Source organism: Brevundimonas sp. FV2ps16 (genome assembly GCF_058681075.1).
Map to the genome: position 1 here is coordinate 1,683,772 of NZ_CM178728.1, position 54,117 is coordinate 1,737,888.

The following is a 54,117-nucleotide window of genomic DNA, read 5'->3' on the forward strand; positions in this document are numbered from 1 at the left end:
GTCTCCGGCGCCCTGATCGCCATCGGCCTGGTGCTGGTGTCGGTGTTCGTGCCCACCATGTTCGTTCCGGGCATTCCGGGCATCTTCTACCGCCAGTTCGCGGTGGTCATCGCCTCGGCTTCGGTCATCTCCCTGTTCGTGTCGCTGACCCTGTCGCCGGCCATGGCCGCCCTGCTGCTGAAGCCGCACAAGAAGGACCACGAGAACGCGCGCAAGCCGGGCGTCCTGGGTTCGGTCGTCTATTACGGCGGCTGGGCCGGGCGTAAGTTCAACGAGGGCTTCGACTGGCTGTCGGATCGCTACGGCCGTCTGACGGCGCGCCTGGTGCGCACCGTCGGTCTGGTCCTGATCATCTACGCCGGTCTGCTGGGCCTGACCGCCTGGCGTCTGGTCGACACGCCCTCGGGCTTCATTCCCGAGCAGGATCAGGGCTTCCTGATCGGCGTCATCCAACTGCCGGCCGGCGCCTCGCTGGATCGCACCGAGGCGATCATGCAACGCGCCAGCGAGATCATCCGAGACACCAATGGCGTCGACGGCACCGTGGCCTTCGCCGGCCTCGACGGCGCCAGCTTCTCGTTCGGCTCCAACGCCGCCACCATCTTCGTGCGTCTGAGCCCCTTCGAGGACCGGACCAAGGAAGAGGCGGCCGCGGCCCTGGCCGGGGCCATCACCCAGGCCACGGGTCAGATCGAGGACGCGCAGATCTTCGTCATCGCCCCGCCGGCGGTCCAGGGTCTGGGCAACGGCAACGGCTTCAAGATGATGATCCAGGACACCTCGGGCGCCGGCTACCGCGCGCTGGAGGGGGCGACCTTCGCCATGATGGGCGCCGCCGCCCAGGCCCCGGATCAGGTCAGCCAGGTCTTCTCGACCTACAACACCGGCTCGCCGCGCATCTCGGCCGACGTCGATCGCGACAAGGCGCTGATGATGGGCGTTCAGCCCAGCGCGGTGTTCGACACGCTCGGCGTCTATCTGGGCTCGTCCTACGTCAACGACTTCAACCTGCTGGGCCGCACCTACCGGGTGACCGCCCAGGCCGAGCCCCAGTATCGCGACGACATCGCCGACATCGCCAACCTGAAGACCCGCTCGTCCAGCGGGGCCATGGTGCCGATCGGTTCGGTGGCCAACCTGGTCAATGACTCGGGTCCGTCGCGGATCGTCCGCTACAACCTGTTCCCGGCGTCCGAGCTTCAGGGCAACCCGGCCATGGGGGTCTCCTCCGGCCAGGCTCTGGGCATCATGGAGCAGATGGCGACCAGCACTCTGCCGCAAGGCTTCTCCTACGAGTGGACCGAGCTGGCCTACCAGCAGAAGGCGGCCGGATCGGGCGCGACCATGATCTTCCTGATGGCCGTGGTCTTCGTCTTCCTGGTGCTGGCGGCCCAGTATGAAGCCTTCACGCTTCCGCTGGCGGTCATCCTGATCGTGCCGATGTGTCTGCTCGCGGCCATCATCGGCGTGAACCTGCGGGGCCTGGACAACAACATCCTGGTCCAGATCGGCCTGGTCGTTCTGATCGCGCTCGCGGCCAAGAACGCCATCCTGATCGTCGAGTTCGCCAAACAGGCGGAAGAGGAGGAGGGCATGAACCGCTTCGACGCGGCCGTGCACGCCGCCCGCAGCCGTCTGCGCCCGATCCTGATGACCTCGTTCGCCTTCATCCTCGGCGTCGTGCCGCTGATGCTGGCGACCGGGCCTGGCGCCGAAATGCGCCAGTCGCTGGGCACTGCGGTCTTCTCCGGCATGCTGGGGGTGACCTTCTTCGGCCTGATCTTCACGCCGGTCTTCTATGTCGTGACCCGTTGGATGTCGTCCAAACTGCCGCAAGGCAAGAAGCCGACGCCGACGCCCAAATCGACGGGGACTGAAGCCGTCCGCTACGATCAAACTTCCAGCCTGACCGATCCCGATGCGCCGGCTCCGGCCACCGGGCGGGGAGGGGACATCTGATGACCCGCACCAAGACCCTCAGCTTCCTGACCGCCGCAGCCGCCAGCGCCTTGCTCGCCGCCTGCGCGGTCGGGCCCCGGGCGCCCGCCGCCGACCTGCCTGTGGCCGGGACGGGCGCCTTCATCGGCTCCGCCTCGACCACGGTCTCGACCGCTCAGGCCCGGGACGACTGGTGGCGGCTGTACGACGACCCGACGCTGGACGGCCTGATCCGTCAGGCCTTCGCCGAGAACAACGAGCTGGAGGCGGCCTTCGCCAACCTGCGCGCGGTTCGGGCGTCCCTGTCCGAGGCGCGTGTGGGCCGCTTCCCGACCACCACCGCCAGCGCCCAGGCTCAGCGCAGCCGCGCCTCGGCCGCCACGGTCACAGGCCTGCCCGCCGGTGCGGATGCGCCCGAGATCGACACCTATGACGTCGGTCTGTCGGCCAGCTATGAGGTCGATCTGTTCGGCCGGGTGGAATCGACCATCCGCGCCGCCCGCGCCGACGCCCGCGCGGCCGAGGCCGCCCTGGCCACGGTCCAGGTCTCGGTCGCGGCCGAGACGACCCGCGCCTATGCCGACGCCTGCTCGGCCAACGCCCAGATCGCGGTGGCCGAACGGACGCTGGAGCTGCAGCGCAACACCGCCAACCTGACCCAGACCCTGCTCGACGGCGGGGCGGGCACCGGTCTGGACGTGGCCAGCGCCCGCGCGGCCCTGGCCCAGACGGCGGCGACCCTCCCGACCCTGCGGGCGTCGCGGAACGAGGCCCTGTTCCGCCTGGCCACCCTGACCGGCCGCACCCCGGCCGAGGCCAGCCAGGCCGCCGCCGCCTGCGTCCGGCCGCCGCAACTCAGCCAGCCGATCCCGATCGGCGACGGTGCGGCCCTGCTGGCGCGTCGTCCCGACGTGCGTCAGGCCGAGGCGAACCTCGCCGCCGCCGCCGCCCGCGTGAACGTCGCGACAGCCAACCTCTACCCGCAGATCAGCCTGGGCGGCTCCATCGGCTCCACGGCCCTGGACTCCAGCGAACTGGGCGACGACCAGAATTTCCGCTTCAGCTTCGGTCCGCTGATCAGCTGGTCCTTCCCCAACGTCTTCGCCGCCCGCGCCCAGATCAAGGCCGCCGACGCCCGTTCCGACGCGGCCCTGGCGACCTTCGACCAGACGGTCCTGACGGCCCTGCAGGAGACCGAGACGGCGCTCAGCAACTACGCCAACGAACTGGACCGCCGCGCCGCCCTGACCGAGGCCCGCGACCAGGCGGCCCGCGCCGCCAACCTGTCGCGTCAGCGTTTCAACGCCGGCGCCGACAGCTTCCTGCTGGTGCTCGACGCCGAACGCACCCAGGCCGCCGCCGACGCCGCCTTGGCCCAGTCGGACGCCCTGGTCACCACCTACCAGATCGCCCTGTTCCGCGCCCTCGCCGGCGGCTGGCAGGCCGACAGCTGATCGAAGGCTCCGCTCCCTCGCGCAGGCGAGGGGGCGGGGCTTTCATTCCACTCCGTCATCCTCGGGCTTGACCCGAGGACCGGAGGGGCCGCCGCATTGCGTCTGCGGCGCGCGCACTGCCCGATCCGCATCCGATCCTCGGGTCAAGCCCGAGGATGACGGGGTGAACGTGTCCAACCCCACTATCGTCTGTCTCGGCCACGCCTTTCGTCACCCCCACCCGCGCCGCAGCGACAGCAAACCTGGTCGCGGCGCCCGGAAGCGGACATTCTGACTGGCGGGAAAGGGTGATGGGGTGGACGCCCCCCGACGGCATCGATGTGCCAGAGTGAGGGTGTTGAACAACACTCGAAGGAGGCGTCCATGGGACAGGTTAGCACTGTTGGTCTGGATCTCGCCAAGAGCATCTTTCAAGCGCATGGCGCGGATGCTGCGGGCGAGGTGGTGTTTCGCAAGAAGTTGGGGCGAGGACGTTTGCTGGCGTTCTTCGCGGGCCTTCCCCCCTGTGTCGTGGCGATGGAGGCCTGTGCTGGCGCCCATCATTGGGGTCGAGAGCTGACCCGCCAGGGCCATACAGTCCGGCTGATCCCGCCGGTCTATGTGAAGCCGTTCGTGAAGCGTCAGAAGAATGACATGGCCGACGCAGAGGCGATCTGCGAGGCGGCGCAGCGGCCCAGCATGAGGTTCGTGCCGCTCAAGCAGGAAGAGCAGCAGGCCAGCAGTGTGGTCTTTCGCGCCCGCGACCTGCTGGTGCGTCAGCGCACCCAGACGATCAACGCCCTGCGCGGTCACTTGGCTGAGTACGGCTGGATCGTTCCCAAGGGCGTGCCGCACGTCGAGCGCCTGATCGCTCGCGTGGAGGATCCGGCCGAAGCGCTTCCGCCCGCCGCGCGCACCATTTTGCTGGTTCTGGTCTCGACCTTGCGAACGCTCGACCAGCAGATCGCTGTGCTCGACGCGGAGATCGCCTCGCGCGCCAGGCATGATCCGGTCGCACGTCGATTGATGACCATCCCGGGGATCGGTCCGATCACGGCGACGGCTCTGGTCGCCCTCGCTCCCTCCCACGAAGCCTTCAAGAGCGGCCGTCACTTCGCCGCCTGGCTGGGCCTCACGCCGCGACAGCGATCCACCGGTGGCCAGCAAAAGCTCGGCGCGATCACCAAAATGGGCGAGCGAACACTTCGACGGCTTCTGACCATCGGTGCCAGCGCCGTCATAAAACAGGCCGCCATCCGAGGCGCGCCGGCAGGGTCATGGCTCGACCAGATGCTGGCGCGAAAGCCGAAGATGCTGATCATCGTCGCATTGGCCAACAAGAACGCCCGCATCGTCTGGGCGCTCATGGCCAAGGGCGATGTCTACCGAGCTCCGGGCGTGCAGGCCTAGCCAGCACGAACGCGAGACGTCGAAGCGTAGGATGAGCGAAGGAGCATATGGCGCAACAGTCGGCGAGACGGGATCAGGAAAACCAGGGCTTTCCACCGTGCCTCGAGCACGCTTTGGGTGATTTGGACCGGATCCGCGAACTCCCATATAGGCCAGCGACGGTACGCCGCCGCAGTAAAGGCCGGACAGATGGCAGCATCCGACTACGTGTCAGAAACTCTCGGATTCACTCTTGCGCTGAAGGGGGGCGTCCACAGATGGGAAGCGGACCTAAGCCCTAATCCTCATCGGATAATGGGGATTTCGCTGGATGAAGGCGTCAACCTCTCGCACTCCCTCTGGATACCGCTCCGCGTCGGGGAAGCTACGATAGCTCCAAAAACGGAACCCGGCATCCCAAAGTCGGCGCACCTTTTCCCACTGAACCTCATCAGCCTTCGGCGGGGCCTTGAAGCTTCTCCCCATCAACGCCAGTGACCCTCGGCACTGCGGGCACGTTTGTACTCTATCGCCATTCCGCTTCCATGAAGTCCGACAATCAAAACATGCATGGGCGATCAGGTAATCTGGTCCTCGATGATATGGCGGGACGTGCGGCCCCGACACCTCGCGGTTACCAAGGGATCGACGTAGTTCCATGCGCTCGGATTTGCTTGGCGGGTTGCTCATTGCGCGATCTTGAGACAGGCGGCCAACGTCCGCAACGGGTCGGGCCACGACATCGATTCCAGCGCTGAGAGCGGACATCGGCCCCACAGCCCAAAAGCGGACCCGCCAAACTGAGGTTAGTGGTGGAGGCCCAGCCTCTCGCCCCAACAGAACGGTTGCCCCCGTAGCAACCCGAGTTGACATCACACCATCGGTCTCGAAGGATAATGTTGCCGCTGGAACTGTCCGCGTTCTCGTTTCAGGGCAGCGAGAGGAGTGGGCGTGCTCAAGAAGGTGATCATCGCATTGGGAGCGTGGGCGGGTGCGGCTTCGCTTGCGCTGCTCGCCAGTCAAACCATGGCTCAGACAATGAGCCCGGCGACAGAAGAAGCCATCGACCTCGCCATGCGGGCTTCTGTCGATAGTGGATGGACGGCCGGGGGCGCCGTCGCTGTGATGCGGAACGGTAGGGTGGTGTTCGCTCGTGGGTATGGCATGTCGAACCTGGAAACCGGCACACGCGCGACACCCAACAGCGTCTTCCGCGTCGGCTCACTGACAAAACAGTTCACGGCCGTCTCGCTGTTGCTTTTGGCACAGGACGGCAAGCTCTCGCTAGACGATCGAGCGGGCCTTTATCTGCCGCAGATTTCAGGCGACGACCCGACCACGATCCGTCAACTTTTGAACCACACCGCAGGCTTCCGCGACTATGTGGGCGGGCAAGACTTTGACCGCATTAAATGGTTGCCCCTGACGTCGGAAGAGTTGGTCTCCCATGTCTTGGCATTGAACTCCGCCCGGCAGTTCCCTGCCGGAACTGGTTGGGCCTATTCCAGCTCCAACTATGCTTTGGCGGGCGCGATCGTAGAGAAAGTGTCGGGCAAACCGCTCCGTGAGTTCATGGCAGAACGGCTTTTCGGTCCGTTGGGCATGACCCACACAGCGCTTGACGACGACGGCGCTATCGCGCCCGGCCGCGCCTCGGGTTACGATCGGTTGGTCGTAGAGCGACCTGGCTATCGGAACGCCCTCACGGTGAGCCTGACCACCCCCTTCGCGGCAGGCGGATTACGCTCGACGGTCGGAGACTTGCTCATCTGGAGCAATGCTCTCACCCACGACGGCGTCCTGACCCCCGAAAGCTATCGAGAAATGCTGACAACGGCTCGGCTAAATGACGGGTCACAAGCAACTTACCAAGATGAGAAGGGTGAATCTCATCCGATCCAGTATGCCTTGGGTATCGGCGTAACGGGCGATCCGGCGGAGCCCGAACTGAGTCATGATGGAGCGATCGACGGTTTCACCAGCACGCTGACGGTCTTTACCGGCGCGGATCTGGCGGTAGCGATCGTTGTCAATACATCGCCCAGTCAGCACCTGCCGTTCGATGGCGTGATGACGGCGATCCGCGCGGATCCGGCAATCGAGAACTGAGGCGCGACACTTGACCTGCCGCTGAACAGACCTGATCAAAGTCTGAAACGGGTCGATTTCCGAAATGGGCGTCAGGCCCGGAAGCCGACATCGGCGCCAAGACGGGACTGTCGCCTTTTAGGTTGGTCGGAATGACGGATTCTGGTCCAGCGCTTGCCGGACCCTTGTCGACCGCACGCCGATCACTTCCCCTACGACCGACCCCTATCTCGCCGTCCGCGTGCAGCGACGCTGGTGAGCGATGCCCTTGAGAAAGCCGCGGCGCACCAAGCCGGCGCGGATCGCGGCCTGAACCTCCCGATCATGGGCCGCCGCGCCGGACAGGCGACGCACCCAGCTTCTCAGCGGGATGAAATCGGTGGCGGTGTCGCGAACCATGTCGAGCGCGGCATTGGCGGCCTGGTCGCCTGTGCCGGTCGCCGGCGCCTCCTGGTCGACGTCGGGGCCGAGGGCCTCGTCCAAGGCGTCAATCTGGGCGATGACGGCCGAGCAACGCTGCAGACCCGCCGTCGCATAGGGAGCGCGGCGCGCGGTGATCAGAACCTCGGGGACCTCCTGTCGCCGCAGATTGAGATCGTCCAGCGGCGCCGTCGCCGCCTCGCCCACGCCGTCGCTGAATGTCTTTCCGCCCTGCGACGCTTGATCCCGGTTCAGCTGAACGCCCGACAGGCCAGGCATGGAGGCGCAGGCCCCGAGGCCGGACAGACCCAAGGTCAGGATGGGCAGGACGACGAGGCGACGGGCGAATTTCAAAGGACCATTCCAAGCGTGACGATAGCAGACACAGCGTTCTGATTGCAGGACAGTTCCAGCGGCCGCCTTGATCAGGCGCAAAGCATGTCCGTCGGACGAGGAAAGCGGAGCCTTGCGTCGCGGTGAAGGCCGGTTTGATACAAGGCTGCAATGAAGCGGCGCCGTTGTGTGGCGCAACAGAGAGCGGGGTTCATCCACAGTCGAGCGGCTGCAGCCTGTTCACTATTTGTTCTACTTGTGCTCTAAGGCCTGACGGTCGGCGGCGCAAAGGAGGAACAGATGAACGACGGAATCCTGGCCGATATGATGGCCGAGCTGGATGCGGAGCTGGCGCGGGCGGAGGCCTCCTTGCCGGAACATCCCGAACAGACGCGTCAAACCGAAGTCATGCGCGCCCTGGCCCTGGGGCTGGGCAATTTCGAGCGGGTGAGGGCGCACGACGTGCATCTGCTGGCGGCGCGGCTGTCGCCCCGCCGAGGGTGAGGAGGCGGCTTGTGCGAAGGATCTGCTGTCGGACGTATGCGCGCCGGGAGCCGGCGAAAGAACTGCAAATCACCTAGTCCCCAGCAGATCCGACCACCGCCAGCTGCCTTTGCCCAACGCAATCCGGGCGCCGTCGGCGCCGTCTTCCAACTTTAGTACGGCTAGGCCCGTCATTTGCTGCGTTTTGCACTCTGCCGGAGCGAAGGCGACTTCCAGGGCGATGGCCTGACGCACGCCGGCCAGGCCCTTGCCGGACTGGTTGCGGCTTTGCAGCCAGTCGCCGTTCCACACCAGCATGGCCCGGCCCGAGGCGTTCATCTCCTGGCTGGCGGCGATGACGGCGCGGCGCACGGCGGCGTCGTCGCGCACCGCGTCCTGAACCCAGCGCACCATGTCGCAGGAGCCGCCGCCCGAACCGGGGCCTGATCCCGTCCCTCCGCTGCCGCCGCTTCCGCCAACCCCGTTTCCTCCGCCGCCGCCTGGTCCCGCGCCCACCGTCATCGCGCCCGCCAACTGCGCTGCGGCGAGCAGCGGCAAGGGCGGTCCCGGCGGCGCGGGGGCGGCGGGCAGGGGCTCCACCTCGGGCGGAACCCGGTCCACCATTTTTCGCGGCCGCGCCGCCGCGACGGCGGGCGGGGCGCGTCGGGGGGCGGCGCTCTCTGCCGCCGCCGCCGGGGCGTCTGGCGTGGGTGAAGGATCGGGCGCGGGGAGGCGGGCGGGCGGGGGCGGCGGCGCGGCCAGTTCGATCAGGATCGCCGGTTCCGGCGTCGGCACGGTCTGCTTCTCAGGCTGGACGGCGGTCATCATCAGCACCAGGGACGCGTGCCCGACCAGCACCGGCGCGATGGCCAGGGCCCGTCGTCGCGTGGCCGCGGCGCTCAATCGCCTATCCGTGATGCGATGTGAGACGTCGTTCGCATGGTCATCCGCGACGAACCCCTGTAAAAAATCACGACGAGCTGTTGAAAACATCCAGTCGCGTCAGGAACGTGGCGTGGGTTCGAATACAACTGACCGCTGCTAAAGATCAGTGATAGATCCGAGCGGCCGCCATACGGCGTAGCCTGCTGGCGGGCCAACGTGCTGGCTCGCGCTCTGGTTCCTATCGGGCGCAATATTTGTACGAAATGAGCGTTCATATAACGGCTAAGCTGACATTTTGCCGCCCAATGCGCGTCATTACTCCGCCTTCTCGCCTACCGCAGTTTCATCTGGCGCATGGAACTGGACGTGGCGCCCCCAGCAAGAAGGAGACATGAACTTGAGCAGATCGAAACTCAGGACGGCGGTCCTCGGCGGCGCCCTCATCGCCCTCGGCTTCGCGGCCAGCGGCTGCGCCAGCCATCGTTTCGTGCGTGATCAGGTCGAGGTGGTCGATACGCGGGTGACCGGCGTCGAAGGCACGGCGGGCCAGGCCCTCCAGCGCGCCAACGACGCGCACAAGCTGGCGGAAGGCAAGTTCCTCTATCAGGTCGTCCTGTCGGACGATTCCGTGAAATTCCCGACCGACGCGGCGGCCCTGTCGCCCGAAGCCGAGCAGCGCCTGGCCCAGTTCGCCCAGCGTCTGCAGGGCGAGAACAAGAACGTCTATCTGGAGATCCAGGGCTATACCGACTCGACCGGCACGCCCGAACATAACGACCAACTGGGTGAGCAACGCGCCGAGGCCGTGCGTCGCTTCCTGAACCGTCAGGGCGTCGCCCTGAACCGGATGGCGACCATCTCCTATGGTCAGGAACAGCCGGTGGCCTCGAACGACACGCCGGAAGGCCGTTCGCAGAACCGCCGCGTGACCATCGTCGTCCTCGCCTAACTGGCGGACGGCTAGAGACCGGCGGCCGTTTCGCAGCGGCCGCCGTTTTCGTGCCTAAAGGCCGTCGAAGAAGGCGGGCACGGCCAGGGTCGCGGGGCCATAGACCCCCTCGTCGAACAGTCGGGCGCCCTGCGTCGGCTCCAGATTGATCTCCACCGTCCGCGCCCCGGCGTGACGGGCCAACTGCACGAACCCCGCCGCCGGATAGACTGCGCCCGAGGTGCCGATGGAGACGAACAGATCGCAGGCCTCAAGCGCCCGCTCGATCCTCTCCATGGCCAGCGGCGTCTCCCCGAACCAGACGATATGCGGCCGCATCCGCCCCTGCGGATGATGCGGCGAGGCCTCGTCCGCCGTCATGTCGCCGGGCCAGCTCATCACAACCCCCGACCGGGTGCAGCGGCCTTTGAGCAGTTCGCCGTGCATATGGATCAGTTCGAACCCCGCCGCCGGCGGGGTCTCGGCGTGCGCCCGGTCGTGCAGGTCATCGACGTTCTGCGTCACCAGCAGGAAGTCGTCCGCCCATCGCGCCGCCAGCGCGGCCAGGGCGATATGCGCCGCATTGGGCCGCACCTGCGCCAACTGCCGCCGCCGCTGATTGTAGAAGTCCTGAACCAGGGCCGGGTCCGTCGCATAGCCCTCTGGCGTCGCCACATCCTCGACCCTGTGCCCGCACCACAGGCCGTCGTCCGCCCGGAACGTGGGCACGCCGCTCTCGGCCGATATGCCGGCGCCGGTCAGGACGACGAGGTTTCTGGGTGACATAGCGGCTTCATACCATCCTGCGCCTGCCCTAGAAGAGGATCGAATCGTTCAGGAGCCCTGTCATGAAGACCCGCGCCGCCGTCGCCTTTGAAGCCAAACGTCCGCTTGAGATCGTCGAGGTCGATCTGGAGGGGCCGCGCGCCGGCGAGGTCCTGATCGAGATCAAGGCCACCGGCATCTGCCACACCGACGCCTATACGCTGGACGGTCTGGACTCCGAGGGGATCTTCCCCTCGATCCTAGGCCATGAGGGCGCGGGCGTGGTGGTCGAGGTTGGACCGGGCGTGACCTCGGTCGCCGTCGGCGACCACGTCATCCCGCTGTACACGCCCGAGTGCCGCCAGTGTAAGTCGTGCCTGTCGCGCAAGACCAACCTCTGCACCTCGATCCGCGCCACCCAGGGCAAGGGTCTGATGCCCGACGGCACGTCGCGCTTCAGCTACAAGGGCCAAGCTATCGCCCACTATATGGGCTGCTCGACCTTCTCGAACTACACCGTCCTGCCCGAGATCGCGGTGGCCAAGATCCGTAAGGACGCTCCCTTCGACAAGGCCTGCTACGTGGGCTGCGGCGTGACCACCGGCGTCGGCGCCGTGGTCAACACCGCCAAGGTCGAGCCGGGCGCCAACGCCGTGGTCTTCGGCCTGGGCGGCATCGGCCTGAACGTCATCCAGGGGCTGAAGATGGTCGGCGCCGACATGATCGTCGGCGTGGACATCAACCCCGACAAGGAAGAATGGGGCCGACGCTTCGGCATGACCCATTTCGTCAACCCGAAGGAGGTCTCCGACGTGGTCGCCCATCTGATCGAACTGACCGGCGGCGGCGCCGACTACACCTTCGACTGCACCGGCAACACGGTGGTCATGCGCCAGGCGCTGGAAGCCTGCCATCGCGGCTGGGGCGAGAGCATCGTCATCGGCGTGGCTGAATCCGGCAAGGAGATCGCCACCCGACCGTTCCAACTGGTCACCGGGCGCGTCTGGCGCGGTTCCGCCTTCGGCGGCGCGCGCGGCCGCACCGACACGCCGCGCATCGTCGACTGGTACATGGACGGCAAGATCGAGATCGACCCGATGATCACCCACACCTTCCCGCTGGAGGACATCAACAAGGCCTTCGACCTGATGCACGAAGGCAAGAGCATCCGTTCGGTGGTGGTGTTCTAGGAGCACTGGAATGACGGCGGCGAGGGTCACTGGGCTGCCTCAAGAGCCGTCTGGCGGATTATCGTAAGCGGTCCGAGATCGGCGTTGCGCTCAGTTAGTGCAAGACAACGCGCTCCCGCCTAAGGATGGGGCGAAACAGAGGGAGGGAATCATGTTCACCCACGTCACCGTCGGCGCCAACGATGTCGAGGCGTCGCGCCGCTTCTATGACGCCGCTCTCGGCGCGCTCGGCATCGACGCCGCTCAGGGGCCTGATCCGAAGGGCCGCTACTGGTGGCGCACGCCGCACGGCGCCTTCGCCGTGGGCAAGCCCATCGACGGCGAACCAGCTTGCCACGCCAACGGCGGCACGATCGGTTTGGCTGCCAAGGATACGGCGGCGGTCGACGCCTTCCACGCCGCCGGCGTCTCGGCCGGCGGAACCACGATCGAGGACCCGCCCGGTTTGCGCCAGGGTGCGTTCGGCAAGCTGTACCTCGCCTATCTACGCGATCCCTCGGGCAACAAGATCTGCGCCGTCCACCGGGTGGCCGACTGAGGAGAGCGTCGTGACGGCGTCTGCGGATGGAGCCGGGCGCGGCGCCGACAGGATCATCGTGTCCTGCGCCGGAGCGGTTTTTGGTTTTGCCGTACGTGATCCCGGTCTAGGTTGATCCCTTCGGATTTCGGGGGATAGCCGCATGACCAGCAAGACCGCCGCGCCTGGCACGATGGACGCCTTTTACGACGCCGTCACCAATGTCAGCGACTTCATCTGGGGCGGAAGTTGGAACGGCGAGTCCGTCCTGCCTTTCCCGCCGATGGTGGTCGTCCTGCTGGGCGCAGGCGTCTGGTTCATGGTCGGCCTGCGCTTCTATCCCATCCTGAAGCTGGGCTCGGCCTTCGCCGGCCTGTTCAAGAAGGACAAGGACGGCAAGGAGGCGGGCGAGATTTCCCCCTTCGCCGCCCTGTCGACGGCCCTTTCGGGCCAGGTCGGGACCGGAAACCTGGCGGGGGTGGCGACGGCCCTGACGCTGGGCGGGCCGGGCGCCCTGTTCTGGATGTGGATCACCGCCCTGTTGGGCATGGCCCTGGCCTTCGCGGAAGGCTCGCTGGCCGTGCGGTTCCGCGACCACGATCCCAAGCGCGGCTATTCCGGCGGTCCGATGACCTATATCCGCCGCGGTCTGGGCAAGAAATGGACCTGGCTGGCGGTGCTGTTCTGCATCGGCACCCTGTTCTCGTCCGTGGCCACCGGAAATATGATCCAGTCCAACTCGATCGCCGACTCCATCGTCGCGCTGACCGGCGTGCAGGAATGGGTGGCGGGGCTGATTGTCGCGGCCCTGGTCTTTGTCGTGATCATCGGCGGCATCAAGTCGATCGGCAACATCGCCGAGTTCATCGTGCCGATCATGGCCGTGGCCTATCTTCTTCTGGCGCTGATCGCCTTGATCCTGAACGCTTCCGACCTGCCCGCCACCTTCGCCATGATCTTCGACAGCGCCTTCACCGGCATGTCGGCTGTCGGCGGTTTCGCCGGCGCTGGTGTGATGATGGCGATCCGCGCCGGTGTGGCGCGCGGTCTGTTCTCGAACGAGGCCGGCCAAGGCTCCACCCCCATGGCCCACGCTGTCGCCCAGACCAATGATCCGGCGCGCCAGGGCCGTTTCGCCATGATGGGCACCTTCATCGACACCATCGTGATCTGCACCATGACCGGCCTGGTCCTGTTGACGGTGCGCGGGGCCTTTCCGGCCAGCGGCGGGGTGGTCGAACATGTGTGGAACTCGGACCTGCGCGGTTTCGAGATGACCCTGGCCGCCTATGGCGCAGCCTTCCCCCAGCTGTTGTTCGGTCAGACCACACTGGGCGGGCTGGTGGTGTCGATCGCCTTGATGCTGTTCGTCTTCACCACCCTGCTGACCTGGAGCTACTACGGCGAGCGGGCGGCGACCTTCCTGTTCGGGCCGTGGGTGGCGATCCCGTGGCGCCTCTTGTGGTGCGCGATGATCTTCGTCGGCGCCTTCCAGCAGATCGAGTTCGTCTGGCGTATGGGCGACATCGCCAATGCGGCCATGGCCCTGCCGAACCTGGTCGCTATCCTGGCCTTGTCCGGTGTGGTCTTCGCCCTGGCGCGCGGCGTCAAGGACGCGGGCGAGGACAAGGTCGCCAGTTCGGAAATGCAGACGATCGAAGAAAAGGAATAGGGGCGGCGGCCGGTATCGACGGCGCGCCGTCGCGTGTCCGTATCGTCCCCCGCAGGAGGCCCGATGAACACTGTTAAAACCCACGTCGTCCACGGCGGCGTCCTGCGCTATCTGAAGCACGACAGCGCGACAACGGGCACGCCGATGACCCTGTCCGTCTTCGTTCCGGGTGGGGAGGGGCCGTTCCCCGTCTTGATCTGGCTGTCGGGCCTGACCTGTACCGAGGACAATTTCACCACCAAGGCCGGCGCCTATCGGGCTGCCGCCGAGCATGGCGTCATCATCGTCGCGCCCGACACCTCGCCGCGCGGCGAAGGTGTTGCGGACGATCCGGCCTATGACCTGGGCCAGGGCGCAGGCTTCTATGTCGATGCGACCCAGGCGCCCTGGTCACCGCACTTCCGCATGGAGACCTATGTCACGGAAGAGCTGATCGCCCTGATCGATGCGGAGTTCCCGACCACCGGCGTCCGGTCGATCTCGGGCCATTCGATGGGCGGACACGGGGCCCTGACCCTGGCGTTGAACCACCCCGGCCTGTTCCGCTCTGTCTCCGCCTTCGCCCCCATCTGTTCGCCGACCCGCTGCCCCTGGGGCGAAAAGGCCTTCACCGCCTATCTGGGTGAGGACCGCGCCGCCTGGGATCGCCACGACGCCGCCAAACTGATCGAGGCGGGCGCGGCCCGACGCGCTGAAGGAGGGGACGTCTATGACGACATCCTGATCGACCAGGGCGACGCCGACAGCTTCCTGACCGACCAGCTCAAGCCCGAACTGCTCCAGTCCGCCGCCGACGCCGCCGGTCAGAAGGTCACCATCCGGCTGCAGCCCGGCTACGACCACTCCTACTTCTTCATGACCAGCTTCATCGCCGACCACGTCGCCTTCCACGCCAAACGTCTGAAGGCCTGAGGGCGGCTGTCGCGGATCGGGCTGCGGTGCTAGAGGGGCGGCATGAGCGCTCTTGATCCCTACGAACCGATGTTTTCCGCCCTTTGCCGCGAGGTGGGTTATTGCCTGCACGAGAAGGGGCAGAAGCGCGTGATCGCCGCCTTGCCGAGCGGCCTGGACGCCGCCGTGCGCGCGGTGTTCGCCGCCGAAGGCGTGGACGAACCGAATGCGCCCGGCGACGTCAAGCGCGCCGTGCGCGAATGCCTGAAGGCGAACTTGCCAGCTTAACCGTTCCGGGCCGATAAATCGTAACCAATCCGGGCGATGGTGCTTGGGTTATGCAAACGGGCGCCTAGATGAAGGGCGTCGGAATATGTCGCGAGAGGAAATTCCATGGCCTTCACCCTGCCCCCGCTGCCCTACGCCTATGATGCGCTGGAGCCGGCCATCGACAAGGAGACGATGACCTTCCACCACGACAAGCACCATCAGACCTATGTCGATAACCTGAACAAGGCCGTCGATGCGGACGCTGAACTGCAAGGCAAGTCGCTGGAGGAGATTTTCACCAGCATCTCGACCGCGCCCAAGGCCGTACGCAATAACGGCGGCGGTCACTGGAATCACAGCCTGTTCTGGGAGCTGCTGGCCCCCGCCGACCAAGCCGGCCAGCCCTCGGCCGAGCTCGCCGCCGCTATCGACAGCGACCTGGGCGGCATGGACAAGTTCAAGGAAGACTTCAACGCCGCCGGCGCCGCACAGTTCGGCTCGGGCTGGGCCTGGCTTATCGTCCAGAACGGCAAGCTGAAGATCACCTCCACCCCGAACCAGGACAATCCGCTGATGGACGTCGTGGAAGAGCGTGGCGAAGTCATCCTGGGCGCCGACGTCTGGGAGCACGCCTACTATCTGAAGTACCAGAACCGCCGCGCCGACTATCTGAAGTCCTTCTGGTCGGTGGTGAACTGGAACAAGGTCAACGAACTTTACGCTTCCGCTATCTAAGCTTGGCCTAAGCCATTAGATGACGCCCGTCGGAACCTCCGGCGGGCGTTTTCGATTCAGCCTGCACACAGGAGTGAAACGATGCGGATTCTTATGGCGACGGCGGCCGTGACGGCCCTGGCCCTGGCGGCCTGCTCTCCGGCGGCGAATGATCAAAACTCGGGCGAGCCTGCGTCGCCGAACCCGACCTCTACGGTCGCTGCTCCGGCGGAAAAGCCGGTCTATCGGTTCAAGATCGGCGCCCTGGACGCCATCGCCCTGTTCGACGGTGAGAACCCCGTGCCGAACGATAATAAGGTCTTTGGCGTGGGGCTGACGCCTCAGGCGGTCGCCGCCCCCCTGACCGCCGCCGGACAACCGGCCGATCCCATCATGCTGGAGATCCATCCGCTTCTGGTGCGGAGCGGCGCCCGGACCATGCTGTTCGACACCGGACTGGGGGCCGGCAAGGGCCAGTTGATGCAGAGCCTGCAGACGGCCGGCGTCGATCCCGCCAGCATCACTGACGTGATGATCTCGCATGGCCACGGCGACCATGTGGGCGGTCTGGTCGCTGATGGCGGCCTGGCCTTCCCCAACGCCGCGATCCGGATGTCGGAGGCCGAATGGGGGGCGATCCGCGCCAATCCCGAGATGGCGGATCTGGTTCGCGCGATCACGCCCAAGGTCCAGGCTTTCCGTCCGGGCGACGAGGTCGCGCCGGGCGTTGAGGCTCAGGACACGGCCGGTCATACGCCGGGGCACGTCGCCTATCTGATCGCCGACGGCCAGAACCAGCTATTGTATACGGGCGACCTGATGCACCACTGGGTCCTGTCGGTCGAGCATCCGGACTGGACCGTCGGCTATGACGACGATGCGGAGGCGGGAAAGAAGGCGCGTCTAGATGAGATCACGGCGCTCAGGGCGTCGGGAGCCCATATCTACGCCTATCACTTCCCCTTCCCGGGGCTGGGGAAGATCCAGACCCGCGAGGGGCGTGCGATTTTCATCAAGGAGGCGCAGCCGGCGACCTGATCGCACGTCTGACGTCGGCGTTCAGCTCGTGAACGTCGGACGCGATCGCTCCATCATGCGTTCGGAATGATGTTGTCGCAGGACCCGGCGTTGACGCAGAAGCTCATGAATACCGTCGGCAAGCTCCAGCAATTGCCTGTCGGAAAGCGGCTCGACCATATCGATCAGCTTCTGCTTCAACTTGTCGAAAGCCTGATCGCTTAGGCCGGTCGTCGTCGAATGCGCCATTTCGCCCTCCGCGAGGGGATCAGGAGATGTGCCTCCGACGAGAAGAAGATCGGCCGCGGCCGTGGGGTTCCGGTTCATCGTGCTTAACGCGCCGCACGGCTTGACTCCGCCAGTCTGTGTGGCGATAAGCGCCGCCTTCCACGTGTCCGGTTCGCCGGACGCGGGGATTGATGACGGAAGATGCGTGGACCGCCGTTGAGATCGCATTCCCAATCGAGGGGATGCCGGGCCGTATCGTCGAAAAGAGAATAGAATGTCCAAGCGCCACAGCGCCAAATACAAGATCGACCGGGCCATGGGTGAAAACCTGTGGGGTCGCGCCAAGTCTCCGGTCAACAAGCGCTCCTACGGTCCCGGCCAGCACGGTCAGCGTCGCAAGTCGAAGGTTTCGGACTTCGGTCTGCAACTGAAGGCCAAGCAGAAGCTGAAGGGCTACTACGGCAACATCACCGAGAAGCAGTTCGCCAAGACCTATGACGAAGCTGCGCGCCGCAAGGGCAACACCTCGGAAAACCTGATCGGCCTGCTGGAATCGCGTCTGGACGCCATCGTCTACCGCGCCAAGTTCGTCCCGACCGTCTGGGCCGCTCGCCAGTTCGTCAGCCACGGCCACGTCCTGGTCAACGGCAAGAAGGTCGACATCGCCTCCTACCGCGTGAAGCCGGAAGACGTCGTCACCGTGAAGGAAAAGTCGCGCAACATGGCTCTGGTGCTCGAAGCCCAGCAGTCGTCGGAACGCGACGTGCCGGATTATCTGGAACTGTCGGATCGTTCGTTCTCGGTCCGTTACGTCCGCGTGCCCGAACTGACGGACGTCCCGTACGCCGTGAAGATGGAACCGAACCTGGTCGTCGAATACTACGCCTCCTAAGGGAAGCGTCTCTGGCGGGAGGAGCCTCCTACAGGCGGCTTCCCTCGCAGCAGAGATAACGAGTTTGAAGGGCCCCGGATTCGTCCGGGGCCCTTTATCTTTCAGCCCGTTCCCTTCCTGAGCGAACTGGCGCATTCTCGGGCTATTCAGGGTTCGATCGAACAGGGGAGGCCGCCAAGCGATGCGCGCCGTCTTCAAATCTCTAGTGATCATCGCCGCACTGTCGGCAGGCTTATCCGCCTGTGCGGGCGGCGCCGATGCGCCCAGCGTCTCGACTGCGGGCATGCCCGGCGCGCTTGAGCCAATCCACGCCGCCGCCTTCACCAAGGACGCGGCCGTCTTCTGGGTCAGCTCCAACGGCTGCACCCACAAGGAAGACCTGATCCCCATCGTCAGCATCAAGGGCGCCGACGCGGTCATCACCCTGCGGCGGATTGACGAGGACACCTGCAAGGAGCCCCTGGTCCATGGCGTCGAGCTGAAATGGTCGTTCGAGGAATTGGGCCTGGCTCCCGGTTCGCCGGTCAGTGTCAACAACCCCTACCAACTGCCCCAGACCTGACGGCCAGACCTGACGACCAGACCTGACGACCAGACCTGACCACCGGCGCCGAGCCTTGGCCTTAGCGGCCGTAGCCCGGCCAGTTCCCCTTGCCGGCGCGTTCGTACTGGGGCGGCAGGCCTTCGCCGTGACCCAGGGCCACGGCGGCATGGTGGGCCCAATTTGGGTCGTCCAGAGCGGCGCGGGCGATGGCGACGATGTCCGCCTGTCCCGAGACGACGATGTCCTCGGCCTGTCGTGGGTCGATGATCATGCCCACAGCCATGACCGTCGCTTCGGGCACGGCCTTCTTGACGGCTTCGGCGAAGCGGACCTGATAGCCCGGTTCTGAACCCGGAATGTCGGCGCGGGCGACGTTGCCGCCCGACGTCAGGTGAAGATAGTCATAGCCCATCTCGTGCAAGGCGCGGCCAAAGGCGATCACCTCATCTAGCGCCACCCCGCCCTCGACCCAGTCCGAGCCGTTGAAGCGGACGCCCAGAGCCTTGGCCTGGGGCCAGGCGTCACGTAGCGCCTGGGCGACACGCAGCGGGAACCGCGCCCGCGCCTCTGTGGAGCCGCCGTAGGCGTCCGTGCGACGGTTCGACAGCGGCGACAGGAACTCGCTCAGCAAATAGCCATGGGCGGCGTGCAGTTCGACCAGGTCGAACCCCGCGCGATCGGCGCGGCGGGCGGCGTCCTCAAAGGCGGCGACAACGCGGTCCATGTCGGCCTCGGTCATCTCGGTCGGGGTATGCCAGTCGTCGCGGAAGGGCAGGGCGGACGGGCCGAAGGTTCGCCAGGCGCCCTCCTGGGCGGTCAGGGCGCGCCCACCCTTCCAGGGGGCTGAGGTCGAGGCCTTGCGGCCGGCATGGGCCAGTTGGATTCCGATCGGCGTCTGGGAATAGGTGCGCAGACCCTTGAGAAGGTCGGCCAGGACGGCTTCCTGCGTGTCGTTCCACAGGCCGAGATCGTCGGGGGTGATACGGCCGGCGGCCTCGACGCCCGTCGCCTCTAGGATCACCAGGCCGGCGCCGGACAGGGCAAGGCGGCCCAGGTGTTGGACATGCCAGGGCTGGGCCACGCCATCCACGGCCGAATATTGGCACATCGGCGCGATGGCGATGCGGTTTTTCAGCGTCAAAGGACCGATGCTGCGCGGCGAGAAGAGCTGACTCATAGAAAGGCATCCAGAAAGGCATCGGGGAAGGGAGACGGTAGCTATGCCTGTTGCGGTCCTGATCAAGGAGCGACCTTTCCGATTGTTCACCTGGCTTGCTGAAAATTCACGTGCCTGTCCGCTCGCCACGCGTCACAAAAGCCTCAAGCTTCATTAGGGGATCACACCAATGCTTCGTCTCGCTCTCGCCATCGCCATCGCCGCCCCGCTGCTGTCGGGCTGCATCATCGTCGCGACTGAAAAGCCCACCACGCGGGTGATCACGACGCCGGCCTCGGATCAATAATGCGCGGCGCCCTCAAGGTGCTGGCGGCAGCGGCGCTTGCCGCTCCTCTGCTGTCAGCCTGCGTCATCTATGACAGCGACGCGGGCGAGAACGTCTCGGTCAATGTCTTGCGCGATGACGCCCCGCCGGCGGAGGCCATTCGCGAAGCTCGCTTTGTGGACGGCGCCCTGGTCGTTCGGGTCGATTCCAACGGCTGCACCCAGGCGTCGGATTTCGAGGTTTCGGTGGACGATCACTCGCCTGCCAAAATCACCCTGCGCCGCTTGAAGCCGGATATGTGCAAGGCCTTGGTTCCCGATGGCGTCGATTTGCGGTGGACCTATGCCGATCTCGGGTTGGAGCCCGGCACGCCCGCGCGAATTCTCAATCCGCTGAAGTAGTGCTGAACACCGCCGCCATGGCGGCGGGGATACGCTGCGGCCTCAGGGTCGCGGCGTCGACCAGGCACCATTCGGAGACGCCCTGGGCGCAGACGCGGCCCTGGGCGTCCTCGATCCGGACATAGCGGTTGAAACGTGGGCCCTGGGGATCGCCGACCCAGGTCCGGGCGACGACGCCGGTCGCGCCCGGCTCGATCGCGCGCAGATAGTCGATCTCATGCCGCAGGGCGACCCAGGAACATCTGGCGCGGGTCGCCTCGTCGAAGCGGGCGGTCCAGTGGGCCGTGCCCACATCCTGAAGCCAGCCGACATAGACGACGTTGTTGACGTGGCCGTTGGCGTCGATGTGCTCGGGGCGAACCTCGAGTGGAACGACGAAGACCTCGCGGTCTTCGCGCGGCGTCAGGACCGGGCGAGCCATCAGGCTTCGCCGAGTGGAACGCCCTTTTCCGTCATCAGGGCCTGAAGCTCGCCAGCCTGGAACATCTCGCGAATGATGTCCGACCCGCCGACGAACTCGCCCTTTACATACAGCTGAGGGATGGTGGGCCAGTCGGTGAAGGCCTTGATGCCTTCGCGCAGGGCTTCGTCCTGCAGCACGTCGACGCCGACGAAGGACGCCCCGACATGGTCGAGAATCTGGACCGCCAGGGAAGAGAAGCCGCAGCGCGGTTGGTCCGGCGTGCCCTTCATGAACAGCACGACGTCATTCTGGGCGACGGTGCCGCCGATGAAGGCGTGAACGGGATCTGCAGAAACGGTGTCGGTCACGGGAGAAGCCTTTCGTGAAGGTCGTCAGCTAGGGAGAGCCGGCGGCCGGGTCAAGGCGTGGTTGTGTCGATCGGGCAAGATCAGGCGGCGGCCGACGCCGTCACCCGGCCCATTTCGATCTGCGCGGCAAGCCCCGGCGGCAGGTCGCGTTCCGGCGTGGCGGCCAGCATCTCCAGCCGTTCCGTATCGTTGGCCCGGATGATCACGCTTGAGATCGTCGGATCCGTCAGCACATAGCTGAGGCAGATCGCCTCGGCCGGCCAGTTGGGCGTGCGATAGAGAAAGCCGAAGGCGTCGGCCTGTCGCGACTGGGGTGGGCGTTTGGGCGCGCCGCCAAGGCCGAACAGACCCTTCTTCGCGGCGGCCTGCGGCCCGCGCGGCTTGGAGCGCCGGTCGGTGAAATAGTCGTAGGCGAAGACCGCCATGTCCTGTTCGCGGGCGGCCCGCACGCGATTGCGCAGCTTCCAGTCGGCGTTGATGTCGAACGGGGTCAGCAGGACATCGAAGGCGCCGGTGGAGACATAGGTGTCCATCACATCGCCGCCGCCCGCCACGCCCAGTAGCTTGATGCGGCCGGTGGCGCGAAGGGCCTTCAGCGCGTTCAGTGACGATTGGGGCAGTTCGTGCTCGCCCGGCTCATGCAGCACGGCGACGTCGATCCAGCCCAGGCCCGAGAAGTGCAGCGCCCGATCGATGGCCGCGGTCATGCCCTCGGCCGAAAAGTCGCGCGTCCCTTCGCGATCCGCTCCGATTCCCAAGGTCAGGCCGACACAGACCAGCTTGCGATCGACATGGGCCAGGGCCTCGCCCAGCACCTCGGCGACGACCGGGTCGGCCGTCTCCAGCCGGTAGGAGTTCACCCCGGCCTCGAGGGCGGAATACAGCAGGTTCAGCGCGGCTTCGCGACCGCGCGCCAGACTGTCGAGGCCGAAGCTGAAGGTCAGGTTGGAAATGGCGGCGCCGGATACGCCGAAGGGGCGATAGCGCATAGGCTCAGCCCTCCTTGGACGGCGCGGCGGTTTCCAGCGCCAGGGCGTGCAACTCGCCGCCCATCTGTCCCTTCAGCGCCGCATAGACCAGCTGGTGCTGGCGCACGCGCGGCATGTCTTCGAAGGCGCTGGAGACGATGCGGGCACGATAATGGTCGCCGTCTCCGGCCAGATCGTCGATGGCGATCTCGGCGTCGGGAAAGGCGTCGACCAGATGCTGGCGCAGCGTTTCGACGGACATGGGCATGGGCGGGCTCTCGGATCGTTCCCTACGAGAATGCCCGATAAACCTTAATGCCGGGCTACGCCTTCTTTGGGCCGTTCGAACAACTGAACAGGATGATCCTTGTAGGTCGCCATCGCGTAGGGTCGGTAACCGACCCCTTGCGCCAGCCGAATGGAGGCGAGGTTTTCGGGGGCGATCATGCAGACCGTTCTCGGCGCCGGCAATCGGACGTCCGCCCATTCCAGAACCGCTCCAAGCGCCTCGGTAGCGAAGCCGCGACCTTGAAAGGCGGGGGAAAGACCCCAGCCCAGTTCGGGGTCGGTGAGAGGCGGATCAATCAATCGTCGATGATCCAGAATGGAGACGCTGCCCACATAGGCGCCGTCGCTCGCCAGACGGACAGTCCAATTGCCGTAACCGGCGACGCTCCACTGTCCCAGGTCACGGAGCAGCCGAAACCAGACCTCCTCGCTTGTCATCGGTCGCCCGGTAATATGCCGGGTAAATTCCTCGCTGGACCAGAGCGCGATCAGAGGATCCAAATCCGCTACTTCCACCGGGTTCAGCACCAGCCTCTCGGTTTTCAAAATCGCGGCGTTCACATCAGGCCCAGTTGCTTGAAGCTGGCCACCCCTTCGCGGCCGACGACCAGATGGTCGTGGACCTCGACGTTAAGGGCTCGGCCGGCCTGCACAACCTGTTTCGTCATCTCGATGTCGGCGCGGCTGGGGGTAGGGTCGCCGGACGGGTGATTGTGGACCAGGATCAAGGCGCTAGCCGAGAGCTCCAGGGCTCGGCGCACCACTTCGCGGGGATAGAGGGGGGCGTGATCAACCGTGCCGCGGTTCTGCACCTCGTCCAGGATCAGCTGGTTCTTTTTGTCGAGATACAGGATGCGGACCTGCTCGAGGGGCTCGTGTTGCAAGGCTACCCGCACATAAGCCAGTAGCGCGCTCCAGGACGATATGACCGGTCTCTTGACCGTCGGCTCGCGCGCGATCCGCCGTGTCACGTCGAAGATTAGCTGCAAGTCGAGCGCCACCGCCCTTGTGGCCTTGCCGGCGACATAGCCCAGCGACCGCGCCACCTGATCCTCAATGGCCTCATGGCTGGCCGCCCCAATCCCCTCAAGTCCTCCGAACCGGGCCAGCAGGTCCTTGGCCAACGGCTTGGTGTCCTTGTACGGAACGCTGCGGAAAAGCAGCAACTCCAGCAACTCATAGTCGGGCAGGGCGCCCAAGCCGCCCTTGGCCGCCCGCTCGCGCAGCCGATCACGATGGCCGCTGTGGCGCGGCTTTATTTTAGGCTCGGGTGTCGGGTTGTCCAGCATGTCCCCCTCCAGCCTTCGCAACCTGTGCGGAAGATGAATGGGGATCAAGGGTTCAGTTCGGGCGGAACAGCCCGGCCGGCGATGCGGTGAAGATTTCCAGCCCGTCTTCCGTGACCCCGATGGTGTGTTCGCACTGGGCCGATAGCGACTTGTCGCGCGTCACGGCGGTCCAGCCGTCGGACAGCACCTTCACATGCGGCTTGCCCAGGTTCACCATCGGCTCGACGGTGAAGAACATGCCGGTCTTCAGCACCGCCCCCTCGCCTTTGCGGCCGTAGTGCAGGACATTGGGACTGTCGTGGAAGATGCGGCCGATGCCATGGCCGCAGAAGTCGCGGACCACGCTCATCCGCTGGGCTTCGACGAACTTCTGGATGGCGAAGCCGATGTCGCCGAAAGTATTGCCGGGCTTGATCTGCGCCAGACCCAGATCCAGCGACTGATAGGTGACATCGATCAGTTTCCTGGCCCGGGCGTTGATCTCGCCCACCGCATACATGCGGCTGGAGTCGCCGTGCCAGCCGTCGACGATGACGGTGTGGTCGATGTTGACGATGTCGCCGTCCTTCAGCACCCGATCTCCAGGGATGCCGTGGCAGACCACGTGGTTGATCGAGGTACAGACGGTTTTTTCGTAGCCCTTGTAGCCCAGACAGGCGGGCAGGCCGCCATTGTCGAGGGTGAACTCTCGCACAAGGTCGTCGATGGTGCTGGTCAGCACGCCCGGCTTCACATGGGCAGTGATCATGTCGAGCGCCTCGGCGACCAGGCGGCCGGCCTTGCGCATGCCCTCGAAATCCTCCGCCGTATGGGTGCGGATGGCGCTGGAGCGGACCAGGGCGTCAGTTTCCAATTCGGGCGTTTCGTACATGGTTTCAATCAGCAGCGGCGACAGGCTCAGATGGCGATCCTATCACGGATACACAAGGCGATTGTGCGGCGGTGACGGATTCCTTTCCCGTACGGAACGCCGAAGTGTGTGTTGCGCGTCACGTTCGCCTACCGGAATGAACTTGCCCTAACGTCACCTCTCGCCGGTGTGATCGTGTGCAGTTTTTCAGACACAGTTTCGCCTGTTTCCCGGCGGAGACCCGCCATGCATGCAACGTTTTCCTGACGAAAGCGCTGGGTGCGATCGACCTCCCCGATACCCACCGCCGCGTAACTGGCGGGGGAAAAACTATAGGAATGGCTTATGACTCCCAGGAATTTCGCCCGTATGGGCGGCGTTGCGCTGACCACCGCCCTGCTGGCCGGCGTCGCCGCTCCGGCTATGGCCGGCTCGTTCTACGTGCAAGAACAATCGACCCGCGGCCAAGGCCGCGCCAACTCAGGCGAGGGCGCCGACAAGGGCGTTCAGTCGCTGTGGTGGAACCCCGCCGCCATCGCCGGAACCGAACGCCAGGTCTATGGCGGCATGCACGGCCTGATCCTGGATTCCGACGTCGATAATCGCGGCTCCACCTTGACCTACAATGTTCCAGTCGCCGGCGTCGGCGTCGTCAGCAACACGACTGCGGTCAATGGCGATCCGCATGTTCACGAAGTCGTCGAAAGCGGCATCGTGCCGAACTTCGCCGTTTCGATGCCCGTCGGCGATCGCTTCAACATCGGTATGGCCGTTCAAGCGCCTTACAATTTCACCACCAAATATGAGCCCACCGACTTCGCCCGCTATGACGCCCTGACGTCGGAGCTGCGCTCGGCCAACGTCAGCTTGGTGGCGGCGATGACGGTCACGGACTGGCTGGACCTCGGCGTCGGCTTTGACGCTCAGTACGCCAAGGCGACCCTTTCCTCGGCCCTGCCGAACGTAGCTCTTCCCGTCGCTCTGTCCCCGGCCTATGTCCTCTCGCCTTCGACCGACGGCCGCAACCAGCTTGAAGGCGACGGCTGGGACTATGGATGGAACGCCGGCGCTCAGATGCATTTCGGCAAGCTGGATCTGGGCCTGTCCTACCGCTCCGAAATCGAGCATGAGCTTGAAGGATCGGTGAACATCTCGGGCCTGACGGGCATCTTGGCCGGCGCGAACGTCTCCGCCGACGGCGGCGCCAGCTTCAACACGCCCTGGTTCGCGACCGCCTCGGCTCGCTACGCCGTCAACGACCGTCTGACGCTGAACGCTCAGGTCAATCGGATCGGCTGGAGCGAGTTCGACGCCATCCGCGTGGCCTACACCGGCGGCGGCTCGACCATCGTGCAGGACTATGACGACGTCACCACCGGCGCGATCGGCTTCGACTACAAGATCGATCCGACCATGACGGTCCGCGCCGGACTCGGCTTCGACCCGACCCCGACGCCGGACGATCACCGCACCGCTCGCATCCCGGACGGCGACCGGTTCCTCTACACCGCCGGCCTGTCCAAGACCGTGGGCTCGATGACCTTTGACGGCGCTGTGACCTATATCGACATCGATACGGCCACGATCAACGATACCCGTGACATCTACGGCAACGGCCTGGTCGTCTCCACCCTGCGCGGCGAGGCCCAAGGCCAAGGCGTCGGCTTCTCGATGGGCGCGACCTGGAACTTCTAAGGTCGACAGCCATCGGCTGATACGAGAACGGCGGCTCCTGTTCGGGGGCCGCCGTTTTTTAATGCCGATTGGAGGGCTGTCACCTCAGGCCAAGCCAAACTCAGGGCTGGCGCTTGAAGGTGTCGCCGATTTCGGTCGCGTCGGGGCCGTCCGGTCCAGCGCTGTGTCGCTCTTGCTCGCCGACCATTTTGACGTCGGCCTCCGGCGTCAGGGCGTCCGGCTTGCCCAAGGGTTCGGCGCCGTTTTTCTCTCGGCCTTCGGTCTGGTTGCGGTCCATTGGAATCTCCCTTGCTGTGAAGGGAGCGCTGAGAAGGGGGGAGGGTTCCGTCAGCTCCCCGTATCCACCTTCGCCACCACCGACATGCCGGGCGCCAGCCGGTCCATGCCCGCCTGACCCGGCTCGATGCGGATGCGCACCGGAATCCGCTGGGCGACCTTGGTGAAATTGCCGGTGGCGTTGTCGGGGCGGATGACGCTGAACTCGCTGCCGGCGGCGGGGGCGATGCGTTCGACGCGGCCGCGCAGGGTCTGGCCGCCCAGGGCGTCGACGGTGATCTCGACGGGCTGGCCGATGCGGATGTCGCGCATCTGGGTCTCCTTCATATTGGCCGTGATCCAGACCGTGTCGGGGACCAGGCCCAGCAGCTGGGTGCCGGCGGTGACATACTGGCCCTGGCGCACGCCGATCTCGCCCAGACGGCCGGGGCGAGGGGCGATGATGCGGGTGTTGGCCAGGTCGATCTGAGCCAGGCGGACGGCGGCCTGGGCGTTCTCGACCGAGGCGGCCAGGCTGTCGCGGTTGACCACGGCGGAGGTGACGCCGGTCTGGGCCACGCCCTCGGCGGCCTGGGCCTGGGCGAGCTGGGCCTGGGCGCTGCGCAGGGAAGCGACGGCGATGTCCACATTGGATTGCGACACCCAGCCGCCGGCCTTCAGCGTGCGGGCGCGGTCGGCGTCGGCCTGGGCGCGGGTCAGGGTCGCCTGGGCGGCGGCGATGGCCGCGCGCTGCTGCGCCACCGTGCCGCGCGCCGAGGCCTGGGTCTGGGTCGAGTTGGACAGGGCCGCCTCGGCCGAATGGAGCGCCGCCTCGGCCTGTTCGAGGCGCTGGCGGTAGGTTCGGTCGTCGACCTGGGCCAGCAGTTGGCCTTGCTGGACCGTCTGGAAGTCCTGAACCGGGACCTGGACCACATAGCCGCCGACCTGGGGGCTGATGATCGTCACCTGGCCGCGGACGTAGGCGTTGTCGGTGCGCTGCACATGGCCGGTGAAAGGCGGCAGCCGCCAGGCGTAGAGGACCAGGCCGACGGCGAAGACGGCGACGATGGCCGCCACCACGGCCCAGAGGACGCGCTTGCGGGGTTCTGGCGCGGCGGGGGCGGCAGGGGCGGGCGGAGCGGAGGGGGCGGGGGCTGTATCGGTCATCGGGTTCGGGGCTTTCGGGGATCAGTCGGCGGCGGCGGCGACAGTTGCGGCGTCGGCGTCGGGGGCGGCGGCGGGCGGGGGCGTGTTTCGGGCGTCGCGCCGGGCCTGGCGTCGTGCTTGGCGTCGGGCCTTGATACGGGGGCGCAGGTGGACGACCGTGACCCAGGCGCAGCCCAGGCCGGCGATCGCGGCGATGATCAGGAAGACGTCGTTATAGGCCAGGACATTGGCCTGCTGGGTCACCTGGCGGCTCAGCAGGGCCGCGCCCTCGGCGTTCAGCAGGGCGGGGTCGGTGATAGTCGACGCATAGGCGCCGGACAGCTGGCGCAGGCGCAGAACCACCTGGGGATCCAGGCTGGTGATATCGGCGGCCAGCTGGTTCGAATGGAACTTCTCGCGCACCACCTGGATCGTGCCGATCAGGGCCGAACCCGCCAGGCCGCCCAGATTCTGCAGCACGCTGAACATGACGATGAAGCTGATGATGTTGCGCGCGCCCTGTTGCAGCACCTTGCCGACGCCGATCAGCAGGGCCGGGCCGACGAACATGGCCGAGGCGAAGGCGACCAGGGCCTGGCTGACGTAGAGCTGGGCCGGGCGGGTCAGGACGGTGGCGTGGCTGTCGATGAAGGCGCCGAGGGCGATGAGGCCCAGCGCGATGGCGATGGGCTTGTTCAGCTTGGCCATGTTCAGGGTCAGGGCGCTGACCGCCGTGCCGGCCATCATGGCCAGCAGGATGACCAGGAACAGGCCGTGCAGCTGGTCCGGGCCCAGACCGACCACGGTCAGGAAGCCCACCGCGCCCGAGGTCTGTTCGGACAGGGTGATGCGGATCAGGAGGATGGCGCCGAACAGGCGCAGGATGTCCGGCCCGGTCAGCCAGCGGACGTTGATCAGCGGATTTTTGCGGTCGTACTCGATCATCAGGGCTGCGGTCAGCAGGAGGATCGCCCCCGCCAAAGCCCAGCCGATCCAGGCGGCCTCGGTCCACCAGACGATCCGGCCCAGGCCCAGAACGGCGGCCAGCAGGGCCACGCCGGGGGCGAACAGGGCGAAGGTGAGGAAGTCCAGCGGCTCGAACAGTTTCAGTCGCTCGGACGGGGGCAGGCGCAACACCTGGACGGCGGCCCAGGCCAGCAGCGCCATGCCCAGTTCGAAGGTGTAGAAGGCGCGCCAGTCGTCCAGCTGAAGCAGGCTGGGCATGATCAGGCGGGCGATGGGGACGGCGAAGCTGGACAGGCCGATGCCGATCACCAGGCCCTTCAACCGGTGCCGGGCCGGGAAGGCCTGGATCATATAGAGGAAGCCCAGGCTGGACAGGCCCGCCGCCGCCGTACCGGCCACGGCGCGGACGAACAGGGTGGACTCATAGTTGTCGACCGCCAGGTGGGCGGCGCAGGTGACGACGAAGGCGGTCAGGCAGATCTGGGTGAACAGGCGCAGGCCGTACTGCTGTCTGAACTTGAACAGGATCAGGTTCATGCAGGCGTTGGTCATGACGAAGACGACCGGCAGCCAGGCGGCTTCGCTGGGGGTGATACCCAGAGAGCCCTGAAGACTGGTCAGATTGGCCGTAACGGCCGCATTGCCCAGACTGCCGACCAGGGCCACCAGGACGCCGGTCAGGGCGTACTGAAGCCTCAGCCAGGCCGTATGGTCGGGCGTGGCGGGCGAGCCGGGCAGGGTGGGGCGCTCGTGGGGTTTAAGCGTGGCCAGATACTGGTCCCACGGCAGATGCCAGTTGTGATCGGCGCGACGGGCCATCAGGACGCCTCGGCCCGGGGGCGCAGGCCGTCCAGAAGGATGGCGCGGGTGCGCTGGGACACTGCCTGACGCTCGGCTTCGTCGGCGCCCTGGAAGCCGGCGCCCAGCAGGGTGGCGATCAGGCGGATGTCCATCGGCCTCAGATCCTTTCGCGCCAGCCCGGCCGCCTGGGCGCGTTGCAGAGGGGCGGCGCCCGCCTCCATCAAGCTTTGCCGCAGGGGGGTAAGCGCATCGGGCGAGCGCACGTTCCGGACCAACCCCGCCAGACCGGCGTTGCGGATCATGTCCTCGGCCAGCCGATCGAGAAACCAGAAGAAGACTTCGGGGGCCTCACCCTGTTCGGCGGTGCGGCGGCCCAGGTCGGCGACGTCGGCCTCGAGCACGGCCAGGGCCAGTTCGGTGCGGTCGGCGAAATGGCGGTAGAGGGTGCCGCGTCCGACGCCGGCCTTTTCCGCAATCAGGTCCAGCGGCGCGTCCAGACCCTGGTCGGCGAAGACCGCGCGCGCGGCCTCAAGCAGGGCGGCGTGGTTGTGGACGACGTCCTTACGGACATGTTTGAGGGCGGAGCGCGACATGATGACGCGCATAAATGGACATGGGTGTCCGCTTTGCAAGAGGCCGTTCGAAGGTCCCTCTCCCATCGGGAGAGGGCTTGAGCGCCTGAGAGCGTAGCGATCAGTCTTGCGCGACCCGAAGGGCGGCGCGAAGCAGCCAAAGGGTGAGGGGCACGGTGGTGCGAGCTGGCCCACCGGCGGACCCTCATCCGGCCCTTCGGGCCACCTTCTCCCCATGGGAGAAGGAAGGGGCGTTTACAGCCCCTTCTCCAACACCACGAAATCCAGCTCCGACCGGGGCGGATCGACGGGGAAGGGGCGGGTCTCGCCGGTGGGGCGGTAGCCGCGCCGTTCGTACCAGGCGATCAGTTCTGCGCGGCGGTGGATGACGGTCATCTCCATGCGGCGGGCGGCGAAGCGGGCGACGGCCTCGGTCTCGGCGGCGACCAGCAGGCAGCGGCCCAGGCCGGAGGCCTGCAGGGTCGGATCGACGGTCAGCAGGCCGAGATAGGCTCGGTCCTCGCCGACGCGGGCGACCTGGACGCAGCCGATCAGGGCGTCGTCCCGATGGGCCAGCAGGATGACCCGGTCGGGATCGGCGATCAGGGACGACAGTTCCTCGGCGCTGGTGCGGGTGTCGAACAGCAGGTCCGCCTCGTGCGTCCAGCCGGCCTTGGCCGTCTCGCCGCGATAGGCGCGTTCGATCAGGGGATGAAGCGCGGCGACGTCGTCGAGTGTCGCCGCGCGAAAGGCGATCTCGCTCACCTGGAAACGCCCAGCTCCCGCACCAGATGGTCCATGCCATAGACGTCGCGCAGAGCGACGGTCACCGCCTGGGTGGTGACGATGACGCTGCGGTTGACGGCGCGATCGTAGCCGTAGGCGTTGCGCTGGGTCAGGACGGTGGAGTCGAAGTTGGCGCCGATGATCTCGCCCCTTGCGTTGATCGCGGGCGAACCGGATGAGCCGCCGATGGTGTCGGTCGAGACGGCCATGTCCATGACGGCGTTCGGGTCGATCCGTTCCTTGGCCGCCAGCAGCTTGGGCGCGACGGCGAAGGGCTCGGCGCCCGTGGCGCGGTCCCACAGGCCGGCGAAGGTGGTGAAGGCGGCGAACCGCTGGCCCGGAACGTCGGAGCCCTCGACCTGGCCGTAGGTCAGGCGCAGGGTGCCGGTGGCGTCGGGATAGACGGCGTCGCCATAGGCGGCGAAGCGGGCGGCGGCCAGCTGTTCCGAGGCGCGGTCGGTCGGGGCCTGGACCCGCGTCTCCCAGGCGTCGCGGACGGCGCGGGCGTCGGCGTCGATCGCCAGGGCGTATTGGATTATCGGATCGGTCGAGGCCTGAACGGCGGCGAGACCGCCGGTCCACAGGGCGCGGCGCACCGTCGGGTCGGCCAGGGTCGTGCCGGCGACGAGGCGGGCCGACAGATCCTCGGGGCTTTCCTTGCCCAGCAGGGTGCGGACCGAAGGGTTGTCGACCGTCAGCCATTCGCGGGTCTTGGACAGCCACCATTCCAGCCGGATCTGCTCCAGCTCGGGATAGGTGGGGCGTTCGGCGAACAGGCGGGATTCGACGCCGGACAGGCGGCTGTCGGCGAACTCGGGCAGGCGCTGGTCGGACGGCTTAGCCCGCTCCTGGGCGCCGCGCACCAGGGTGCGGGCATAGGCGAACAGCTGTGACCCGCCGGCGACCGAGGTCGTGCCCAGGCCCGTGCCGCCCTCGAGCAGGGCCATGGACGGATAGAGTTCACGGGCGACGGGCTGGACCGTGCTGAGGCTGGTCCAGGGATCGACGCCGGAGGCGGCGGCGCGGGCGCGGAAGTCGGCCTCCTGTTCGGCCTTCCTGGCCATGAAGGCCGGATCGATCAGGGCGGCCATGCGACCGCGCCCGCGCTTGTAGGTGTTCTCCAGGCTGACGATGGGGTCCATGGCGATGAAGGCCTGTTCCTCTCCCTCCTCCGAGTAGCGAATCAGCCGGCCGCGCAGCTCGGAGGCGATCAACTGGTCCAGCGGCAGCACCACATCGCGGATGGTGGTCAGCTGGTCCATGGTCAGCAGGCGCTGGGTCGAGCCGGGATTGCCGGAGATGAAGACGGCCTCGCCCTGCGTCGGCTTGTTCGGGTTCCAGGCGAAATGGGTCGGGGTCGCGACCGGCTGACCGTCCTCGTACAGGCGGATGAAGGCCGCATCGATGGCGAAACGGGGGAAGGAGAAGTTGTCCAGGTCGCCGCCGAATGTGGCGGCGCGATCCTCGGGCGCCCAGGCCAGGCGGACGTCGGAATATTTGCGGTACTTGTAGAGCTTGAACTGACCGCCCCGGTACAGGCTGACGACCTGGCAGCGGATCTTGGGGTCGTTGCCGCAGGCTTCGCTTTCGATCCGGCCGGCCTCGGCGTCGCGAGCCTGGGTGAAGGCCTGGCCTTCAAGCCCGGCGCCGGCCTTGTGCATCCGCTCGGTCACGTCGCTGATGTCGGTCAGGATTTCGGCCGTGGCGCCGGGGCATTTCAGCTCTTCCTCGCGCGACTTCGGCAGGAAGCCGGTCTCGGCGTAGTTGACCTGGGGCGTGGAGAGGTTGGCGACGCAGGTGGCGACGCAGTGGTTGTTGGTCATGACCAGGCCCTGGCCCGAGATGACGCCCGCCGAACAGCCGCCGAACTTCACCGAGGACAGACGGACCCGGTCCAGGAAGGCCTGGTCGATGTCGGTTCCCAGCGTCTGGTTGGCGCGGGCGATGGGGAAGTTGTCGAAGGTCCACATGCCTTCTTCGGCGGAGGCCGAGGAGGCGGAGGTGAGGGCGATGACGGCGGCGGAGGCGAGAAGGGCGAGGCGCATGGGGGTGGTCCTTGAAGTCTCCTCCCCATCGCTCCGCGATGGGGAGGTGGCGCGGCGCTTCTTCAGCGCCGTGACGGAGGGGCTCTTCGATACATGACAGGCGCCGGTGGGTGGTGAAGAGCCCCTCCACCCCCGGCTCCGCCGGCGGTCCCCCTCCCCATTCGCAAGAGGCGAATGGGGAGGAGACGTTGTATCTTACCGCCGCACGCCCAGTTCGCGCAGCAGGCGCGGCTGGTTGTAGACGTTACGCAGAGCCTCGGTGATGGCGGCGGTGGAGACCGTGACGGTGCGGTTCAGTTCGCCGTCGTAGCCGTAGCTGCCGCCCAGCGAGTGGATGTTGCCGTCGAAGGCGGCGCCGATGACTTCACCCTTGGCGTTGATTACGGGCGAGCCCGAGTTGCCGCCGATGATGTCGTTGGTCGAGACGAAGTCATAGACGGTCGACTTGTTGACCTTGCCCTCGGCCGCCATCCAGTCCTCGGCCGCGTTGAACGGCTCGGCGCCGGTGTTGCGCTCGTACAGGCCGCCGATGTGGGTGAAGGGCGTCACCGTCACGCCGCGATAGGTCCAGCCCTTCACCTGGCCGTAGGACAGGCGCAGGCTGAAGGTGGCGTCGGGGTAGAGGTTGGCGCCGTAAACGGCGAACCGGGCCTGGGCGATTTTCTCGCCGGCGCGGCTGGTCGGACCGGACACGGCCGATTCCCACTGGGTGCGGATCGCCTGGGCCGAGTCGTCATTGGCCATGACGAAGGCGATCAGCGGATCGCCCGAGGCCGCCAGCTGTTCCGGCGTCATGGCCAGGGCCTGGGCGCGGAAGGCGGGATCGGCCAGGCGGGTGCCGTCCACCAGGCGTTCAGCGATCTGTTCCGGGCTTTCCTTGCCCAGCAGGGCCTTCACATCGGCATTGTCGACCGTCAGATATTCGCGGGTCTTGGACAGCCAGAAGTCGAGATAGATCTTCTCGAGATCGTTGGAGATCGGGGTCTCGGTCGCCAGGCGGCGACCCAGGGCGGCGATGTCGGCGTCCGAATAGCCGGCCCGGCGTTCGGCGACCGGCTTGGCGCGTTCCTTGGCGGCGCGGACGATGGCCTTGGCGTAGCTGTACAGCGACGAGCGCTGGCCGGCGGCGGCTTCCAGCTGGCGGTAGGGCAGGTAGAGGTCGCGCTGGGCAGTCGAAACGCGCTCCAGCTCGGCCCACGGGTCGCCGATGGTCTGGGCCAGGGCCGGGTCGGCGGCGACGCGCTGACGCAACTCCTGTTCAGCCGCCCGCTTGGTCGCCATGAAGGCCGGGTCGGTCAGGGCGCCCTGCTGGCCGTAGTTGACCTTGAAGCCGTTCTCCAGGCCGAAGATCGGATCGACCGAGACGCGCTTGGCCTCTTCACCCGTCGTCGAATACTCAAGCAGGCGGCCGCGCAGTTCAGAGGTCTGGATCAGGCTGATCGGCAGTTGCTGGTCACGCAGGACTTCCAGCTGGGCCATGGTCAGCAGGCGCGAGGTCGAGCCGGGGTTGCCGGCGACGAAGGTGACGTCGCCTTCCTTGGGCGCATTGGGGTTCCAGGCCAGGTGGTTCGGCGTGGAGACCGGCTTGCCGTCCTCGTAGGCGCGCAGGAAGGCGGCGTCCAAGGCATAACGTGGGAAGTTGAAATTGTCCGGGTCGCCGCCGAAGAAGGCGGCCTGAAACTCGGGCGCGAAGACCAGGCGGACGTCCTCGTACTTGCGGAACTTGTACAGCTTGTACTGGCCGCCGCGGTACAGGCTGATGACCTGGCAGGTCAGCTTGCGGTCGTCGCCGCAGACTTCCTTCTGGATCTTGTCGATCTCGGCGGCGCGGGCGCGCACGAAGGCGGCGCCCTCAAGCCCTGCGCCGGCCGCGACGACGCGGTCGGTGACGTCTGTGATGTCGGTCAGGATCTCGGCCGTCTGGCCGGGGCATTTCTTCTCTTCCTCACGGGTCGCGGGCATCCAGCCGTTCTTGACGTAGTCGTTCTGGGCGTCCGACAGATCCTGGACGCAGCCGACGACGCAGTGGTGGTTGGTCAGGATCAGGCCCTCGCCCGAAACCAGCGAGGCCGAGCAGCCTTGCAGGCGGACGGCGGCGTTGCGCACCCGGTCCAGCCAGGCCTGGTCGATGTTCGTGCCGTATTTCTCGTTCACCGTCGCGATGGGGAAGTTGTCGAAGGTCCACATGCCCTCGTCGGCGCGGGCCGGCGTGGCGGGGGCGGACAGGACGACGGTCGCGGCGCCCAGGGCGGCCAGCGAAGCGGTGAGACGAAGGGACGGCAACGACATTCGGGGGTTTCCTTCAGAGGGCGGAACGCGCTGTTCCGTCTGTTATCTTGTAACTAGCGCTGCTTCGCTAGCGTCACCAAGAGGCTGAGACCGCCTTAGTGGCTCGTTCCATTCGGTGCAACGCGGCGAACTGGCAGCCTTACCCCGATTTAACTTGGCGGTGAGGTCTCGCTCGCTCAGATAGACAGACGTATCGGGGGTTTATCGACGACCATGTCGCTTGCGCTATCTACGCTGCTGTTCGAGTGGCGCCGCTATATGGCGGCGGTCATGGCCCTGGCCCTGTCCGGGCTGCTGGTCCTGGCCATGACCGGTGTCTTCATCGGCATCGGCAAGGGGTTCACCGCGACCATTGAGCGGTCGGGCGCCGACATCTTCATCATGCAGCCGGGCGCCAAGAGCTTGATTGGCGGCCCATCAGGCGTGCCGCGCCGGTTCATTCCGCTGGCGTACAACCACCCAGAGGTGATCGAGGTCATGCCGCTGGACGGCGCCGGGGGCACTTTCCAGAACATCAAGAACGTCGATCCGACCAAGAGCCAGGCGGACAACGCCAGCCAGGGCGCGCCGCGTCAGAAATTCGTTCAAGCCAGCATCATCGACACCCGTCCGGGGTCGGTGACCATCCCGACCGACTATTCCCAGGAACTGGTCGACGCCCTGCGCCAGCCCTACACCGTGGCGGTGGATGAGACGGCGCTGTCGACCCTGGGCGTCAAGCTGGGGGACAAGGCGCTGTACAACGGTCAGACGGTGACCATCGTCGGCGTGACCCGCGGCTATCCCAATATGATGCAGCCCGGCGTGGTGATGTCGCGCGACACCCTGCGGATGCTGGGCCAGGCGGACACCGGACCGCGCGTCGGACCGCTGATGGTCAAGCTGCGCGATCCGGCCCGCGCGCCGATCGTCGTCGCCCAACTGAATGAGATGGGCGACGGCCAGTGGAGGGCCTGGACCAAACAGCAGCTGGCCGAGGCGAACGCCGGCGCCATGTTCGAGGAAGGCATTCTGGTCATCATCATCGGCGGCTGCGTCGTGCTGGGGATCATCATCGGCGTGGCCATCACCTGGCAGACGCTGCGCGGAGCCATCATGGCCAATATCAAGGAGTTCGCCTCGCTGCGGGCCTTGGGCGTGGGCATGGGGTCGCTGCGACGGATCGTGGTCGAGCTCAGCTTCTGGGTCGGAGTAGTGGGCGTGTTCGCCGCCATCTTCCTGACCTGGCTGGTGTCATTGCTGGCCATGGCGGGTGCGGTCATCATCGCCCTGCCGTTCAGCCTGCTGCTGGTCGTCGGGATCGGCCTGATCCTGATCTCCATGGTGTCCGGCCTGCTGTCGCTGGGCATCCTCAAGAACAGCCAACCGGCGGACCTGCTGCGATGAACGACATGTCATTCGGTCACACCAAGGTTCACGGCAAGCACGGCGATTTCGCCATCGAGGCCAAGGGTCTGGTCAAGCGGTTCAAGTCGGGCAAGTCCTGGGTCGAGGTGCTGAAGGGCGTCGATTTCGACGCCAAGCATGGCGACCTGACCATGGTCATGGGACCCTCGGGGTCCGGCAAATCGACCCTGATTGCGGCCCTGTCCGGTCTGTTGCGCCCCGAAGAGGGGCGGGTGGACGTGCTGGACGTCGATGACCTGTGGAAATACTCGTCGGGACGGATCGACAAGTTCCGCCTGGATAACTGCGGTTTCATCTTCCAGGGCTTCAACCTGTTCCCGGCCTTGACGGCGCTGCAGCAGGTCGAGACCGTGCTGAAGTTCCAGGGGTTGAGCTCGGGCCAGGCCAAGAAGCGCGCCACGACGGCTCTGGAAGAGGTCGGCCTGGGCCATCGCCTGCATCAGCGGCCCGCGGCCCTGTCTGGCGGCGAGAAACAGCGGGTGGCCATCGCCCGCGCCCTGGCCAAGGATCCCAAGATCCTGTTCGCCGACGAACCGACCTCGGCCCTGGACGGCGAGAACGGCCAGGTCGTGATCAAGTTGCTGCGTCGCGCCGCCACCGAACACGGCGCAGCCGTGATCTGCGTGACCCACGACCCGCGCCTGGAGGCCTGGGCCGACCGGGTCATCCATATCGAAGACGGCAAGATCCTGGACGATCAGCGCCGCATACCCGATCCGAACGCCATCCTGGCGTCCCACTGAACAACGACGAAATCCCTTAGGACGATACGCCCATGCCCGGCTTTCTGAAGAAAAAACGCACCTGGATCGGCCTGTTGCTGGTCATCGTGCTGGTGGTCGGCTTCATGCTGTTCCAGTCGGCCGCCAAGACCAAGAAGGTCGAACAGGAGAAGGCCGCCGCGACCAAGGTCGAGAGCCCCTATGCGGCCATCGCCAACGGCAAGGTCGATGTCGAGGGCGGCATCATCCAGATCGCGGCCCGTCGCGGCGGCATCGTCCGCGAGGTTCTGGTGCAGGAGGGCGACACCGTCGTCGCCGGCCAGATCCTGGCGCGCCAGGAAGACGACGAGCCGCGGCTGGAGGTTCAGAGCGCCCAGGCCGCCGTGGCCCAGGCCGAAAGCCAGTTGGCTCAAATCCGCGTCGACATCCGTACCGCCCAGCGCGAGCGCGACCGTCTGCAACGACTGGTCGCCACCAACTTCGTCGCCGCCCAACGCATTGACCAGGCCGACGACCAGATTGCTGTGGCACGGGCCCGCCTCGGGTCGCAGACGGCGGCGGTGCAAACCGCGCGAGCCCAGCTGGATCAGGCGCGTTATAATCAGGAGCTGACCATCATCCGCGCGCCCACCAACGGTCGGATCGTGCGCCGTTACGCCAACCCCGGCGCGGGCGCTTCGACCCTCAACGTCTCCAACATGTTCGATCTGGAGCCGGATGCGCCGCGCATCGTCCGCGCCGAGGTGGTGGAAAGCGACTTGCCCAACCTGCGCGATGGCCAAGCCGTTGAGATCACGCCGGAAGGCGACACCAGCAAGGTCTATATCGGCGCGGTGATGCGTCGGGCGGCGGTGTTCGGGGCCCGCAAACTGGCCTCGGACGATCCGTCGCAGCGCACCGACGAGCGCGTGGTCGAGGTCGTAGCCTCGGCCGGCGACGCGCCGCTGCTGATCGGCCAGCGCGTCCTGGTCAAGTTCATGAAGCCGGGCGAGACCGCCGGGGCCAAGCGCGCGGTCGCGGCCGGCGTTGGTCCGAACCAGGCGATGCGCGCCCAATAAGGAAACGGATCAGCGGCCGGTGAAATCTCCCGGCCGCTTTTCCAGCACGGCCGCGACGCCTTCCAGGTGGTCGTCGGTCATATGGGCCAGGGCCTGCATGGCGGCCGACAGCTCCAGGATCTGCTCGAAGGTCTGGTCGCGGCCCTGACGCATCAGGGTCTTGGCCATCCGCAGGGCCTGGGGCGGCTGGGCGGCGATTTCACCGGCGGTGATCAGGGCCTCGTCCATCAGCCGTTCGTGGGGAACCACGCGGTTGACCAGGCCCCAGCGCTCGGCCGTCTCGGCGTCGATGCTGCGGCCGGTGAACAGCATTTCGGCGGCGCGAGCGTAGCCGACGTCGCGCGGCAGCCGCCAGGCGCCGCCGTCGCCGGGGATGATGCCCAACTTCAGGAAGGGCACGCCGAAGCTGGCGCGGTCCGACGCGATGCGGATGTCCGCCGTGGCGGCGATGCCGCAGCCCAGGCCCATGGCCGGGCCGTTGACGGCCGAGATCAGAGGGATCTCGAGGTCATAGAGGGACCGGACGATCCGGTGGACGACGCGGCGATAGCGGGCGCGAATCTCGGCGCCCGAGCCTTCGAACAGATCGCGCCGGTCGCGCATGGCGGTCAGATCTCCGCCGGCCGAGAAGGCCCGCCCGGCACCGGTCAGGACCACGCATTTGACCGTCATGTCCGCATTGGCGCGGGCGCAGGCCTCGGCGAACTCGTCGCCGTCGCTCAGGTCGGGCAGGGCGTTCAGCCGAGCCTCGCGGTCCAGCGTCCAGATCAGGATCGCGCCCTGTCTGGTTTCGGCGATCAGGCCCATCTGTCGTCTCCTCGGTTCGTCCCGTCATCGGACGCCGACGCCGCGTCAGGCAAGTCCAGAATTGCAAAAGCCCCGGCGAGGGGCCGGGGCTGCTGCACGTCAGGCTTTCGAGGCCGTCAGCGTTTCTTGGGCGTATAGGGTACGAAGTTGGACGGGTGGCTGACCACACGTCCCGAGTTCGACGGCATATGCCGACTGTTGACCAGCATCCCGCCCCACAGGGCGAAGGACATCATGGCGTGTTGGAGGTTACGCTCCTTATCGTTCATCTTGGCGTCTCCTTTCCCAGAACGATGAAAAGAGACGCGTCGTACCTTTGGGAATCTCACCCTCAGTCGTTTCGCGTCAGAGGCCAATATAGCCAGTTTTGAGTAAATTGCAAATTTTTCAATCAGGAAACGGAGTATATTTCTTGATGGTGTCACATTGAGCGAGCCGCCCCCGCCTGGACCGCAAAGACCAGGGCCGCCAAAGGCGATCGCCACCCCCTGCGTCATGGTGTGCGCGGTGGACGGCGCCAGCGGCCTGTGCCTGGGATGTTTCCGCAGCTTGAGCGAGATCGCCGGCTGGCGGGCGTTGAGCGATGCGGAACGGGCGGCGGTGATGGCCGAACTGCCGTCCCGACGCGACCGCATCGACCCGGCCAAGCTGGGCTAGGGCGGACCGGGCTTTAAGGTTTCGTCAGCCAAGTCGTTTCACGCCATTCCAACCCCCGGCGGATATGCAGGGAGCATGATCCGTATCGACCTTCAGTCCGTCGCCGTGTTGAGCGTCGCCCTTGTGGCCTCGTTCGCGACCGCCCTGACGATCCGTCACCTGGACGGGGGCGACGCCGCGATGGCGGCTTCGACAGAGATGGCCGCGCCGGCTTCAGGGATCGCGACCCAGGTGGTGAAGGGGCCGGACGGCCATTACTGGGCTCAGGCCAAGATCGACGGACGGGCGGTTCAGGTGCTGGTGGACACCGGCGCCACCGTCGTGGCCCTGACCCGCGCAGACGCGCGCCGGCTAGGCGTCGATCCGGAGCCGGAGGCCTTTACGGGCAAGGTTCAGACGGCGTCCGGCGTGGTTCGCGCTGCGCCGGTCGAGCTCAAGTCGATCTCGGTCGCCGGGGTTCGGGTCGATAATGTCGAGGCCTTGGTCGTCGAGGAAGGCCTGGCCTATTCGCTGTTGGGCATGAGCTATCTGGGCCGCCTGTCAGCCTTCGAGGCGACGCCGACCGGGCTGACGCTGCGCCCCTGAAACGGGTTCAGAGATCCCGCATCTGGCGGCGGGCCTCGTGGAAATACTGCCAGCCGGTCCACAGGGTGATGACGGCGGCGAACCAGATCAGGAAGACGGCGAAGGATTCGAACGCCGGCTGCCAGGCCAGGGGCGAACCGTCGGGATACTGAAGCCCGAAGGCGCCCCACAACAGCGTTAGCTGAAGCGCAGCCAACGCCACCATCTGCACCGTGGTCTTCCATTTGGCGGCCAGGGTGACGGGCAGTTCGATCCGGCCCGCCATGGTCTCGCGCAGAGCCGAGACCGCGAATTCGCGGAACAGGATCAGGCCGCAAGGCAGGGCGATGCCCGGCAGGGACCCGGACGCCAGCACGCCCAGGATGGCGCCGGTGATCAGCACCTTGTCCGCGATCGGGTCCAGGATGGCGCCCCAGCGGGTGGTCGAGTTCCAGCGCCGGGCCAGGAAGCCGTCGACCCAGTCGGTCGAGGCGGCGATGACGAAGATCCAGAAGGCCCAGACCCCGAACTTCAACTGAACCTCCGGCGACAGCCAGGCGTCCAGCGCACCCGGCGCCGCCCCGGCCATCATGGCGAACATCACCACCCCGGCGAACAGGCGGATGCCCGTTAGGATGTTGGGAATGGGGTTGGCGCGGTGGGCGGTGGTCATCGTCATGTCCGTTGCAACGCGCCGGGTGTGGCACGGTTCGGCGATCACGCCAACGGTTCGAACCTCGGCTTGTTCGTCAGGGCGCGCAGGACGCCGTCGGCGATGCCGAAATGCAGGCCTGTCAGGGTCAGTTCGCCGGCGGCCTCGCGCTCGGCGATCCAGGGGAAGGTACGAAGATTTTCGATCGACAGGCGGACGACGGCCTCTTCGGCGGCGCCCTCGACCTGGTCTTCGGACACTTCCTCGGCCACGCGGCGGACGACGGCCGAGCCCTGGGCGACCCAGGGGGCGACGAAGTCGGCGCAGGTGTCGGGCGCGCCGTTCAGCATGGCGTTGACCCCGCCGCAGTGGGCATGACCCATGACCACGATGCGGCGCACGTTCAGAACCTTGACCCCGAACTCCAGCGCCGCCGACACCCCGTGCAGCAGGCCATCGGGCTCATAGGGCGGGACCAGATTGGCGACGTTGCGCACCACGAACAGCTGGCCGGGCGCGGCGTCAAAGATCAAGGCAGGGTCCGCACGGCTGTCGGAACAGGCGACGATCAGGGTGTGCGGCTTCTGGCCCAGCTCGGCCAGGGCTTCATACTCAGCGCGGGCGGCGGGCCAATGGTCGCTGCGGAACCTGCGATAGCCAGCAGTCAGTTCGTCGTCGATGTCGCTCATGAGGCGCCTGTAGCGCTTTGAGCGGCGCTGATAAATCGTGTATACGTGTGTATACAGAGGGAGCGCGCCATGCCCGTCACCAGTCGAACATTCCGCAGCGGCAACAGTGAAGCCGTGCGCCTGCCCAAGGAATTTGCGTTCGGGCCGGGCGTCGAGGTCGAGATTGATCGCAAGGGCGACATCGTGACCATCTCCCCCAAGCGAAAGCCTGTCAAAGAGATGCTGGCCAAGCTGCGTAGCCTGCCCAAGCCGGCCAGCATCGGCATCCGCCACGAGGTCGAGATTCCAGAAAGTCCGGGTCTCTAGGCGTGGCCTATATGCTCGACACGAATGTCGCCATTCATCTACGGGATGGCGACGCGCTGGTCGACGAACGAGTGGACGCCCTCGATCCGCCGCTTCTGCTGTCCGTGATCAGCCGTATGGAGTTGGAAGCAGATCTGGGCCGGCTGGAGGCAAGCACCGCAAAACGGCGGGCAAGGTTGGACGCCCTGCTGGAGGTCGTGCCGGTGCTTCCATTCGGATCTGACGAGGCGCAGGCCTATCGATTTATCGTCGAAACCTGCGGCTTCTCACGACGCAAGGTGCTGGATCGGATGATCGCGGCGCAGGCGATCACTTCGGGTGCGACCTTGGTCACCCGTAACGGCGACGACTTTCGCGACATCCCCGGCCTGACCCTGCTGGAATGGTGAGGCGGTTTACGGCTGCCTGAAGAAGGCGTGGATGCGTTCGGCCAGGGGCTGGTTGATGCCGTCCACCTTGACCAGGTCCGACACCGACGCCCGACCGACGCCCTTGGCGGAGCCGAAGGCGTGGAGCAGGGCCTTCTTGCGGCCGGGGCCGACGCCTTCGATCTCGTCGAGGGGATTCTTCTTGATGTCCATCGAGCGGCGCTTGGCGTGGGCGCCGTTGGCGAAACGGTGGGCCTCGTCGCGCAGGCGTTGCAGGTAGTAGAGGGCCGGGGACTTCAGCGGCAGCATGAAGGGCGGCTTGCCGGGCATGAAGAACTTCTCCATCCCCGCATCGCGATCCGGCCCCTTGGCGACCCCGACCACGGCGATGTCGTCCAGGCCCAGGTCGGCCAGGACCGCCAGCACCTCGGCCAGCTGGCCCGCGCCGCCGTCGATCAGCAGCAGGTCGGGACGGACGGCGTCCTCGCCCTCTTCCTCGTCCTTGACCAGTCGAGCGAAGCGGCGGCGCATCACCTCGCGCATCATGCCGTAGTCGTCGCCGGGGGTCAGATCCTCGCCCCGGATATTGAACTTGCGATACTGCGACTTCTGGAAGCCGTCGGGGCCGGCCACGACCATGCCGCCGACCGCATTAGTGCCCTGGATATGGGCGTTGTCGTAGATTTCGATCCGCTCGGGCCGGGTCTCCAGACCGAAGGCCTCGCAGACCTCGTCCAGGATCTTCCCTTGCGCCGAGCTTTCGGCCAGGCGGCGGCCCAGGGCCTCGCGGGCGTTGGTCAGGGCGTGGTCCACCAGGGCCAGTTTCTCGCCGCGCATCGGGCGGGCGATCTCGATTTTGCGGTCCGCCTTCATCGAGAAGGCCTCCTCCAGCAGTTCCAGCTCGTGCGGGCGGACGTTGGACAGGATCAGGCGCGGGATGGGCTTGTCCTCGTAGAACTGACCCAGGAAGGCGGCCAGGATTTCGGGATCGGTGTCGGTCTTGTCCACGCGCGGGAAATAGGCGCGGCCGCCCCAGTTCTGGCCGGCGCGATAGAAGAAGACCTGGACGCAGGCCTGGCCGCCATCGGAGTGCAGGGCGAAGACGTCGCCCTCGGCCACGCTGTCGGCGCTGACGGAGTTCTCCATAGAGATGGCGGACAGGGCGCGGATGCGGTCGCGGACGCGGGCGGCCTGTTCGAAGTCCATCTCGTCGGAGGCGGCCTGCATCTCCTGCGACAGGCGGCCGATGACGGCGCGCGACTTGCCGCGCAGGAACTGTTCGGCCTCGGTGACCAGTTCGCCGTAGTCTTCAAGGCTGATCAGGCCGGTGCAGGGGGCTGAGCACCGCTTGATCTGGTGCAGCATACAGGGACGGGTGCGGGTCTCGTAGACACTGTCCGAGCAGGATCGCAGCAGGAAGGCCTTCTGCAACGTGTTCAGCGTCCGGTTGACCGCCCAGGTCGAGGCGAAGGGGCCGAAATAGTGGCCGGGCGTCGTGTGGGCGCCCCGATGTTTCTTCACCTGGGGCGCGCGGTGGTCGCTGCGGATCATCAGCTCGGCGAAGGACTTGTCGTCGCGGAGCAGGACGTTGAAACGCGGCTTCAGCTTCTTGATGAAGTTGGATTCGAGCAGCAGGGCCTCGGTCTCGGACGCCGTGACGACCAGTTCCATCGATCGGGTCTGGGCCACCATCAGGCCGATGCGCTGGGTGTGGAACCGGCCCTGGGCGTACTGGACGATGCGCTTCTTCAGCGACTTGGCCTTGCCGACATACAGGCACGACCCGTCCTCGCCATACATGCGATAGACGCCCGGCTTGTCCGGCGCCCGACGCGCCTCGTCGGCGATCAGGGCGGCGGCCGTCAGGTTCGAATCGAGCGTCTCCTCGGTCATCCGGGGGGATATAGGCTCACGACCGGCGAACCAGAAGGACGCCGGCCAGAACCAGGCCCACGCCGGCGATGCGGCTGAGGTTCAGCGGCTGGCGAGGCACGCCCAGGGCGCCGAAATGGTCGAGGATCAGGCTGAGCAGCAGTTGGCCGCCGACCATCAGGGTGATGGTCATGGCCACGCCCAGGCGCGGCACGCCCCAGGCGGCGGCGACCACGAAACAGGCGCCGTAGACTCCGCCCAGCCAGGCATACCAAGGCAGGGCCCGGGCGGCGGCGATGTCGGGCCGGGTGTGCATCAGGGCGGCGACGATCCCCAGCACGGTCGTGCCGATGGCGAAGGAGATGAAGGCCGCATTGACCGGCGAGGCGACGGCCGTGGCCAGCTTGGCGTTGGTCGGCGCCTGGAGGGCGGTGGCGCCTCCGGCCAAGACGACGACGATGATGGCGAGGAGCAAGGGGTTCATGGCCTTGGCTAGCACGGCTTTCGCCGGTTGAGCAGAAGTCCGCCTCACCAATTTGTATCGGTTGGTACGCCGTCGAAGATTTCGGCCAGGCGGGCGCGCGTGCCCCGGTTGACGTCCTCGGGCAGGACGGCGGGGTGGAACCATCCGATCTCGGCGATCTCGCCCTCGCTGGACCGCTCGCCCAGGTCGAAGGCGTCGATGCGGAAGACCAGTACATGATCGCCGGGGAAGAAACGCTCGTTGGAATGGATGGAGACCAGGCTCGGCGGGGTGCGGGCGAGCAGGCCGGCCTCTTCCTTCAGTTCACGCACCACGGCGTCCTGAGTGGTCTCGCCCTTGTCCACCCCGCCGCCGGGCAGCCACCAGCCGGCCAGATAGGTGTGTTTGACCAGCAGCACCCGCCCGCCCGCATCGACGGCGACGCCCCTCACCCCCAGGGTTTTGCCGCGCGTCAAACGCGACCAGACGAAGAAGAGGGGACGGGTGAAGGGTTCGATGCGGGTGCGCCAGGTGCTCATGTCGTGACCATGGCATGACGGATCGTCGCTAGGTCAAGATCGAGCGGCGGCGGTCGTGCGGTTGCGAGATGTTTCCCGGATAAGACGCGCGACGCGGCGGCAAGCGCCGCTTGAACCCCGCCGCCACTCGCTCTAATCCTGAAGGCCAACAGGAGCATGAACATGCTGGCGCTCGGCATCATCTTCGGCTTCATCGCCGTCATCGCCCTCATGAATCTGGTCGAGTTCGGCCGGGTTGACTGATCAGGGCCCCAGCGCCGTGAGGGGCGTCGCCCTGGTCACGGGCGGGGCGCGACGGATCGGGCGGGCTATTTGTCTGGCCCTAGCCAGGGCCGGGTATGACGTGGCCGTGCATCACCATGCGTCGGGCGAGGACGCCCGGACACTGGCGGACGAGATCGCGGCCTTGGGGCGGCGGTCGTGTCTGTTGCAGGCGGATCTGACGGATGAGACCAAGGTGCGCGCCCTGGTTCCGGCGGCGGCCGAGGCCCTCGGGCCGGTGACGGTGCTGGTCAATAACGCCTCGGTGTTCGAGGACGACCGGATCGGCGGCCTGACCCGCGAAAGCTGGGACAAGCATCTGGAGACCAATCTGCGGGCGCCCCTGGTGCTGGCCGAGGCCTTCGCCGCCCAGACTGTCGAAGGGGTGATCGTCAATCTGCTGGATCAGAAGGTGCTGAAGCCGGATCCGCGCTTCTTCTCCTACAGTCTGTCGCGCAACGGTCTGTGGTGGGCGACGCAGACCCTGGCCCAGGCGCTGGCGCCGGGCATAAGGGTCAATGCTGTAGGACCGGGACCGACCCTGCCGTCGGTCCACCAGACCCCTGAGGAATTCGCCGCCGAAGCGCGCGGCACCCTGTTGCAGACGCCCGGCAGCCCCGAGGCGGTGGCCGAGGCGGTGCTGTGGCTCATTGACGCGCGGATGGTCACGGGCCAGATGATCGCCGTCGATGGGGGCCAGCATCTGGCCTGGCGCACCCCGGACATCCAGGAGTAGTCGCGTGGTCCAGTCGTCTTCGGTGTCGCCGTTCCCGGCGGACGAGCCGCTGCGCTACGAGCGGCTGAGCGTCTTCGTGCGCGGGCTGGAGGTCGAGGCCGGGATCGGGGTCTATGATCACGAACAGGGGCGGCTGCAGCGGCTGGTCATCGACGTGACCCTGGAGCTGGCCCCCAAGTCCATCGAACGTCTGGGCGACACCATCAACTACGAGACGGTAGCCAATGCGGCGCGCGCCATCGCCGCCGAGGGGCATGTGGGCCTGGTCGAGACCTTCGCCGAACGCCTGGCGCGGGCCTGTTTGGAAGATCGACGGGTGCAGCGGGCGACGGTGCGGATCGAGAAGCCGGGCGCCCTTCAGGCCGTGATCGCGCCGGGCTGCGAGATCGTGCTGGGGCGATAGGTTGCGTCGGGCCTTCCGCGCGGCCATTGTCGGTTAATAGACCGGCCGTTTCGACGGCGTGAGAAAAGCGTTCGATATCATGGCTGAACCCGGCGATCCGAAGGGGCACGACGCCCACGACGGCGATCACGATCATGACGCCCATGTCGGTTTCGTCTCGCCTGCCTGCCTGGTCGGCGTGCCGCGCGCGCCCGCGTCCCCGCCGGAAGCGTCAGTTGAGCCGGAACCTGAAATCCAGGCCGAACCGCGTCTACCGGAGCGGGAGCGCGATCTGTTTGACCCGCCGGAGCCCGTATCCGTGCCCCCCGCCTTTGCCCCCACGGCGGCGCCGACGCCTCGTTTCGCCGCCGATGTCCGGCCTGCGCCGATGAGCCTGTACGCCGTCTATGTGCTGATCCTGCTGGCCGTCCCGACCCTGGGTCTGTCGGCCGTGCTGGCCCTGCTGGCCGTAACCGGGCGCGACGGGCCGGACGAGCCGCTGGCGGGCAGTCATTTCGTCTACCAGCAACGGACCCTGTGGACTGCGGCGGTGGCGGCGGTGCTGAGCGGGCTTCTGGTGATCGTCAATATCGGCGTCTTCGCCCTGTTCCTGCTGGCCCTGTGGGTGCTGGCGCGCGGCGCCTTCGGCGTCCTGCGGCTGAAGGCCGGGCGGCCGATCGACAATCCTCGCAGCTGGCTGTTCTGAAGGGACGACCATGACGACCGAACCCAATTTCACCGCCGGCCAGGAGCCGGAAGGCAAGGTCGCCGCCCTGATCGCCTGGGCCCTGTTCATCCTGTCGATCCCCAGCGCCAATGTGCTGGTGCTGGTCGGGTTGGTCGTCTCCTATGTGGCGCGCGGGACAGCGGTGGGCGTCGCGCGCCAGCATATCGACAGTCAGATCCGGCTTTTCTGGTCGGTCATCTGGTGGACGGTCGCGCTCTGGATCGGAATTATCATTAGCATCCCTCTCGCTGCGATCGGCATAGGCATAATCACCGGCCTGCTATGCGGCCTGGCTCTGTTCCTGCTCAGCGTTTGGTTTACGGTGAAGAGCGTGCTGGGCTTGATCAATCTGCTGCAAGACAAGCCGATCTGACGCACCTGGCAGATGGAACATCCTGCCCCTCAAGCTGTTGAAGCGAAAAGGGAGTTGAGTATGGGACCGTTCACGGACGCGACGTTAGAAAACCGCTTCGAACAGGAGTTCGACAGTGATGCCGGGCACGGCCGGGTCTGGGCCGACTACGCCGTGCGCGGCGGAGCCCGGATGATCCTGCACGTCGAGGCAGAGCAGGGGCTGCGCGGCTCCGGCGCCGCCAGCCGGTTCATGCAGTCGATGGCCGAATATGCGCGTGAAAAGGGGCTGAGGCTGTTCCCGCGTTGCAGCTATGCGGTGGTGTGGCACAAGCGGCATCCGGATTACGACGACGTGCTGGCTTAGCCCCCAGCTGGCTTATTCAAAGCCGTCATCCTCGCCCTCGTGGCGAGGATCCATACGCCCGGTTTCTGACGTCAGAAACCGGGCGTATGGATTCTAGGGACAAGCCCTAGGAATGACGAGGAAGGGGAAGTGTCCTCCCCCCAAGAGCCTTATCCCCCCGAATAGCCGCCGATGATGGGCAGGATCTCGCCGGTGATGAAGCTCGACATCTGCGGCGAGGCCAGGAAGACGTAGGCGGGGGCGATTTCCTCGGGCTGGGCCGGGCGTTTCATCACCGTCTGGGCGCCGAACTGCGACGTGGCCTCGGCGTCCTTGTCCGCCGGGTTCAGCGGGGTCCAGACCGGGCCGGGGGCGACCACGTTCACGCGGATGCCGCGCGGCGCCAGGTGCGTGCCGAGCGAGCGGGCGTAGGCGTGGATGCCGCCCTTGGTCATGGAATAGTCCAGCAGGGCCTGACTGCCCATCAGGCCGGTGACCGAGCCGGTCATGACGATGGCGCCGCCGGACTTCATGTGCGGAACCGCCGCCTTGGTCATGTTGAAATAGCCGTAGAGGTTGGTCTTCAGCGTGCGGTCGAAATGCTCGTAGGTCAGGTCCTCGAAGGTGCTGACATGTTCCTGGAAGGCGGCGTTGGGCACCAGGACGTCCAGGCGGCCGAAGGCGTCCAGCGTGGCCTTCACCGCCGCCTCCGCGAACGCCGGATCGGCGACGTCGCCCTTCAGCACCACGGCGCGACGGCCCTCGGCCTCGACGGCCGCCTTGGTGGTCTCGGCGTCATTGTCCTCGTCCAGATGGCAGATCACGACGTCGCAGCCCTCGCGGGCGAACAGGACGGCCACCGAACGGCCGATGCCGGAATCGGCGCCGGTGATCAGGGCCGCGAAGCCCTCCAGCTTGCCCGAGCCCTTCCAGAAGGGGGCGTCGTACATCGGGGCCGGGTCCAGCGCGGCCTCGTCGCCGGGCTTGGTCTGGTGCTGTTTGGGGAAGGGCGGCGCGGGATAGGCGCGGGCGCCGGCCTGGACGGCGCCGGAGGATTCATCGCCGCCGGACTGCTGGTCCTTGGCGTCGATGTCGCGCTGGATGGCGCGTTCCTGGTCGGCGATGTCGTCGGCGCGGGCGTTGAAGCGGTCGTCCATGACGGGTCTCCTGAAGACTGTGGGGGTCTTCAGAAGAGCGATCCAGGCGGCGAGCCGTTCCCCGTTTTTAGCCGACCCTACCGACGATGGTGCGGATGGTCTCGGCCCGGGTCGGCAGATCGGCGGCGAGGCGAGCGGCGATCTCGCGAACGCCCACGGGATAGGCGTCGCCGCCTGAGGCGATGTCCTTGGCCTTTTCCGCAGCCTGGGTCAGGAGTTTCTCGAACTGCTCGACCTCTTCCAGCGCCAGGGCGTGGGCTTCGAGCTGGAGGCGTTTGACCCGTTCGCCCGTGGTCTCGGGCGCGCGCATCAGGTCATAGACGGCGGCCTCGGCGCCGACGAGCCGCAGGTCGGGTTTGGAATCGGCGCCGGTCTTCTTGGTCATGGAATCGTTCCCCAGCAGTGCTGAGGTTCGGAAATGGAGGCTATGTCGGGTTGCGTCGAGCTTGACCGTAGCGGTTATGGCGGCGCTGTGGCCGCCATGCATCGGTTTTCGCTGGCTTAAAGCCGGGATCTACAGCTCGGGAGCGCGGGCCGGGACCATGGCCGGAGCAGCGACCGGGGCCAGGACGCCGCCGGTCACCGCGCGCAGCGGCGAGCGCGGCGTGTGCAGGACAGCCGGATTGACGCTGACGCCGTCCTGGGCCGGAGTGACCAGGAAACCCTTGGCGGCCAGCTTGTCGCCCGAGCGAACGCGCGAGGTCCAGACCGTGATCGGGGCGGCCAGCAGCAGCGGCAGGACGATCGGGGCGAACCAGGTGGCCAGGTCGGGGCGGACGCACAGCGGAACCAGGAAGCCGACGCCGGCGATCATTTGCCAGCGCATGGCGCGGAAGGCGTCGGACCAGGCCAGGCCGTCAGCCTCGCGCTGCTGGGTGGTCCAGCCGGTGTCGTGGCCGGACAGGATCTGGATGAAGGCCTTGGTGTTGGCGACCATCAGGATGGGGGCCAGGATGGCCGACAGGGCGATCTCGGCGGCCATGCCCTTGGCGATGGCGCGACGCCCGCCGAAGGCGCGCAGCTCGGCCGGACGGCTGAGGACCAGGGCGGCGCCCATGAACTTGGGCCCGATCAGCAGCACACCCGACAGGAAGGAGGCCAGCATGAAGGGGGTGAACTGGGGGTTCAGGATGTAGAAGAAGCTGGTCCAGTCGACCGGATAGAACATCTGGATGAACAGGCCGACCATCAGCGACGCCAGCCACAGGGGCGAGGACAGATAGGCCATGCAGCCCATGGCCAGTTGCAGGCGGCTCATCGGCGACAGCCCCTTGGCGCCGATCAGGCCCAGGTGCTGCAGATTGCCCTGGAACCAGCGGTGGTCGCGGCGGATGAAGTCGGTGATAGACGGCGGGGTCTCTTCCCACGATCCGTCCAGGGCGGCGGTGACGTGAACGGCCCAGCCGGCGCGGCGCATCAGGGCGGCCTCAACCACGTCGTGGCTCATGATATGGCCGCCGAACGGCTTCTTGCCCGGCAGGTGGGGCAGGCCGCAGCAGGCGGCGAAGGCGCGCGTGCGGATGATGGCGTTGTGGCCCCAGTAGCTCGACTCCGAGCCGGTCCAGTAGGCCAGGCCGGCGGCGGCGACGCGGCCGTACAGGCGCACGGAATACTGCGACACGCGGGCGAAGATGGTGCGCGCCTTGATGATGACCGGCGCGGTCTGGAGCATGCCGACGCCGGGATTGCGCTCCATGGCGTCGACCATGCGCAGCAGGGTCTCGCCCGCCATGGTGCTGTCGGCGTCCAAAACGATCATGGTCTCATAGGCGCCGCCGAAACGACGGACCCATTCGGCCAGGTTGCCGGCCTTGCGCTCGGCGTTGTCCGAGCGGCGGCGGTAGAAGGTCTTGCAGCCGGCGGTCAGGCGGAAGGCCTGGAAGACCGAACGCTCGGAGGCGGCGGCGTCTTCCTTGGTCGAGTCGCTCAGCACGAAGATGTCGAAGGCGGAGGCGGCGCCCAGGCGGGTCAGCGAGGCGTCGATCATCGCCAGACGGGCGAAGGAGGCGCGGGCGTCCTCGTTGTACAGCGGCATCAGCAGGGCGGTGCGGGTGCGCGGCAGGGCCGGGTGGGGGGCGAAGGCCAGGTCGGCCTGGTCCTTGCCGCGCAGCATGACGAACAGACCCATAAGGCCGCTGACGAACCAGCACGAGATGGCGGTGATCAGCAGCATGAAGATGCCGAAGGCCAGGATCTCGGTGCCGTCCCAGCCCTTGCGGGCATAGAGGTAGAAGGGGGTGATGGCGGACAGGCCGGTCAGGGCCACGGTGCCGGCCAGCAGCATCAGGCGGCGCAGGGCGACCGTGCGCGGGGAGGTGGCGGGGATCGCCTCGGCGACGGCGTCGGGCGCGGCCAAAGACTGCACCGGCATGGCCAGCGGCGCCTCGTCGGGCAGCCAGGACCAGGCCGGCCCTTGCGGAGCCGGGTTCATCGTCTCGAATTCAGCCTGTTCGACAGGCCGGATCGCCAGCTTGTTCATGCCGCTCTGGACGCCCCCGTGTTGACCGACCCGGCTTCCGAAGGCAGGAAGGGGGCGGCGCGCTGCATTGCAGCACGAGCCCTATAGTCGATCACATTCGCGCGATTTTCAATCACGCAATGTTGATATAGCCAAAAAATATCGGGGATTTTTACCCTGGGCGCGCTGCGGGGTTGGCTACAGGCCGCGCTGACGGCGAATCCGCAGCGTCTTGCAGCAGTTTACGGTCCAGAACCCAGGCGGCAATCCCCACCCAGCAGACCAGAACAATGGCGTAGGCGCGCTCCCACCAGCCCACATTGGCGTCATTGACCGTGCCGGGGAAGACTAGGTGTTTTGTTACAACGGTCAGGATCGCCATGATCACAAAAGTCACGGCGAGGAAGAGTTTCAGCCGGGGCAGATCCCGTCGCGACGCCAGTCCCCACAGCAGCAGAACCGGCGCCAGTTGGATGCCCAGGGCCAGGTTGATGATCATGTGGCGCGGGTCGGGCCAGGGATAGAGGGTCGAGGCCGACATGCCGGCGCCGGCCAGGACGAAGACCACGGCGATCACGGCCCCGGCGATCCGCTTCTCCGTCAGGGCGTAGACAGCCAGGCCGAAGCCTATGCCCGCCAGGGCCGCCATCACTCCGGCGACGAAGACCCCGCCGTTGAAGATGATCGGCGCCTGGGCCGTCGCCCCGCCCAGTTCGCTCAGATACTGGGTGGCGTTGTCGAAGCCGGGATAGGCGGCGATGGCGGCGGCCACGACCGTCAGGGCCAGCAGGGGGGCGGCGACGCCGACGGCCAGCAGGCGGCGGCGGCGGTGATAGCGGGCGGGCGGGCGTCGCAGCGCCTCGAGGTCGAGCGGCCAGGGCCGGCCGTCGAGCGGCTTCAGTCCCCACAGGGGGCGGATGGGGCCGATCCGCTTGACGACCTCATAGACGGCGAAACTGCCCAGGAAGGTGATCAGCAGCAGCGACAGGGCCTCCAGCCCCACCGGCAGTCGCGCGGGACGGATGATCCACACCGCCGCGACCAGAATCGTCTGGTGCGCCAGATAAAGGGGGAAGGTGGCCTCGGTCAGATAGGCCAGCACCGGCCCGCCGCGCGACCGCAGATGCCGGCTGCCGAAGCCCAGGATGGCGACGATCACCGCCCACTGGTCCAGACCGTAGATCATTGCCTTGGGCACGCCCCAGAAGGCCCGCCCGCCCGGATGCCAGACCTGGGCCATCATGATCGGCAGAGCAACGGCGGCCAGGCCCAGGGCGACCCAGCGATACCGCTCCATATCGCGCCAGATCGTCTCGCGGCCCACAATGCAGAAGCCGAAGACGAAGGCCCCCAGCGACAGGGCGTGATTGTACCAGTCCCAGTGCAGGATGTTCGTCACCCCGAACCAGGGGAACAGCAGGATGCGGATCGCGATGAGATAGAGGATCGGCAGGATCAGGACGCGCGGTCCGGCCAAAGCCTTCTCCAGCCAACCGCCGATGCAGTCGATCAGGCCCGGCTGGCGCCACAGCAGGACGGTGACGACGCTGTAGGCGGCGATATAGACGATGAACCACAGGTGGTTGACCGGAACGCCGTCGGCCAGCCCGCTGAAGCTGAACTCATGCACCATCCAGGCGGCGAAACCGGCGAGCCCGCTGGGCCAGCCGGCCTTGTCCATCGCCTCGATCCACGACTGGATCGGCACCAGGATCACCGCGCCGAACAGCAGGGGCGGGACCAGTCGCGCGAACCGGGCGCGCGCCACCTCACGCGGGCTGCGCCGGAAGGTCATGAACCGCAGCGCCGCTCCCGACACCAGGAACAGCAGGGTCAGCCGCCAGGGATTGGTGATCAATATGGCTTCGCGCATCCACTCGAAGGTGTGGACGCTGTGAACGTGCCAGCCATAGACGCCGTAGACCAGGCCGACATGATACAGGATCAGCAGGCCAAAGGCCCCGACCCGGATCCAGTCCAGATCATAGCGGCGTGTGGACGAGGGAGCAGAGGAGGGCACGGCCGCGTCTATGATCCGGCGGATCGGTTCAGGCAATACGGCTGATCGTCGAGGCCACAGTCAGGCCAGGGTCTCTGCCAGCCCCAAGGCCTGCAGCGTCGTCCTGATCGAGGCCTCCTGCTCCGCCTGATACAGCGCCATTTCGTCCAGCACCGAACGGCCCAGGGCCTGTTCGAAATCGGCCTTGGCCGGGTCTACGGCATAGGCCTCGCGCACTTCGACGCCCAGGTTGGACTGGAAGATGCCGGCCGCGCTGACGGGCAGGAAGTCCTCATAGGTGATCGGTTCCGCGACGACATGTCCCAGGGCGATCAGGGCCTCCAGGTCGGCTGTCTCCGCGCGTCCGGCCAGGCCTTGCGGCGTCGCGCGATAGCGGAACCAGGCCAGGCCGTTGCGGCGCAGGGCTGTCCAGTC

The 54,117-nt window shown here is 66.6% G+C and carries 60 protein-coding genes (2 of these 60 cut by a window edge); 29 read left to right on the forward strand and 31 right to left on the reverse strand.

The annotated features are described in order from the left end of the window. The 4 genes from ACW170_RS08125 to ACW170_RS08140 all read left to right on the forward strand — a co-directional run. Window positions 1-1,959 carry the 3' portion of an efflux RND transporter permease subunit gene (locus ACW170_RS08125; protein WP_492086238.1) on the forward strand. It extends 1,320 nt beyond the left edge of the window, so only the last 1,959 of its 3,279 coding nucleotides appear in the window; its start codon lies off the left edge, out of view; the stop codon is at window positions 1,957-1,959. Further along, a complete protein-coding gene (locus ACW170_RS08130) occupies window positions 1,959-3,392 on the forward strand; it encodes an efflux transporter outer membrane subunit (protein WP_492086239.1) in 1,434 nt (477 codons plus the stop codon). Before ACW170_RS08125 ends, ACW170_RS08130 begins: the two co-directional genes overlap by 1 nt. Window positions 3,393-3,755: 363 nt before the next feature. Further along, a complete protein-coding gene (locus tag ACW170_RS08135) occupies window positions 3,756-4,781 on the forward strand; it encodes an IS110 family RNA-guided transposase (protein WP_492086240.1) in 1,026 nt (341 codons plus the stop codon). 930 nt (window positions 4,782-5,711) lie between these two features. Next, window positions 5,712-6,869 (forward strand): serine hydrolase domain-containing protein, encoded by a 1,158-nt coding sequence (locus ACW170_RS08140; protein WP_492086241.1) that lies wholly within the window; start codon window positions 5,712-5,714, stop codon window positions 6,867-6,869. Between the two features lie 204 nt (window positions 6,870-7,073). On the opposite strand, the gene ACW170_RS08145 is transcribed toward ACW170_RS08140, so the two are convergent. Beyond that, window positions 7,074-7,622 carry a hypothetical protein gene (locus tag ACW170_RS08145; protein ID WP_492086242.1) on the reverse strand — a complete coding sequence of 183 codons (549 nt, stop codon included), beginning with the start codon at window positions 7,620-7,622 and terminating at the stop codon, window positions 7,074-7,076. 279 nt (window positions 7,623-7,901) lie between these two features. On the opposite strand from ACW170_RS08145, the gene ACW170_RS08150 reads away from it, so the two are divergent. After that, window positions 7,902-8,105, forward strand: a complete 204-nt coding sequence (locus ACW170_RS08150) for a hypothetical protein (RefSeq protein WP_492086243.1) — start codon at window positions 7,902-7,904, stop codon at window positions 8,103-8,105. Between the two features lie 69 nt (window positions 8,106-8,174). Here the strand turns inward: ACW170_RS08150 and ACW170_RS08155 are convergent, their stop codons facing one another. Beyond that, window positions 8,175-8,987 carry a hypothetical protein gene (locus tag ACW170_RS08155; RefSeq protein WP_492086244.1) on the reverse strand — a complete coding sequence of 271 codons (813 nt, stop codon included), beginning with the start codon at window positions 8,985-8,987 and terminating at the stop codon, window positions 8,175-8,177. 373 nt (window positions 8,988-9,360) lie between these two features. Between ACW170_RS08155 and ACW170_RS08160 the strand changes: the two genes are divergently transcribed. Then, window positions 9,361-9,918, forward strand: coding sequence for an OmpA family protein (locus ACW170_RS08160; protein WP_492086245.1), 558 nt, complete (start codon window positions 9,361-9,363; stop codon window positions 9,916-9,918). A gap of 54 nt (window positions 9,919-9,972) precedes the next feature. Here ACW170_RS08160 and ACW170_RS08165 read toward each other — a convergent pair whose 3' ends face one another. Then, complete coding sequence (locus tag ACW170_RS08165) at window positions 9,973-10,683, reverse strand: NAD-dependent deacylase (protein WP_492086246.1); 711 nt, start codon at window positions 10,681-10,683, stop codon at window positions 9,973-9,975. A 62-nt stretch (window positions 10,684-10,745) separates the two neighbouring features. Here ACW170_RS08165 and ACW170_RS08170 point away from each other — a divergent pair, with 62 nt between their 5' ends. The 7 genes from ACW170_RS08170 (at window position 10,746) to ACW170_RS08200 (ending at window position 16,954) form a co-directional block, all read left to right on the forward strand. Next, window positions 10,746-11,852 (forward strand): S-(hydroxymethyl)glutathione dehydrogenase/class III alcohol dehydrogenase, encoded by a 1,107-nt coding sequence (locus ACW170_RS08170; protein WP_492086247.1) that lies wholly within the window; start codon window positions 10,746-10,748, stop codon window positions 11,850-11,852. Between the two features lie 151 nt (window positions 11,853-12,003). Continuing rightward, window positions 12,004-12,390: a VOC family protein gene (locus ACW170_RS08175; protein ID WP_492086248.1), complete on the forward strand. Its 387-nt coding sequence runs from the start codon at window positions 12,004-12,006 to the stop codon at window positions 12,388-12,390. 142 nt (window positions 12,391-12,532) lie between these two features. Further along, window positions 12,533-14,041: an alanine/glycine:cation symporter family protein gene (locus ACW170_RS08180; RefSeq protein WP_492086249.1), complete on the forward strand. Its 1,509-nt coding sequence runs from the start codon at window positions 12,533-12,535 to the stop codon at window positions 14,039-14,041. 63 nt (window positions 14,042-14,104) lie between these two features. Next, entirely contained in the window at window positions 14,105-14,953 is an 849-nt protein-coding gene (gene fghA, locus ACW170_RS08185; protein WP_492086250.1) for an S-formylglutathione hydrolase, read from the forward strand. Between the two features lie 42 nt (window positions 14,954-14,995). Further along, complete coding sequence (locus ACW170_RS08190) at window positions 14,996-15,220, forward strand: hypothetical protein (protein WP_492086251.1); 225 nt, start codon at window positions 14,996-14,998, stop codon at window positions 15,218-15,220. Between the two features lie 105 nt (window positions 15,221-15,325). Further along, the gene (locus ACW170_RS08195) at window positions 15,326-15,937 is read left to right on the forward strand and encodes a superoxide dismutase (protein ID WP_492086252.1); all 612 of its coding nucleotides are present in this window, start codon (window positions 15,326-15,328) and stop codon (window positions 15,935-15,937) included. Between the two features lie 81 nt (window positions 15,938-16,018). Beyond that, entirely contained in the window at window positions 16,019-16,954 is a 936-nt protein-coding gene (locus ACW170_RS08200) for an MBL fold metallo-hydrolase (RefSeq protein WP_492086253.1), read from the forward strand. Between the two features lie 21 nt (window positions 16,955-16,975). Here ACW170_RS08200 and ACW170_RS08205 read toward each other — a convergent pair whose 3' ends face one another. Then, window positions 16,976-17,182 carry a hypothetical protein gene (locus ACW170_RS08205; RefSeq protein WP_492086254.1) on the reverse strand — a complete coding sequence of 69 codons (207 nt, stop codon included), beginning with the start codon at window positions 17,180-17,182 and terminating at the stop codon, window positions 16,976-16,978. Between the two features lie 253 nt (window positions 17,183-17,435). Here ACW170_RS08205 and rpsD point away from each other — a divergent pair, with 253 nt between their 5' ends. Next, window positions 17,436-18,053: a 30S ribosomal protein S4 gene (gene rpsD / locus ACW170_RS08210; protein WP_271164458.1), complete on the forward strand. Its 618-nt coding sequence runs from the start codon at window positions 17,436-17,438 to the stop codon at window positions 18,051-18,053. A gap of 181 nt (window positions 18,054-18,234) precedes the next feature. Next, window positions 18,235-18,615: a hypothetical protein gene (locus ACW170_RS08215; RefSeq protein ID WP_492086255.1), complete on the forward strand. Its 381-nt coding sequence runs from the start codon at window positions 18,235-18,237 to the stop codon at window positions 18,613-18,615. Window positions 18,616-18,676: 61 nt separating this feature from the next. Here ACW170_RS08215 and ACW170_RS08220 read toward each other — a convergent pair whose 3' ends face one another. Continuing rightward, window positions 18,677-19,774: an NADH:flavin oxidoreductase/NADH oxidase gene (locus tag ACW170_RS08220; RefSeq protein WP_492086256.1), complete on the reverse strand. Its 1,098-nt coding sequence runs from the start codon at window positions 19,772-19,774 to the stop codon at window positions 18,677-18,679. 285 nt (window positions 19,775-20,059) lie between these two features. Between ACW170_RS08220 and ACW170_RS08225 the strand changes: the two genes are divergently transcribed. Then, complete coding sequence (locus ACW170_RS08225) at window positions 20,060-20,440, forward strand: hypothetical protein (protein WP_492086257.1); 381 nt, start codon at window positions 20,060-20,062, stop codon at window positions 20,438-20,440. On the opposite strand, the gene ACW170_RS08230 is transcribed toward ACW170_RS08225, so the two are convergent. The 7 genes from ACW170_RS08230 to map all read right to left on the reverse strand — a co-directional run bounded on the left by ACW170_RS08230 (window position 20,424) and on the right by map (window position 24,627). Then, on the reverse strand, window positions 20,424-20,861 hold the full coding sequence (locus tag ACW170_RS08230) for an acyl-CoA thioesterase (RefSeq protein ID WP_492086258.1): 438 nt from the start codon (window positions 20,859-20,861) through the stop codon (window positions 20,424-20,426). The genes ACW170_RS08225 and ACW170_RS08230 overlap by 17 nt on opposite strands. After that, window positions 20,861-21,211, reverse strand: a complete 351-nt coding sequence (gene grxD, locus ACW170_RS08235; protein ID WP_492086259.1) for a Grx4 family monothiol glutaredoxin — start codon at window positions 21,209-21,211, stop codon at window positions 20,861-20,863. Before grxD ends, ACW170_RS08230 begins: the two co-directional genes overlap by 1 nt. An 80-nt stretch (window positions 21,212-21,291) precedes the next feature. Next, window positions 21,292-22,200, reverse strand: coding sequence for an aldo-keto reductase family protein (locus ACW170_RS08240; RefSeq protein WP_492086260.1), 909 nt, complete (start codon window positions 22,198-22,200; stop codon window positions 21,292-21,294). 4 nt (window positions 22,201-22,204) lie between these two features. Continuing rightward, a complete protein-coding gene (locus ACW170_RS08245) occupies window positions 22,205-22,447 on the reverse strand; it encodes a BolA/IbaG family iron-sulfur metabolism protein (RefSeq protein WP_492086261.1) in 243 nt (80 codons plus the stop codon). A gap of 44 nt (window positions 22,448-22,491) precedes the next feature. After that, the gene (locus tag ACW170_RS08250) at window positions 22,492-23,028 is read right to left on the reverse strand and encodes a GNAT family N-acetyltransferase (protein WP_492086262.1); all 537 of its coding nucleotides are present in this window, start codon (window positions 23,026-23,028) and stop codon (window positions 22,492-22,494) included. After that, complete coding sequence (gene radC / locus ACW170_RS08255; protein ID WP_492086263.1) at window positions 23,025-23,756, reverse strand: RadC family protein; 732 nt, start codon at window positions 23,754-23,756, stop codon at window positions 23,025-23,027. The genes ACW170_RS08250 and radC overlap by 4 nt, the downstream gene beginning before the upstream one ends. A gap of 52 nt (window positions 23,757-23,808) precedes the next feature. Then, a complete protein-coding gene (gene map, locus ACW170_RS08260) occupies window positions 23,809-24,627 on the reverse strand; it encodes a type I methionyl aminopeptidase (RefSeq protein ID WP_492086264.1) in 819 nt (272 codons plus the stop codon). Between the two features lie 324 nt (window positions 24,628-24,951). On the opposite strand from map, the gene ACW170_RS08265 reads away from it, so the two are divergent. Continuing rightward, a complete protein-coding gene (locus tag ACW170_RS08265) occupies window positions 24,952-26,301 on the forward strand; it encodes an OmpP1/FadL family transporter (RefSeq protein ID WP_492086265.1) in 1,350 nt (449 codons plus the stop codon). Window positions 26,302-26,401: 100 nt separating this feature from the next. On the opposite strand, the gene ACW170_RS08270 is transcribed toward ACW170_RS08265, so the two are convergent. The 7 genes from ACW170_RS08270 to ACW170_RS08300 form a co-directional block, all read right to left on the reverse strand. After that, on the reverse strand, window positions 26,402-26,578 hold the full coding sequence (locus ACW170_RS08270) for a hypothetical protein (RefSeq protein WP_492086266.1): 177 nt from the start codon (window positions 26,576-26,578) through the stop codon (window positions 26,402-26,404). A 50-nt stretch (window positions 26,579-26,628) separates the two neighbouring features. Beyond that, window positions 26,629-27,723, reverse strand: coding sequence for an HlyD family secretion protein (locus ACW170_RS08275; protein WP_492086267.1), 1,095 nt, complete (start codon window positions 27,721-27,723; stop codon window positions 26,629-26,631). Between the two features lie 21 nt (window positions 27,724-27,744). Further along, complete coding sequence (locus ACW170_RS08280; RefSeq protein ID WP_492086268.1) at window positions 27,745-29,487, reverse strand: MFS transporter; 1,743 nt, start codon at window positions 29,485-29,487, stop codon at window positions 27,745-27,747. Further along, window positions 29,487-30,062: a TetR family transcriptional regulator gene (locus ACW170_RS08285; RefSeq protein ID WP_492086269.1), complete on the reverse strand. Its 576-nt coding sequence runs from the start codon at window positions 30,060-30,062 to the stop codon at window positions 29,487-29,489. The genes ACW170_RS08280 and ACW170_RS08285 overlap by 1 nt, the downstream gene beginning before the upstream one ends. 234 nt (window positions 30,063-30,296) lie before the next feature. Then, on the reverse strand, window positions 30,297-30,806 hold the full coding sequence (locus ACW170_RS08290; RefSeq protein WP_492086270.1) for a GNAT family N-acetyltransferase: 510 nt from the start codon (window positions 30,804-30,806) through the stop codon (window positions 30,297-30,299). Beyond that, window positions 30,803-32,872 carry a S46 family peptidase gene (locus ACW170_RS08295; RefSeq protein WP_492086271.1) on the reverse strand — a complete coding sequence of 690 codons (2,070 nt, stop codon included), beginning with the start codon at window positions 32,870-32,872 and terminating at the stop codon, window positions 30,803-30,805. The genes ACW170_RS08290 and ACW170_RS08295 overlap by 4 nt, the downstream gene beginning before the upstream one ends. Before the next feature lie 195 nt (window positions 32,873-33,067). Continuing rightward, window positions 33,068-35,161 (reverse strand): S46 family peptidase, encoded by a 2,094-nt coding sequence (locus ACW170_RS08300; RefSeq protein WP_492086272.1) that lies wholly within the window; start codon window positions 35,159-35,161, stop codon window positions 33,068-33,070. Between the two features lie 213 nt (window positions 35,162-35,374). Between ACW170_RS08300 and ACW170_RS08305 the strand changes: the two genes are divergently transcribed. From ACW170_RS08305 to ACW170_RS08315, 3 genes are read left to right on the forward strand one after another with little or no spacing between them, the layout of a single operon-like run. Further along, window positions 35,375-36,547 carry an ABC transporter permease gene (locus tag ACW170_RS08305; RefSeq protein WP_492086273.1) on the forward strand — a complete coding sequence of 391 codons (1,173 nt, stop codon included), beginning with the start codon at window positions 35,375-35,377 and terminating at the stop codon, window positions 36,545-36,547. Further along, window positions 36,544-37,311, forward strand: coding sequence for an ABC transporter ATP-binding protein (locus tag ACW170_RS08310; protein ID WP_492086274.1), 768 nt, complete (start codon window positions 36,544-36,546; stop codon window positions 37,309-37,311). The genes ACW170_RS08305 and ACW170_RS08310 overlap by 4 nt, the downstream gene beginning before the upstream one ends. 32 nt (window positions 37,312-37,343) lie before the next feature. Beyond that, entirely contained in the window at window positions 37,344-38,348 is a 1,005-nt protein-coding gene (locus ACW170_RS08315; RefSeq protein WP_492086275.1) for an HlyD family secretion protein, read from the forward strand. Window positions 38,349-38,357: 9 nt separating this feature from the next. Here ACW170_RS08315 and ACW170_RS08320 read toward each other — a convergent pair whose 3' ends face one another. After that, window positions 38,358-39,155 carry a crotonase/enoyl-CoA hydratase family protein gene (locus ACW170_RS08320; protein ID WP_492086276.1) on the reverse strand — a complete coding sequence of 266 codons (798 nt, stop codon included), beginning with the start codon at window positions 39,153-39,155 and terminating at the stop codon, window positions 38,358-38,360. Window positions 39,156-39,271: 116 nt separating this feature from the next. Then, window positions 39,272-39,424, reverse strand: coding sequence for a hypothetical protein (locus tag ACW170_RS08325; RefSeq protein ID WP_183196055.1), 153 nt, complete (start codon window positions 39,422-39,424; stop codon window positions 39,272-39,274). A gap of 226 nt (window positions 39,425-39,650) precedes the next feature. Here ACW170_RS08325 and ACW170_RS08330 point away from each other — a divergent pair, with 226 nt between their 5' ends. Together ACW170_RS08330 and ACW170_RS08335 are read left to right on the forward strand one after the other, a co-directional pair. Then, entirely contained in the window at window positions 39,651-39,812 is a 162-nt protein-coding gene (locus tag ACW170_RS08330) for a DUF1289 domain-containing protein (RefSeq protein WP_492089158.1), read from the forward strand. Window positions 39,813-39,887: 75 nt separating this feature from the next. Beyond that, a complete protein-coding gene (locus ACW170_RS08335; protein WP_492086277.1) occupies window positions 39,888-40,397 on the forward strand; it encodes a retropepsin-like aspartic protease family protein in 510 nt (169 codons plus the stop codon). 7 nt (window positions 40,398-40,404) lie between these two features. On the opposite strand, the gene pgsA is transcribed toward ACW170_RS08335, so the two are convergent. Both pgsA and ACW170_RS08345 read right to left on the reverse strand, forming a co-directional pair. Then, complete coding sequence (gene pgsA, locus ACW170_RS08340) at window positions 40,405-41,049, reverse strand: CDP-diacylglycerol--glycerol-3-phosphate 3-phosphatidyltransferase (protein WP_492086278.1); 645 nt, start codon at window positions 41,047-41,049, stop codon at window positions 40,405-40,407. Between the two features lie 44 nt (window positions 41,050-41,093). Beyond that, a complete protein-coding gene (locus ACW170_RS08345) occupies window positions 41,094-41,717 on the reverse strand; it encodes a carbonic anhydrase (RefSeq protein ID WP_492086279.1) in 624 nt (207 codons plus the stop codon). Window positions 41,718-41,786: 69 nt separating this feature from the next. Between ACW170_RS08345 and ACW170_RS08350 the strand changes: the two genes are divergently transcribed. After that, window positions 41,787-42,023: an antitoxin gene (locus tag ACW170_RS08350; RefSeq protein ID WP_492086280.1), complete on the forward strand. Its 237-nt coding sequence runs from the start codon at window positions 41,787-41,789 to the stop codon at window positions 42,021-42,023. Window positions 42,024-42,034: 11 nt separating this feature from the next. Further along, window positions 42,035-42,412, forward strand: coding sequence for a type II toxin-antitoxin system VapC family toxin (locus tag ACW170_RS08355; RefSeq protein WP_492086281.1), 378 nt, complete (start codon window positions 42,035-42,037; stop codon window positions 42,410-42,412). A 6-nt stretch (window positions 42,413-42,418) separates the two neighbouring features. Here ACW170_RS08355 and uvrC read toward each other — a convergent pair whose 3' ends face one another. From uvrC to ACW170_RS08370, 3 genes are read right to left on the reverse strand one after another with little or no spacing between them, the layout of a single operon-like run. Then, window positions 42,419-44,284, reverse strand: coding sequence for an excinuclease ABC subunit UvrC (gene uvrC, locus ACW170_RS08360; RefSeq protein ID WP_492086282.1), 1,866 nt, complete (start codon window positions 44,282-44,284; stop codon window positions 42,419-42,421). Between the two features lie 16 nt (window positions 44,285-44,300). Then, window positions 44,301-44,747 (reverse strand): DMT family transporter, encoded by a 447-nt coding sequence (locus ACW170_RS08365; RefSeq protein WP_492086283.1) that lies wholly within the window; start codon window positions 44,745-44,747, stop codon window positions 44,301-44,303. Between the two features lie 44 nt (window positions 44,748-44,791). Beyond that, window positions 44,792-45,265, reverse strand: coding sequence for an NUDIX domain-containing protein (locus ACW170_RS08370; RefSeq protein ID WP_492086284.1), 474 nt, complete (start codon window positions 45,263-45,265; stop codon window positions 44,792-44,794). A 235-nt stretch (window positions 45,266-45,500) separates the two neighbouring features. On the opposite strand from ACW170_RS08370, the gene ACW170_RS08375 reads away from it, so the two are divergent. From ACW170_RS08375 to ACW170_RS08395, 5 genes are all read left to right on the forward strand, one after another. Further along, on the forward strand, window positions 45,501-46,262 hold the full coding sequence (locus ACW170_RS08375; protein WP_492086285.1) for an SDR family oxidoreductase: 762 nt from the start codon (window positions 45,501-45,503) through the stop codon (window positions 46,260-46,262). A 4-nt stretch (window positions 46,263-46,266) separates the two neighbouring features. Continuing rightward, the gene (gene folB, locus ACW170_RS08380) at window positions 46,267-46,665 is read left to right on the forward strand and encodes a dihydroneopterin aldolase (RefSeq protein ID WP_492086286.1); all 399 of its coding nucleotides are present in this window, start codon (window positions 46,267-46,269) and stop codon (window positions 46,663-46,665) included. 79 nt (window positions 46,666-46,744) lie between these two features. Next, the gene (locus ACW170_RS08385; RefSeq protein WP_492086287.1) at window positions 46,745-47,350 is read left to right on the forward strand and encodes a DUF4870 family protein; all 606 of its coding nucleotides are present in this window, start codon (window positions 46,745-46,747) and stop codon (window positions 47,348-47,350) included. Window positions 47,351-47,360: 10 nt separating this feature from the next. Continuing rightward, complete coding sequence (locus ACW170_RS08390) at window positions 47,361-47,744, forward strand: hypothetical protein (protein ID WP_183198021.1); 384 nt, start codon at window positions 47,361-47,363, stop codon at window positions 47,742-47,744. Window positions 47,745-47,804: 60 nt separating this feature from the next. After that, window positions 47,805-48,089, forward strand: a complete 285-nt coding sequence (locus ACW170_RS08395; protein ID WP_492086288.1) for a GNAT family N-acetyltransferase — start codon at window positions 47,805-47,807, stop codon at window positions 48,087-48,089. 149 nt (window positions 48,090-48,238) lie between these two features. Here the strand turns inward: ACW170_RS08395 and ACW170_RS08400 are convergent, their stop codons facing one another. From ACW170_RS08400 to ACW170_RS08420, 5 genes are all read right to left on the reverse strand, one after another. Continuing rightward, window positions 48,239-49,225 (reverse strand): SDR family oxidoreductase, encoded by a 987-nt coding sequence (locus tag ACW170_RS08400; protein ID WP_492086289.1) that lies wholly within the window; start codon window positions 49,223-49,225, stop codon window positions 48,239-48,241. A gap of 67 nt (window positions 49,226-49,292) precedes the next feature. Next, window positions 49,293-49,610: a hypothetical protein gene (locus ACW170_RS08405; protein ID WP_304936855.1), complete on the reverse strand. Its 318-nt coding sequence runs from the start codon at window positions 49,608-49,610 to the stop codon at window positions 49,293-49,295. A 129-nt stretch (window positions 49,611-49,739) separates the two neighbouring features. Next, window positions 49,740-51,704: a glucans biosynthesis glucosyltransferase MdoH gene (mdoH, locus tag ACW170_RS08410; RefSeq protein WP_492086290.1), complete on the reverse strand. Its 1,965-nt coding sequence runs from the start codon at window positions 51,702-51,704 to the stop codon at window positions 49,740-49,742. Window positions 51,705-51,855: 151 nt separating this feature from the next. Then, entirely contained in the window at window positions 51,856-53,703 is a 1,848-nt protein-coding gene (locus ACW170_RS08415; protein ID WP_492086291.1) for an acyltransferase family protein, read from the reverse strand. Window positions 53,704-53,763: 60 nt separating this feature from the next. Then, on the reverse strand, window positions 53,764-54,117 hold the 3' end of the coding sequence (locus tag ACW170_RS08420; protein ID WP_492086292.1) for a VOC family protein. 969 nt of this gene lie beyond the right edge of the window; only the last 354 of its 1,323 coding nucleotides appear in the window; its start codon lies off the right edge, out of view; it ends in the stop codon at window positions 53,764-53,766.

Excerpts from the sequence above, each read along its gene's own strand:
- ACW170_RS08220 (WP_492086256.1), bottom strand. The coding sequence starts at position 19,774 with ATGAGTCAGCTCTTCTCGCCGCGCAGCATCGGTCCTTTGACGCTGAAA.
- ACW170_RS08285 (WP_492086269.1), bottom strand. The coding sequence starts at position 30,062 with ATGTCGCGCTCCGCCCTCAAACATGTCCGTAAGGACGTCGTCCACAAC.
- ACW170_RS08205 (WP_492086254.1), bottom strand. The coding sequence starts at position 17,182 with ATGGCGCATTCGACGACGACCGGCCTAAGCGATCAGGCTTTCGACAAG.
- ACW170_RS08385 (WP_492086287.1), top strand. The coding sequence starts at position 46,745 with ATGGCTGAACCCGGCGATCCGAAGGGGCACGACGCCCACGACGGCGAT.
- ACW170_RS08130 (WP_492086239.1), top strand. The coding sequence starts at position 1,959 with ATGACCCGCACCAAGACCCTCAGCTTCCTGACCGCCGCAGCCGCCAGC.
- ACW170_RS08405 (WP_304936855.1), bottom strand. The coding sequence starts at position 49,610 with ATGACCAAGAAGACCGGCGCCGATTCCAAACCCGACCTGCGGCTCGTC.
- mdoH (WP_492086290.1), bottom strand. The coding sequence starts at position 51,704 with ATGAACAAGCTGGCGATCCGGCCTGTCGAACAGGCTGAATTCGAGACG.
- ACW170_RS08170 (WP_492086247.1), top strand. The coding sequence starts at position 10,746 with ATGAAGACCCGCGCCGCCGTCGCCTTTGAAGCCAAACGTCCGCTTGAG.
- ACW170_RS08395 (WP_492086288.1), top strand. The coding sequence starts at position 47,805 with ATGGGACCGTTCACGGACGCGACGTTAGAAAACCGCTTCGAACAGGAG.
- ACW170_RS08295 (WP_492086271.1), bottom strand. The coding sequence starts at position 32,872 with ATGCGCCTCGCCCTTCTCGCCTCCGCCGCCGTCATCGCCCTCACCTCC.
- ACW170_RS08200 (WP_492086253.1), top strand. The coding sequence starts at position 16,019 with ATGCGGATTCTTATGGCGACGGCGGCCGTGACGGCCCTGGCCCTGGCG.
- ACW170_RS08135 (WP_492086240.1), top strand. The coding sequence starts at position 3,756 with ATGGGACAGGTTAGCACTGTTGGTCTGGATCTCGCCAAGAGCATCTTT.
- uvrC (WP_492086282.1), bottom strand. The coding sequence starts at position 44,284 with ATGACCGAGGAGACGCTCGATTCGAACCTGACGGCCGCCGCCCTGATC.
- ACW170_RS08180 (WP_492086249.1), top strand. The coding sequence starts at position 12,533 with ATGACCAGCAAGACCGCCGCGCCTGGCACGATGGACGCCTTTTACGAC.
- ACW170_RS08325 (WP_183196055.1), bottom strand. The coding sequence starts at position 39,424 with ATGAACGATAAGGAGCGTAACCTCCAACACGCCATGATGTCCTTCGCC.
- ACW170_RS08355 (WP_492086281.1), top strand. The coding sequence starts at position 42,035 with ATGCTCGACACGAATGTCGCCATTCATCTACGGGATGGCGACGCGCTG.
- ACW170_RS08190 (WP_492086251.1), top strand. The coding sequence starts at position 14,996 with ATGAGCGCTCTTGATCCCTACGAACCGATGTTTTCCGCCCTTTGCCGC.
- rpsD (WP_271164458.1), top strand. The coding sequence starts at position 17,436 with ATGTCCAAGCGCCACAGCGCCAAATACAAGATCGACCGGGCCATGGGT.
- ACW170_RS08305 (WP_492086273.1), top strand. The coding sequence starts at position 35,375 with ATGTCGCTTGCGCTATCTACGCTGCTGTTCGAGTGGCGCCGCTATATG.
- ACW170_RS08315 (WP_492086275.1), top strand. The coding sequence starts at position 37,344 with ATGCCCGGCTTTCTGAAGAAAAAACGCACCTGGATCGGCCTGTTGCTG.
- ACW170_RS08390 (WP_183198021.1), top strand. The coding sequence starts at position 47,361 with ATGACGACCGAACCCAATTTCACCGCCGGCCAGGAGCCGGAAGGCAAG.
- ACW170_RS08195 (WP_492086252.1), top strand. The coding sequence starts at position 15,326 with ATGGCCTTCACCCTGCCCCCGCTGCCCTACGCCTATGATGCGCTGGAG.
- ACW170_RS08365 (WP_492086283.1), bottom strand. The coding sequence starts at position 44,747 with ATGAACCCCTTGCTCCTCGCCATCATCGTCGTCGTCTTGGCCGGAGGC.
- ACW170_RS08370 (WP_492086284.1), bottom strand. The coding sequence starts at position 45,265 with ATGAGCACCTGGCGCACCCGCATCGAACCCTTCACCCGTCCCCTCTTC.
- ACW170_RS08400 (WP_492086289.1), bottom strand. The coding sequence starts at position 49,225 with ATGGACGACCGCTTCAACGCCCGCGCCGACGACATCGCCGACCAGGAA.
- fghA (WP_492086250.1), top strand. The coding sequence starts at position 14,105 with ATGAACACTGTTAAAACCCACGTCGTCCACGGCGGCGTCCTGCGCTAT.
- ACW170_RS08230 (WP_492086258.1), bottom strand. The coding sequence starts at position 20,861 with ATGGCTCGCCCGGTCCTGACGCCGCGCGAAGACCGCGAGGTCTTCGTC.
- ACW170_RS08215 (WP_492086255.1), top strand. The coding sequence starts at position 18,235 with ATGCGCGCCGTCTTCAAATCTCTAGTGATCATCGCCGCACTGTCGGCA.
- ACW170_RS08245 (WP_492086261.1), bottom strand. The coding sequence starts at position 22,447 with ATGCCCATGTCCGTCGAAACGCTGCGCCAGCATCTGGTCGACGCCTTT.
- ACW170_RS08320 (WP_492086276.1), bottom strand. The coding sequence starts at position 39,155 with ATGGGCCTGATCGCCGAAACCAGACAGGGCGCGATCCTGATCTGGACG.
- ACW170_RS08160 (WP_492086245.1), top strand. The coding sequence starts at position 9,361 with ATGAACTTGAGCAGATCGAAACTCAGGACGGCGGTCCTCGGCGGCGCC.
- ACW170_RS08175 (WP_492086248.1), top strand. The coding sequence starts at position 12,004 with ATGTTCACCCACGTCACCGTCGGCGCCAACGATGTCGAGGCGTCGCGC.
- ACW170_RS08150 (WP_492086243.1), top strand. The coding sequence starts at position 7,902 with ATGAACGACGGAATCCTGGCCGATATGATGGCCGAGCTGGATGCGGAG.
- ACW170_RS08350 (WP_492086280.1), top strand. The coding sequence starts at position 41,787 with ATGCCCGTCACCAGTCGAACATTCCGCAGCGGCAACAGTGAAGCCGTG.
- ACW170_RS08310 (WP_492086274.1), top strand. The coding sequence starts at position 36,544 with ATGAACGACATGTCATTCGGTCACACCAAGGTTCACGGCAAGCACGGC.
- ACW170_RS08345 (WP_492086279.1), bottom strand. The coding sequence starts at position 41,717 with ATGAGCGACATCGACGACGAACTGACTGCTGGCTATCGCAGGTTCCGC.
- ACW170_RS08270 (WP_492086266.1), bottom strand. The coding sequence starts at position 26,578 with ATGGACCGCAACCAGACCGAAGGCCGAGAGAAAAACGGCGCCGAACCC.
- ACW170_RS08265 (WP_492086265.1), top strand. The coding sequence starts at position 24,952 with ATGACTCCCAGGAATTTCGCCCGTATGGGCGGCGTTGCGCTGACCACC.
- ACW170_RS08280 (WP_492086268.1), bottom strand. The coding sequence starts at position 29,487 with ATGGCCCGTCGCGCCGATCACAACTGGCATCTGCCGTGGGACCAGTAT.
- ACW170_RS08300 (WP_492086272.1), bottom strand. The coding sequence starts at position 35,161 with ATGTCGTTGCCGTCCCTTCGTCTCACCGCTTCGCTGGCCGCCCTGGGC.
- ACW170_RS08225 (WP_492086257.1), top strand. The coding sequence starts at position 20,060 with ATGCGCGGCGCCCTCAAGGTGCTGGCGGCAGCGGCGCTTGCCGCTCCT.
- pgsA (WP_492086278.1), bottom strand. The coding sequence starts at position 41,049 with ATGACCACCGCCCACCGCGCCAACCCCATTCCCAACATCCTAACGGGC.
- ACW170_RS08165 (WP_492086246.1), bottom strand. The coding sequence starts at position 10,683 with ATGTCACCCAGAAACCTCGTCGTCCTGACCGGCGCCGGCATATCGGCC.
- ACW170_RS08335 (WP_492086277.1), top strand. The coding sequence starts at position 39,888 with ATGATCCGTATCGACCTTCAGTCCGTCGCCGTGTTGAGCGTCGCCCTT.
- ACW170_RS08275 (WP_492086267.1), bottom strand. The coding sequence starts at position 27,723 with ATGACCGATACAGCCCCCGCCCCCTCCGCTCCGCCCGCCCCTGCCGCC.
- map (WP_492086264.1), bottom strand. The coding sequence starts at position 24,627 with ATGTACGAAACGCCCGAATTGGAAACTGACGCCCTGGTCCGCTCCAGC.
- radC (WP_492086263.1), bottom strand. The coding sequence starts at position 23,756 with ATGCTGGACAACCCGACACCCGAGCCTAAAATAAAGCCGCGCCACAGC.
- ACW170_RS08240 (WP_492086260.1), bottom strand. The coding sequence starts at position 22,200 with ATGCGCTATCGCCCCTTCGGCGTATCCGGCGCCGCCATTTCCAACCTG.
- ACW170_RS08330 (WP_492089158.1), top strand. The coding sequence starts at position 39,651 with ATGGTGTGCGCGGTGGACGGCGCCAGCGGCCTGTGCCTGGGATGTTTC.